Consider the following 57,671-nt stretch of genomic DNA (forward strand, 5'->3'; position numbering starts at 1 on the left):
GCCACCGTCCCTTCAAACCATAACCTCAAGGTCAGAGGCTCAAATCCACCCCCCGTAAACAAACTTCCAAAGTAAGCGTTGCATCCGCCGCCCAAAACATCACCTGAATAAGCCATTTTGATCAGTGTAAGATGCCTCCAAAAGGATACAGGCATCATGAATTCTCAAGCTTTAGGTGAACTCGCAAGTGACCAGAAAATCAAAAACGTCTCCCACGCCTAGGGTTACTCAATTCCCGTTGGGAAAGACGGTCGTCGTCTGTCTACCGGAAATTCAAAGATATAGTGGGACAGCAAATGAAGTCTGACCGTTTAACGATGCTCGTCTTCTTGTCTGGTACCACTGGATTCACCCTCGTAAAGGCGGGGTTGAAACACTGCGCTCCTACTGTGTTGACGTGGACGACGGGGATAGAATCTATCAGGTTCACACTCAGGCTAAAGCGGTCGTTCCTCAAGCGCACAGAGATTTCTTGCGAGGATTGCTGCCTTATTTTCAGCATGAGGTCCTATTGTTTGTCCATGCAGGCATTCGGCCCGGGATTCCACTGCATCAGCAGGACCCTGATGACCTGATCTGGATCCGCGAGGAGTTTCTGAATTCCCGGGACGCTTTACCTTGGATGGTGGTGCACGGCGACACTCATGTCGCATCTCCGGAGCACCACAGTAACCGTGTGAACATTGATACGGGTGCAGGGTACGGCAACCCCCTTACCTGTGGATTTTCAAGGAACAGTTTGCTGGGTTTTGGAGGCGAGCGGTCGAAGGCCGTTGTTACCGAACGTTCCAGAGTGACGTGGGATTTGGCAGCTTAGGGGGCCTTACGCAGATTGCTACTTGCAGGCATCTTGTCGGTTGTCGTCCTAAAGATGCATCTCCCTTTGATATCCGAACAAGGCGGGCAAACCGCCGGTGTGTATCATGACCACCTTTTGACCACGCCGAATACGTCCGGTTTCCACTAAGCCCAGCAGCCCTGCGAAGGTTTTGGCGGTATAAACGGGATCAAGGAAAATACCTTCAGTACGGGCCATTTTTTCCAATGCAGATTGTGTCTTTTCACTCAGCTTGCCATAGCCCGGCGACAGTGCATTGTCCGTGACTTGGATTCGTTGCAGCAACGGCACAGGATCGATGTGAAGCAGCCCTGCCAGTTTTTGCAGAACAACCTCCAGGCGTGCCCGTTGTTTTTCGCTGTCCCGGCGCACACACACACCGAAAACCGAGGCCAAGTTTTCTTGCAATGCGATACCGGTCAACAGTCCGCCATGCGTTGCCCCGCTGCCCGACGGGACAACTGCCGCATCGAAATCCGGCAATTGTTGACACAATTCCTGCCCGGCGGCCACGTATCCCAATGCTCCAAGCGGCGGGTGGTTCAGGCCCAGATGTATGACGTAGGGCTTGCGCCCCTGCGCCTTAAGCTCCTTGGCTCGTACATGCAGGGCGGCATCCGCCCCGGCTTCATCCTCGCCTTCGGGATAACTCATGTGCTCTGCGCCCAGGAGTTTGGCCAACAGCACATTCCCGGATGTGTAATATTCAGGCCCCATACCCGGAACGCGTTCTTCCAATTGCAGCACGGATTGCATCCCCAACCGGGCCGCCGCCGCCGCTGCCGATCGCACAAAGTTCGACTGTACGGCCCCTGTGATTAGAACGGTATCGGCCCTTTGCTGAAGCGCGTCCCCAAAATGGAACTCAAGTTGCCGGGTTTTGTTGCCGCCAAATCCCAGCCCTGTCAGGTCATCGCGTTTGAGCCAGAGATCGATATCCAGTTCCTCCGACAACCTGTCCAGCCGCTCAAGCGGCGTTGGTCCAGACATGAATTGAGCCCGTGGGAAGTCGGCCAGAATATCCTTATGTGTCATCATCTTCCTGTCGAAGCTATGCCATCACATAGGCGCGTTGAAAGAGAACACAGCATGCAATTAGGGATACAACCCTGATTGCTGCTGTGATCAGAGATTGGGGCAGAAAGGGGCCAACGAGACGACCGCAGAGACTGCCAGCCAGTGTAACCGCGACAAAAAGCCAAAGTTGCGGCCCGAAGGGAATGGGCTGAGAATCTGCCAGACTATGCAGCAGGAACGCAATCCCGTAGGCCATCAGCGCAATGGGCTGAACAAGTTTTGCGACATCTTTTGCCTTGCGTCCCTTGGCCATCAGACCAAACACCATCAAAGGGCCGGGTGTTGCAGCCCATACGGTTGCCAGGCCGGACAATCCCGATACACCGGTAAAGCCCGCAGTGCCGATCGCACGGTGAAAGGGAACCAGCGTCGTTAGCAATCCAACCAGCAGGAGGCTGGCAGTCAAAGCCAGAACGAAGGCCTCGCTTAGAAATGGGTACACGGCCAGACCTGCGATCACACCGATAAGGCAGCCGATGATCGCGGTCAGGATCGTCTTGTGTTCGGTTGCCAGGATGTGCCGGTCGGCTGCAACCGCTGAAACGATTGTATTCAACAGCAACAAAACAGGTACGGCTGTCGTGGTTCCTAGAAGGACCATCATTGGCGGACCCGCCACGATACTGAACCCAATACCAATTCCGACCTGCAGAATTGCCCCCAGGCAAATGGCAATCATCAGGATGGACAGCTCGAAGGACACTTCAAACCTCCGTAGTCGTAGTCGCCTGCTGCAGCACGCGAAGTATCCAGAGCGGCGCGTCGGGGTCCACGCTCAATTGGCGAGGACTGATGCTGTCTACTACCAAGGCATTATCCCGGTGTATGGCCTGCGCGTTGAAACAGAGTGCGCCATCTGCGCCAGAGTCGTTAGATCAAAGACAGGAAGCTTTAGCTCGTCCTGTATCTGCACGGCATAGGGCGGCAGGTCGGTGCATTCCAAAACCAGAGAACGAATGTCCGGTGCCTGTCGTTTCAGGGTAAGGGCAGCCTCGATGACTTCGGCTTCGATCAGATTGGTGTCCATGCGGGTTCGAGCATTCTGCAAGATCACCTCGGCGAATTCCTTGGTGTGTTCCAAGCCCTGAACGGCAACGGGAATTCCCGCTGCGCCGACCCCGTCGAAATGCCGGGGCGTCAGGGCCGACGCATCCGCCGTCAGCACTCCAACCGGGGCGCTTGCTCCGGTCATGTGAAAAGCCAGCGGTACCTGGATCAGGCTGGATGCGAAGACTGGTACGGAAACCGCTGCGGCCAGTTCTTTTTGGAACAACGCCAGAAATCCGCAACTGCCGGTGATGGCCCGCACACCCTCGGCCTCCAACCGCTTTGCGCCTTCGAGGAAAGGGGTCAACAACTCGGGTGACGGGTTGTTCAGCAAGGCGGGGACGGTGACGCCGTCGATCATCTCGTAGAGAACCGGGAAGGGCAGGCTGGATGGATTCTTGATATGACCGGGGGGTTTGGGGAAATAGCTCTCAAGGCAGAGAACCCCGATGGATGCCCCGCAGATGTTCTGGCCGCCGTCGTAGATTGGCATGGTTATCTGGTCCTCTTCGTTTGAGTGTGCCGACACATGTGATGAACTTAGAACCGGGCCAGTGAATAGGGGTCCAGATTGACGTTCGGGCTGCGACCGGACACCAGATCAGCCACAAGCTCGCCGGTTTTGGGGGCCATCATCAGGCCGTAGTGAGAATGGCCAAAAGCGCCGTAAAGCCCGGTGTTGCTGTCAAGCTGCCCTATTGCCGGAAGGCTGTCGGGAAAGGACGGGCGCTGTCCCATCCAGAACTGTGCCTGGCTTGTATCAAGGTCCGGGATCATCGTTTTTGCCTGATCGATTAGGATCCCTTGCTTGCGCGGATCGGCGGGGGCGTCGACGCTTGCAAACTCGGCTGTGCCAGCCACTCGGAGGCCATCCAGCATAGAACTGGCAACCACCTTCGCGTCGACATCCATGACCGAGTTGTTCAATTGGGCGGCGGGAGAGGGAAATTCGACATGATATCCGCGTTCGGCCACAAGCGGGACGGTCAGCCCCAGCGGTTTCAGCAGATCGGCAGACCACACACCAGCCGCAAGGATAACGTTTCGGGCATCCAGTGGCCCTTCGGACGTGGCAAGCTGCCAGTCGCCGTCTGGTGTGCGGGTCAGGCCTGTAACTTCGGACCGTACGATTTCGGCGCCTTGTACGCGCGCCTTTTCTGCCAGAGCCGCACCTATCCGTCCCGGAGAGGTTGCGCGCGCCTGCCCTTTGATCAGGATGGCTGCCTTGAAGTCATTTGTCAGCGCAGGCTCGAGGCGCCGCAGTTCCGCACCATCAACGCGTTCCAGATCGCCGCCTTTTTCCTGGCGGATCAGATACCCCAGCGCATCCAGATCGGCGTGCTCAGGTTGGCGAAATGCGTGGATGTAATAGCTGTCGATGATCAGGTCTTCGCGGCCGGTGCCTTGCAGGTGCCGACGGTACAGATCGATGGACGGGCGGCACAAAAACTCCATCGCGTCCGCAACCTCGCGCACGGTTTTTTCGCCTGAATTTCCCAGGAACCGCAGGCCCCAGGGGACCATTTTGGGCCAAAAAGAAAACCGGACGGACAGCGCGCTTTTGGGGTCAAGTAGCATCTGGGGCAGTTTCTTCCAGATGCCCGGAACCGCTTGCGGAATGATCGACCACGGAGAGACCACGCCCGCATTCCCGAATGAGGTTTCCTGACCCGGTTCGCCTCTGTCGACCAACCGAACCGGAATACCGCGTTCCTGCAAAGACAGGGCACAACAAATGCCGACGATCCCGGCGCCGATGATAGTGACTTGCTCGGTCATATCGTCAGGCCGGTGAATGGCTGCGGCTGCGGGCGATCAGTTGGGTGACAATGACGGGTGACGCCACAGCCAGCGCGATCAGGTCCGCCGTCAGGCTTGGTGCGACAAAGATCACCCCGGCGATAGCCATCAAGATACGCGACACGATGTTCAACGGTTTCAGCCAGTAGCCCACCACGGCCGCCGACAGTGCGATGACCCCGGCGATACAGCTGGCGGCTGTGTAAGTGAACTCCCACAGATTGAACCCGGTTGAAGACACAAACAACAGAACCGGCGCATAGACAAAAGCCATTGGCGCAATCACCTTGCCCAACCCAAGGGTAAAAGCGGACAGCCCGGTTCGGAATGGGTTTGAATTGGCAATGGCCGCTGCCGCATATGCGGAGGTGCAAACGGGGGGCGTGATTTCGGACACGACGCCATAGTAGAGCACGAACAGGTGGCTTGCGATTGGCGGCACACCCAGCTGAGCCAGAGCAGGCTGCGCCACAGAAACCAACATGATGTAAAGTGCCGTGGTCGGGATGCCAGCGCCCATCAGGATGCAGACGATGGCGATGAAGACCAGCGAGATGAACAGCTGCAGGTCTTCCATGGCAAACAGCTGGAAGCTGCCGAACGAGATCATATTGTAAAGATCCGACGCCAGATTGCCCGCGCCCTGCGTCACCATGAACCCTATGCGGAAGCCGATACCGGTGGTGTTGATTACACCTACAACGATGCCCACAGCCGCCGCAGCAGCACCCACTGCCAGCGAGTACTTCACGCCCAGCTCGACCGCCTGCAGCATCTCGGGTACCTCGATGCGCTTTTGCGGGTTCAGTGTGGCGATCACTGACAGTCCGCACAGGATCGCTGTCATCGTCAGGTCGAACCCACCGTCCGAGAACTTCCAAAGCACAAAGGCTAGGAATGCTGCCGCGTAGATCAGGGTCGGCGGTTGTTTGAGGCGCGACATACCTGCGATTACTGCCAGTGAAATGCCGCAAAAGGCAGACATGAACGGCGTGTAGCCTGTGAACAAAACGACCAACAGACCGATCAGAGGCACGATGTTGGCCCATCCCTCGGCCCAAACGGCCTTGAGCTGCGGTAATTGCTCTTTCGCCAGACCCTGCAGGTTTAGTTTGCGCGCCATCAGGTGCACCACGGCGAAGACACCGACATAGTGCAAGATTGCAGGGAAAATCGCGGCGATCACGATGGTGGTGTATGGCACCTCGAGGAACTCGGCCATGATAAAGGCCGCGGCTCCCATGATTGGCGGTGTGATCTGGCCACCGGCCGAGGACGCTGCCTCGACCCCGCCTGCAAAGTGGCCGGGGTATCCCAGGCGCTTCATGTTGGGAATTGTCAGCGCGCCGGTCGATACGGTGTTAGCCACCGAAGAACCCGAGATCGTGCCGAAAAAGGCCGAGGATACCACCGACACTTTTGCCGGCCCGCCGGTGTAGCGGCCCGCCAAAATCGTTGCGTTGTCGATGAAGAGTTGTCCCAGCCCCGTGCGCTGCGCGATCACGCCGAACAGCACGAAATGGAACACGATGGTCGAAACAACCCAAAGCGTGACGCCATAGATGCCTTCCTGCGGAAAGTACATCGACGACACGAAAGTTTTGAAATTGACGCCGGGATGCTGCAGCAAGCCAGGGAAATACGGCCCAAGCAGGGCGTATGAGATAAAGACACAGATGATTAGCGGTAGTACCCATCCCAGTGTGCGCCGCGCGATATCCAACACCAGAAGGATGATGATTACGCCCAATACCACGTCATAGGTGTTGGGGTTGCCCATTCGGAATGTCTGTTCTTCGATCCCCAGAAATGGGATGCCTCGCCAGGCAACGCCGACATACAGCGCCGCAATGATCCCCAACGCCATAAACACAAGATCATATAATGGGATGTTGCCAATACGGAACCGGCTGACCTTGAGCGCATAAAGGCTTTTGGCCCCGATAACCGGGATCGTCGCGTAAACCAGAATGAACAGCAGCGCCAGATAGATTCCCATGTGCCAGTGATCAGCAGGCAGGCCGAACCCGGCAGTGAAGAATTCGTAGAACGCAAGGATCAGGGCCACGACACGCAGAACTTTGCCGGTGGTCGGCGTTACCTGCCGGACGGCGGCACCTTCGTCGAACTGTTCTTCGATGGCTGCCAGTTCTTCGGCGGTCAGCTCGTGGTCATCAAGTTTCTGGGTCTCGGACATGATGGCCCCCCGATTTCGCGTAGTGAGAGAGTGCGGTGCCCCAAAACGGGGCACCGGACGAAAGTTTTCCGTTAGGTGCGATTACTGAAGAAGCCCGGCTTCCTTGTAGAACTTCTCGGCCCCCGGATGCAGCGGAACGCCCAGTGCTTCGACACCGTCCAGAGCTGTGTCGGGAGTGATCTGCTTGCCCTTGGCATGGCCGTTATCCAGCAGCTTGCGGGTGTTGTCGTTCCATAGCGCCTTGGTCAGCTGATAAACCAGATCATCCGACAGATCCGAGGAGACAACCAGCATCGCGCTGACCGCAGGGGTTCTGGTTTCGGCGTCGATGCCTTCATAGACGCCACCCGGAATGGCCGAAGGGATATAGGCCGGAATGATCTCGTTGATCTTGGCCAGATCTTCGTCGCTGAACGAATGCAGGTTCATGCCCTTGGTCGAGGACAGCTGCACCATCGCGGCAACCGGCCAGCCTGCGGCATAGAAGTAGGCGTCCAGCTGTCCATCGGCCAGACGCTCGGCGCTTTGGCTGTTGTTCAGTTCGGCCTCATCCATGTTGTCACGATTGACGCCCCATGCGTCCAGCATCTGAAGCACGGCTACCTGCGTACCCGAACCCGCTTGCGCGATGCCGACGCGTTTGCCTTCCAGATCGCTCAGGTCATTGATCGTGGAACCGGCAGGAAGCACCAGGTGCAGGTCTTCGGGGAACAGGTTGGCCACGATGCGCAGTTTGGGGTGGGGTTTACCCTCAAACTTGCCTTCGCCCAGATACATAGACCGGGTGACATCCGCCGCGGCCAGACCGGCCTCAAGCTCTCCGTTCTGAACGGCAGCGTTGTTGAACACAGATGCGGTCGTTGATTGCGCAATGGCGATCAGGCCGGGCACACCGCACTGGCCGCCCTCTTCGCAGGGGCGCGAGCCCGGAGGGGCCGAGATGCCGTTAGCAATAGTCCCGCCGATTGGGAAATAGGTGCCGCCAGCGCCGCCGGTACCAATACGGAAAAAGGTTGGATCCTGCGCCAATGCCGGGGCGGCAAGGGCACCAGCCAAGGCAAGGCCTGCAAAACATTTCACAAATTTCATCATTTTCTCCCTTTTTGGATCGTTGGAATCGGTTCACCCAATTTTCGATCCTGCAAGCGTAGAGGTAATTCGCATAAATACAAATTTGTTATATTTCACAAAACTAAGGTTTGCCTTATACATTAAGGCATGAACCTTACTCAGCTCACCGTTTTTCGAGAGGTGATGGAAACCGGCTCCATCTCTCAGACCGCCAAGAAACTGAACCGAACGCAGCCAGCGATCAGTCTGGCATTGAAAAACCTCGAAAAAACTCTGGGTCTGGCACTGTTCGAACGTACAGGTCGTCGGTTGGTTCCGGTTCCAGAAGCGCATTACCTGCTGGCGGAAACCACTGGAATTCTCGATCGTCTTGCAACGATTTCCAGCACGATGGAAGGGCTGATCAAAGGTCACTCCGGTAGCCTGAATATTGCCACGATGCCCGGCCCGTCGGCCTATTTATTTCCGCGCTTCATCAGTCAGTCAGTCGGTGAAAACCCCGATATCCAAATTACACTGTCAACGCGCAGTTCACCGCAAATCATGGAGCTGGCAGGGACGCAGAATATCGACTTTGGCTTTGCCGATTTCGAATTCTCTGTCGGGAAAGAGCCGCAGTATTCAGCCGAGTTGATACGGGCGGACTGTTTCTGCGCAATGGACCGGGATCACCCGCTTGCATTGCGCGAGAGTATCACGATTTCCGATCTGGACGGAACGCCGATGGGCGGTCTGCATGCGACGCATCCATTTCAGAACAAGGTCAGGCGAGAGTTTCAGGACGCGTCTGCCAAGTACAATCCGACGGTGACCTGCCAATATTTTCTGCCGCTCATACCTTTTGTGAGTTCGGGGCAGTGCTGCACCATCGTGGACCCGTTGACCGTGGCAACCGAACGGGAATTGAACTCGTCAGGAGGAAGGGTCGTATTTGTTCCCTTTGAAAACCCGCTCAGGTACGAATACGCAATTCTTGAGCCGGATCACCGGCCGCCTTCGCAATTGGCCCTTAAGATCAAGGCAGGCTGGAAAGCCGAGGTTTTGGCAATGTTGAAGGATGTCGGTGCGAACCCGCGTACTGCGGTGTTTTCCAAAGAGAGTGGAAGGGTAGATTAGAGCCTGCGAAGGCTATCGCGCGCCCAGAAGGCAATGTGCATATGAAGTGGTTCGCCGGATTGTTATCGAGCAACCCGGCGAACCCTTGTTTTCAGTGATTTAGAACGACCACCGCAGTCCGGCCTGGAAGTACGGCCCTTGGGCATCGTCACCGATTTCCTGTTCGGCGGTTACTTCAAGCTGCATGTTCGACAGCAGGGCCTGCTCATACCCGACCAGAACGCTTGCACCGGTGAAATCGGTCGAGGCAAATGTCAGGGTTTGCGTGGTCCCGAAGGTGGTGATGTCACCCTCAGTATCCCCCAGACCGCGCCGCAGCACACCGCTGAGCTGGCCGAGCACGACGCCGCCATTGGCCAGTGTCTTGTCGATCTCAGCACCTAGGCGCGCTTCTATCACCTCGGTTGTGACGTCGCCGACGGTGGCGTTGGCGATCGAGCCGGTTTCGGTATAGCTATCGTCCTCCTGGCGCGTATAACGCACGTCACCAAAGCCCAGCAGACCGAACTGGTCGCTGACATCGAACGACCGTTCCGCTCCAAGATAGGCCGTCAGCAATGTGCTGTCATAGTCGCCCTTGGCATCTGCACTGCCGATGATTTCGCGAGAGCGATCTGTCGACAACCAGCCATAACCCAGGCCTGCCTCGACCGTGTACGAACCGAACTGGCGGCCTACCGCTGCATCCAGATAGAAACCGGTCGTGTCGAAATCGGTCGAGTCGTTGTCACCGTCCGCTTGGAACACACCCATGCTCAGGGCAAGCGCTAGACTGTTCTCCAACTGCCCCGAGTAACCAGCGCTGCCGTTGAAGATGGTGACATCGGTATCGACATCGGGCGAGGTCTCAAACCGGCGGGCTGCGCCGTCGATCTGGGCGAAGGGGCGGAACGCACCAAAGGTAAGCGCCGACACGTTGCCCGTGGCCGAAGCCCGCGTGACCTGTTCATTGAGGCCAAAGTTCAGCGCGTTGCCGGATGTGCCGACAACACTGCCCAAAAAGGCGGTGACATCACCCGAGGGCAAGATTTCGCTGGCATCCACCGCTGCGTAGATCGGCGCCGAGCCGCCTTCGTCCTGTACAAACCAGGCAGAGCTGCCGTCCGAGACCGTAGTGGTAAATGCCCCCACGCTTGGGGCCGCGTCTTCGAAATTGAACACGATGCTGCCGCCCTGAGCGTCCAGGTTCACATCGTGATCCTGCACTCGGATCAGCCCACTGACACGATCAGTTGTGTTGACGTTCAACGTACCCGATCCGGTGCCTAGGAAGATTGCATAGGCCGGTCCGCCTTCGGCTGTTGCCGAGATATTACCGACCTTGCTGATCACGCCGTCGAAGTTTTCGAAATACAGCCCAGCAGCTTCGGCCGCCGCGCCGCCGGTTGCCACCGCGGTCGCAGTGATAACACCGGTGTTCGAGAACGTCCCCTGCATGTCTTCGATCCAGACACCGGCGGCAAGCGCGTCGGCGCTGCTGGTGCCATTCACGAGCGTGGCAGTGGCGGTCACTGTGCCGGAGGTGGTTACGTCGGACGTCACCTGATCGTACAGCAGGATGGCCTGAGCCTTGGCGTCTTCGGAACCTGTGGCCGACGCCGTGATGCTGCCGCTGTTGCTAAGCCCGCCGGTGACACCCTCGCGGACATAGACGCCGCGCGCCGTCGCGTCGTCGCCAAGGGCAACGCTGGTGGTTTCGATAACACCGGTGTTGGACAGGGTGCCAACCAGACCATCCCTTATAAACAGGCCGCCGCCATAGGCAGATGCGCTGGTGCCGCCATTCGCGGTCACGGTGATCGACCCGCTGTTAGAAACGTCTCCGGTCAGGCCATTGTTAACGTACAGACCATAAGCTTCGGCCTCGTCCGTCTGGTCAACTGCGATAGCGGTGATCGACCCGCTGTTCGAGAAATTGCCGTTCAGGCCGTTGTTTATGTAGACACCACCAACCGTGGCAGATGTCGATCCTTGACCACTGGCGAAAATTGTTCCGCTGTTGGAAATATTCCCATCAACACTGTCGGCATAGATGCCATAGGCATATGCTTCGGATTCATCCGCGATCGCCTCAACCGTGATGGTCCCCGAATTGGTGACATCGCCGTCCAGACCGCTGCTGACATACAGGCCATAGCTTTCTGCAGACTCAGTCGCATCCTGGCCAAAGACCGAGATCGTGCCCGAGTTGTCGAAGTTTCCGGTCAAACCACCGCTGATATAAAAACCGGCAACCGTGGCCGAGGTTTCACCTTCTGCTCGGGCAATAATTGTTCCGCTGTTGTCGATGTTTCCGGTCAGGCCGCTGCTGACATACAGCGCTGCGGCTTCGGCTTCGTCTGTCTGATCGGTGGCAATGACGCTGATCGTACCGGTGTTGGTGAAGTCGCCAGTCATCCCACCCGAGATGTAGAACCCGTAAACGGTGGCTGACGAATAGCCGTCACCGCGGATGTCAACGATACCGCTGTTGGTGATGTTGCCGTTCACACCGTTGCGGACGTATAGGCCGTAGGCTTCGGCTTCGTCGTCCACGACGTCCAGACTGCGTACAATAATCGTGCCCGAGTTGTCGAAGTTGCCGTTGAGCCCGTCCCGGATTTCAAAGGCAGCGGCAGTAGCGGACGAAGCACCCTCGGCCCGGATGCTTACACTGCCGGAATTTGAGATGTTGCCGTTCACGGCCCCGTCGACATACAGGCCGACAGCGGTGGCCTCGTCATCGGTAGAGAGGGATGTGACGGTAATGGCACCGGTATTGGAAAAGTTTCCGGTCAGGTCATCGCGCAGGTAAAGACCTGCTGCAGTGGCCGTTTCTGCCGTCTGTGCGTTCACGGTGATCGAGCCATCATTGACGAGATCGCCGGTCACGGCATCGTCGATGAAGATGCCGCTTACATCACCTCCGCGGGAAAATGGTGGGCGTGGCGGGCGCGGAGGTCCCGGAGGGATTGCTCCGGGCGCAGGGGAGGACACAGATGTCTCGACCGCGCTGACAGAGATGGTCCCGGAATTGACCAATGTGCCGTCAAATGTGCCTTCAAGATTGAGGCCCTGACCAACCACATTGGATGTTGCGTTTACGTTGACGGACACCATGCCCGAATTGGTGACGTTCCCGGTGGTGTCACCATCGAGAAAAATACCAATAGCCGACGCGAAGCTGTCATCAGATGTGGCCTGCGTAATGACTGAGCCGCTGTTGTTGATGTCGCCCGACACATCGGACGAGATATAAACACCATAGGCATAGGCCTCAGACCCGGCAGCGTTGGCCTGCGAGGTGATGGTGCCGCTGTTATTGAAATTGCCGTTCAGTTCGTCTTCGACATAGACGCCGTAAGCTTCGGCTGAATCCGTATCCGCATCAGCGACGGCTGTTACGGTGCCTGCGTTGGTGAAATTGCCCGTCAGATCGCCGTCAATATAAAAACCAAGGGCGCTGGCCTCAGATGAGGAATCCGCACGAACCTCAACAACACCGCTGTTGTTCACATTCCCGGTCACGTCACCACCGACGTAAAGCCCGTAAGACTCGACATCGTCGGAATCGTTGTTTGTGCCGGTGACGGTAATCGAACCAGAGTTGGTGAAGTTCCCGTTTACGTCGCCCGACAGATAGAAGCCTGAGGCACTGACCGAAGTGGAGGCATTGCCATTGACGGTGATCGTGCCGCTGTTGGTGACATTGCCGTTGGTATCGCCTTCGATATAAACAGCGGAAGCATCGACGTTGCCCGAAGTTGCGTCGGCCGAGGCCGTAATCGTACCTGTGTTGACGAAGTTACCGTTCAGGTCGCTTTCCAGATGGAACGCCCATGCGGTGGCCTCGGTTTGTGCGGTTGCGTTTACCGAAACCGTGCCCGAATTTCTCAGGTTGCCGTTTACAGTGCCTACGACGTGCACCCCTTTGGCCTCGGCCGTGCTGCCGTTGGATGCAGTCACCCGAATGGTGTTCGAATTGTTCAGATTGCCATTAAGCGCCCCCCAAACTCTTACGCTGGTTGCTGCCGCCAAGGGTCCGTTTTCGTGACGAACGCTGAGTGTTCCGCTGTTGACGATATTCGTGTTGACGTCAGAGGCAAAAACCAGAGCGGATGCCGGGCTGAGGATCGAACTAGACGTTGTGCCTCCACGCGCAACAACCGAGATTGAGCCAGAATTCTGGATGGATGCCGTGTTTTCGACTGTGCCGAAGAACGCCGCGCCGACTGCGCCAACCAGACCACTGGTCGATGCTGCAGCAGCAACGGTGACGGTGCCGGTATTGGAAAACGCGCCAGCCAGATTGCTTGTCAGTAGAAAGCCGGCGGCAAATGCACTGGTCGACCCATTAACGCCGATATCGACTGTACCGTTGTTGATGATTTGCCCAGTCGCCGCGACTGTATTGCCGAATATAACACCAAACCCGACAGGCGCCGTTGGGGCGGGTCCGGAAATCGTGCCATTATTTGCGAACCTGCTTGAATAGGTGGGATTGACAATGACCGCCGGTCCACTGGTTAAGGTTTGGATGACAGCACCTGTCGGCGTGATCGTGAGATCTTCGTCAGTATTGAGGATGAATGGCGTATTTTGAGGTGAGGATATAACCTCGGCTGCGGCAATGCCCACGGACAGTGCGGCTACTGATACCGATGCAAGGAACAGAGATGGCGCCATGCTTGCCACCTGTCCTTTCCATTTCACAACACGACCCCCGCGCGCCACACGGTCAGGTGTGCGCTCTGCTGCGCCTACTTTCATATTCCGAAAACTCCTGAGATTTTTTTGTTAGTTTTTTATGATTCTGCTATCTGGACACGAAGCTGGGCGCAAATGTGACGTTAATCTAAAATTAACGAAGATTTTGACTTATGGCAGCTAAGACACACTGTGTATCTATTTGATACATTGTCACTTTTTTGAATATGTTAGCATGTGAACTATGGAACCTTGCGCTCTTTTTGGGTGGCGATTTGCGGCCAAATTTGCAAAGCACTCGCGCTGTTAAACAGGCACCCAAGTCAACTTGGTAGGTTTAACAGCCATCGTTGGTTTCTGAGCAGAGTGATCGACACAATGGCCGGCTGGTCCCTTGACTTCTGACAGTTCTTGTCTAAAGTTTCTGTTATGACAGAAATATCAGATATTACCGACTCAACGGCGAAATCCAAGTTCATCCTGTACTGGGGGGACATGGGTGGCCAGTGGGGGGTGAACCGCTCGGTCGCACAGATTCACGCCTTGCTGTATCTCAGCCCTGCACCATTGAATGCCGAGCAGATTTCATCAGAGCTGGGAATTGCCCGATCTAATGTTTCGAATTCTCTGAAAGAGCTGGTCGGATGGCGGTTGATTCAACGTGTGCCGGTGCCGGGGGACCGTCGGGAACATTTTGTAGCTGAAACCGACGTTTGGGAAATGGCCCTGCTGATTGCCAAGGGCCGCAAGGAGCGTGAAATCGACCCGGCGATCCGCGCTATCGATATCTGTGTTGATCAGGCAGCGTCGGAGCCTGAAATGAACCCCGAGGTTCTGAACCGGATGCAAAACATGCAGGAATTTCTGACCACGGCCGACCGCTGGTCCGGTCAGATGCTGAACGTACCGAAATCGAATCTCGCGACGTTGATCTCCATGGGAGACAAAGTGCTGTCACTGCTCAAGATCGGCAGCAAATAAAATTTTTTACAACTTAATTTCTGTTCTTTCAGAAATAACCGTTATAACAGGTTGCATGTAAATGATCCACGCCAAACCCCCTGAACGTTTTGAGCAAGCCATCGATGAACGGTTTCGCAATCTGTTGGGCGCCAGGTCCTGGAAGGCGCTGCCCCATGCAGTCCGGCATCGTTTTGGTCACCGACTGACTGGCGGAGCCAGCGTTGTTTATCAGGGCAAGGTCGTGGCGATGCGTCTGAGCCCGGTCGGATGGCTGCTCGCGCAGTTGGCGAGGCTTGTCGGTGGGCCGTTGCCATTTGACCGTGCCTGCCTCAATCAACCGGCCGTGGTGGCAGTGACCGAGGATTGCAAGGGTCAAGGCCAGTTCTGGGTCAGGCAATATGGGCGGACAACGGGTTTTCCGCAGGTCATCCACAGCTCTAAACGGTTCGCAGGACCCACGGGTATCGAGGAGTATATCGGTTCGGGCATCGGTATGGCCCTGCGGGTGCGTGCCGACCGCAAAGGGATCTACTTCGAAAGCGACCACTACTTTCTGCAAATTGGCCGTCGGAAACTCAGGCTGCCGCAGTGGGTGCAGCCGGGTGAATTGACCATTGCACATCTGGATCTTGGCGGTGACCGGTTTCTGTTTTCGCTCCGGCTGCACAGCCGCCTGTTTGGCGAGTTGGTCCATCAAGACGCGATTTTTCAAGATAAATAGGAGGTCCCATGGACAACCCAATTCTCTGGAGTCTGATTGCTCTGCAAGTCTTCATGGGTGCTTTCGATACTCTGTTTCATCACGAGGGTACCGAACGGCTGGCCTGGCGCCCGTCGCAAAAGACCGAGTTGCGTTTGCATGGAATACGCAACGCCCTGTACGCGGTGATCTTCTTGTGTATTGCCTGGTTCGAGCCACATGGCGATTTCGCGCTGGTGCTGGGCGCGGTCCTGCTGATCGAGGTATTCATCACGCTGTGGGATTTCGTCGAAGAGGACCTGACCCGCAAGCTGCCGGGGACTGAGCGCATCGTTCACACGCTACTGGCTTTGAACTACGGGGCGATCCTTGCTTTGGCAGCACCATACCTTAGGCTATGGTCGTTCCAGCCCTCGGCGATGGTGGCGGTCAGTTATGGTTGGTGGAGCGTGATGGCCACGCTGTCTGCAATCGGTGTTGGTGTGTTCAGTGTCCGCGATCTGTTGGCGGCGGCTCGCAGTGATCGATTGATCCCCGGTGATCCCGCCGAACTGGTCGCGGGGTTGAAGCCTCGTCAGCATGTCCTGATTACCGGAGGAACCGGTTTTATAGGACAGCGGTTGGTTGAGGCGCTGGTTTCCGCCGGGCACTTTGTGACTGTGCTGACGCGTGATCCTCGCAAAGCGGACACGCTGTACAAGCCGGTGCGGGTTATTTCCACGCTTGACCAGATACACAACGCGGATCGCTTCGATGCACTCGTCAATCTCGCGGGCGAACCTGTGGCGGGAGGGCCTTGGACGGCCAAACGACGGCGCAAAATCATCGGGTCTCGCGTGGATATGACCAGGGCGTTGGCAGCCTTGGTGCAGCGATTGGATCACAAGCCGGAATGCCTGATCAATGGCTCGGCCATTGGGTGGTGCGGCCTGCGCGGGGACATCAGTTTGACCGAAGCGGATGGGCCTGAACCTGCCTTTGTTCATGACGTTTGTGAAGCGTGGGAGCAGTCGACAATTGGCCTCGCGCAGCAGGGTGTACGTGTGATCTTGCTACGGATTGGCTTGGTCCTGGGTATTCAGGGAGGAGTGCTTGCCAAGCTACTCACCCCGTTCGAGTTTGGCGGCGGTGGTGTTTTGGGCAGCGGCCAGCAATGGATGTCGTGGATTGAACGCGACGATCTGGTGCGCGTCATAGCCTTTGCGATCGCACAACCCGGTATCAATGGCCCGGTCAATGCAACCGCCCCCAACCCCGTGCGCAATTCCGAGTTCACGCAAGCTTTGGCCCAAGCGTTGAACCGGCCTGCGGTTTTGCGTTTCCCCAAGTGGCTGCTGACTGCTGCGCTGGGCGATATGGGGCGCGAGACAATGCTGGGTGGTCAACGGGTCGTGCCCGAACGCCTGGCGGACCACGGGTTTACGTTCAGGTATCCCGTGCTGGGTCCAATGTTGCGCACCATCACGGGGGCGCTGCCGGGCGATAGTCCCGATGAGGTCCCCTGTGCCATAGATGCGCCCTGAATTCAGGCAATCGGGATTAGCGCCGATCACTGCGATTGCAGGGGGCGGGGTCTGCCTCCTGCAGGACGTGTGAGTTTATGGTTGATCCATCATTCCTCGGAGCGAACAGATTCTTCAGCGCAGTCTCAGATCGAAACTTGCAGGTGGGCAAGATTTACAAAGGACCACTGTCCAGATGACGGCCGGTGGATGAGCCACTTGTCGTTTCTGGATTGGAACGCTTAATAGGCGATCAGTGACCTTAAAACTCGCCTGCTATTTCCGAACACATGCGTTACAAGAAAAGCTAAAGCTTTCAGTGATTAGTAAAATAGTATTCGAAGTAAGTTTACAAAAATTCGAAAAATATGTTGATTTGTTTACATAAGATTGCCGCTTTTTGAATAGGTTATTGCTGATTTTTCAGTACCCCCTCCATACTCAAATTTACGCATAACTGCGTTTTCGTTCGCTGGAAGAGGAGCCAGAGGGACGGATAAAAGGGAAATGGGAGGAATTAATGACTAAGAAATCTGTCACACGCCGCGGCGTGCTGAAGTCTGGTGCCGTCGCAGGCACCGGCCTGGCCTTGCCTACGATCTTTACGGCTTCGTCGGCTGCTGCGTTCACCAATGAACCTACTGGGTCCTCGGTTGTTCTGGGCTTCAACGTGCCTCAAACCGGACCGTACGCCGAAGAAGGAAACGATGAGCTGCTGGCGCAACAGCTAGCGGTCGAGCATCTGAACGGCGAAGGCGATGGCGGATGCCTGAACACCTTCTCGTCCAAGGCGCTGCAGGGGAACGGCATCCTCGGTAAGAAGGTAGAGTTCGTCACCGGCGACACCCAGACCAAATCGGACGCTGCGCGAGCATCGGCAAAGTCGATGATCGAAAAAGACGGCGCGATCATGATCAATGGCGGTTCGTCCTCGGGCGTGGCCGTTGCGGTTCAAGGCCTGTGCCAAGAGGCTGGCGTAATTTTCATGGCGGGTCTGACCCACGCCAACGACACCACAGGCAAAGATAAAAAGGCCAACGGCTTCCGCCATTTCTTCAATGCCTATATGTCGGGTGCAGCCCTTGCGCCGGTGCTTGCAGCTGAGATGGGTAACGAGCGCCGCGCCTATCACCTGACCGCCGACTACAACTGGGGCTGGACCCAGGAAGAGTCGATCGTCGCTTCGACCGAAGCATTGGGATGGGAAACGGTCAACACGGTCAAGACACCACTCGCGTCAACGGACTTCTCGTCGTATATCGCACCGGTTCTGAACTCTGGTGCTGATGTTCTGGTTCTGAACCATTACGGCGGCAACATGGTGAACTCGCTGACCAACGCGATCCAGTTCGGCTTGCTCGACAAAGTGGCCAACGGCAAAGACTTCAAGATTGTCGTGCCGCTCTATTCCGAGCTGATGGCCGCTGGTGCGGGCGAGAACATCAAGGGCGTTCTGGGGTCGATGAACTGGAACTGGCAGCTGCAGGATGAGGGCACCAAGGCCTTCGTGAAATCCTTTGGTGAGAAATACGGCAAGCCGCCGTCGAACTCGGCCCAAACCTGCTATGCGCAGACACTGCTCTATGCAGACGCCGTTGAGCGTGCGGGTACTTTCAACCCCTGCGGTGTTGTCGAGGCCCTGGAGGACTTCGAGTTTGACGGTCTGGGCAACGGTCCGACCTGGTATCGCGGCGCCGATCACCAGTGCTTCAAGGATGTGCTGGTTGTGCGTGGCAACGAAAACCCGACCAACGAGTATGACACGCTGGAAATCGTCGAGATTACGCCGCGTGCACAGGTCGAGTACGATCCGGAGCACCCAATGTTCGCCGGTGGCGAGCTCGGCAAGTGCAATCCGGGCGCTTAAGGCCTTTGGCTGAAGTCTGACCGCCGAAACCGGCGGCCAGACCCCTCGTGGCCGGGCCTGCGGGTCCGGTCCCGACCACTCAATAAAACGCTGACTAAACCTTGAGGTGGGGCCAATGGACGCCTTCCTACTGCAAATTCTCAACGGTCTGGACAAGGGGTCTGCCTATGCGCTGATCGCGCTGGGGCTGACGCTGATCTTCGGCACGCTCGGGGTCGTGAACTTTGCCCACGGGGCCTTGTTCATGATCGGGGCATTCTGCGCCGTGACTTTGCAAAAGCTGCTGAACCTGAGCTTTGAGACGATCGACGAAACCCAGACCGATTTTCTGGGCAATCCGCTGAAGGTCGAAACGCCCTATGTAGAGGCCTGGTTTGGCCCCGAGGTTGGTGCGACGATCATCGACTGGTCTGTTCCGCTAGCCATCCTGTTTGCGATCCCGATCATGCTTCTGGTTGGCTATGTGATGGAGCGTGGGCTGATCAAGCATTTCTACAAAAGGCCCCACGCCGATCAGATCCTTGTCACGTTCGGCCTTGCCATCGTGTTGCAAGAGATCGTCAAATACTTCTTTGGTGCGAACCCGATCCAGACCCCGCCGCCTGACGCGTTGAGCGGGTCGGTCGATCTGGGCACAATGGTCGGATTCGATCCCAACGCGATCATCTATCCGATCTGGCGTCTGGTTTATTTCGGCTTTGCGGTAGGCATTATCGGTGCGGTATTCTCGTTCTTGCAATTCACCACCTTTGGGATGGTCGTTCGGGCCGGGATGGCGGACAGGGAAACCGTGGGTCTGCTGGGCATCAACATCGACCGCCGCTTTACCATCATGTTCGGCATAGCTGCCGCCGTGGCCGGTCTGGCCGGAGTGATGTACGGGCCGCTTAACCCGCCGAATTACCATATGGGCATGGACTTTCTGGTTCTCAGCTTTGTCGTGGTTGTTGTGGGCGGCATGGGCTCTTTGCCCGGTGCTGTGCTCGCTGGGTTCCTGCTGGGCATTCTGGAAAGTTTCGCCTCGACCACCTGGGCGACCACTACGATACCGGGCATCAATCAGATCATCATCTACCTTGTCGCCATCATCGTGCTGCTGACACGGCCGCGCGGGCTGATGGGGCGCAAAGGCGTGATGGAGGAATAATCAATGTTGGGACTGAACAAAAAAGACTCCAGCCTGCTGATCATCGTTGCGATCCTGACCCTGCTGGCACCCTTCATCCTGAACCCGTTCCCCGAGGGCAGCGCCATGGCGCAGTTCAATGCGGGCTACCCGGATCTGATGCAACGCTTCGTGATCTTCGGAATCTTCGCTATCGGATTCAACATCCTGTTCGGCCTGACCGGATACCTGTCCTTTGGCCACGCGGCGTTTCTGGGCGTGGGGTCTTATTCGGCGGTGTGGATGTTCAAGCTGCTCAGCTATAACGTCATCCCGGCCATCGCGCTGAGCGTTGTGGTCGCCGGGCTGTTTTCTTTGCTGATCGGTTTTGTCAGCCTGCGCCGGTCTGGGATTTACTTCTCAATCCTGACGCTGGCCTTTGCACAAATGAGCTTTGCGCTGGCCTATTCGGTGCTGTCGAACCCCAAGTTCAACCTGACCAACGGGGAGACCGGGCTACAGGTTTACGCAGACGATCCACAGATATTGCAGGGCGCAAACGCACCCGACCTACCGCACCTGTTCGGCCTGCCGATGCGGGCGACCTATACGATGGATGTGGGCGCTTGGAGTTTCGACTTTAACGCCGGTTACTATATGTGTGCAGTGATCCTGATGATCGTGTTCTATCTGTCGATCCGCATCTTCCGCTCGCCCTTTGGCGTGATGCTGCGTGCGGTAAAATCGAACCAGCAGCGGATGAACTACACGGGTCTGAATTCCAAACCTTATACTCTGGCGGCCTTTGTGATCTCGGGCATGTATGCTGGCTTGGCCGGTGGCCTGATGGCAGCGATGGACCCTCTGGCCGGGGCCGAAAGGATGCAGTGGACCGCCTCGGGTGAGGTTGTTCTGATGACCATTCTGGGCGGCACCGGCACGTTGATCGGTCCGGTTCTGGGTGCAGGCTTCATCAAGTATTTCGAGAACATCTTCTCGAAAATCAACGACAACGTCCTGCACAGCTGGTTCAGTTTCCTGCCGGACGGGATGGAGGACGCGGTGGTGTTCTTGATCCACCCGTTCATTGGCAAGGGCTGGCACCTGACACTGGGTATCCTGTTCATGCTGGTGGTGATCTACCTGCCGGGCGGTTTGGTTGAAGGCGGGCAGCGACTGCTGAACTGGCTCAAGCGCAAGAAAACAAAATCCGACGACGCGCCGTCGGGCAAAACTGAGCCGGCGGAATAGGGGGCAACCATGGCAATTCTACGAGTCAAAGATGTCAGCAAACGCTTTGGTGGCCTCAAGGCGCTGACGGATGTTAACCTTAATGTCGAAGAAAACTCGGTTCACGCGATTATCGGCCCCAACGGTGCAGGTAAGTCGACGCTTCTGAACTGTTTGGTGGGCAAGCTGATGCCAGACACCGGGTCTGTGCTGTTCGACAACAACTCGGTTCTGGGGCTGGAGCCGTACCAGATCAACCAGATGGGCATCAGCCGCGTGTTTCAGACACCCGAGATTTTCGGTGAGCTGACGGTGATGGAAAACATGCTGATCCCGATCTTTGCAATGCGCGACGGGGCCTTCCGCATGCATGCCTATGAGACTATCGCTAACGAAAAGGTGGTTGTGGAACAGGCCGAAGCGATGCTGGAAGAGATGAACATGGCCGACAAGCGCGAGATGAACGCGGCCTCGTTGTCACGCGGCGACAAGCGACGTTTGGAAATCGGAATGTGTCTCAGCCAGAATCCGCGTCTGTTGCTACTGGATGAACCCACGGCGGGTATGGCGCGGGCCGATACCAACAACACCATCGACCTGCTGAAACAGATCAAGGACGAGCGCGACATCACCATTGCGATCATCGAACACGACATGCACGTCGTCTTCAGCCTGGCGGAACGCATCACCGTTCTAGCGCAGGGTACGCCGCTGGTCGAAGACATTCCGGAAAACATCCGCGGCAACCCAAAGGTCCGCGAGGCCTATCTGGGCGAGGCTGCGTGAGGGTAAGATATGAACGAAAAACCTGACTTTTCAAAAAACGCTAACCGGGCCAGCACCGCTCCTGCCTTTTTGTCGGTGTGGGATATGCATTCCTACTACGGCGAAAGCTATATCGTGCAGGGCGTCAGCTTTAATGTGCACGAAGGTGAAATCCTGGCGCTGCTGGGGCGCAACGGGGCGGGTAAGACCTCGACGCTGCGGTCTATTGCGCGGGTCAGCGATCCCGAAGTAAGGCATGGGGAAATCTGGCTGGACCATCAACCTTTGCACAAAATGACCAGCTATGAGGCCGCAGCAGCCGGGCTGGGGCTGGTGCCTGAAGATCGGCGGATCATTCCTGGTCTGACGGTTGAAGAGAATCTGCAACTCGCCCAAATCGCGCCACCTATCGGTTGGTCCTTAGAGCGGCTGTACGAACTGTTTCCGCGACTGGGTGAGCGGCGCAAGCAGGAAGGCGTCACCCTATCTGGCGGGGAGCAGCAGATGCTGTCGATTGCAAGGGCACTGGCGCGGGATATCAAAGTTCTGCTGCTGGATGAGCCTTATGAAGGTTTGGCTCCGGTCATTGTGGACGAGATCGAAAAAACGCTGATCCACGTCAAGCAACAGGGCATGACCACGATTATCGTCGAGCAGAACGCGGTCCGGGCGCTGGAACTGGCCGATCGAGCCATCATCCTTGATACAGGAAGCATCGTGTTCGATGGCACCGCAAACGAAGTGCTGGAAAATACTCAGTTGCGCGAAGAATATCTGGCGATCTGAGGCGCGCCGGATCTGCTGTATCTGCAGATAATTTGAAGGGGGGCGAAAGGCGGGGTGGATGTCCCCCGCCTTTCGTTTTTTCAGTGCCTGCCAGCCTGGATCGCATCGCCAAAAGCCAATCGCAGGGTGCGGAGATACTGGATGACCAAAAACAGCAAAAAAATTAACAGTGATTTCAAGGGTGTCCGGGCCTCTACGGGAAACCCCCAATTTCGGGTTTACGTGCCTTCCGCTAGCTTTGAGTTATCGAAAGGGTCACTACGGACCATACCACTTTTCCCCTGTGAGGGGCTGGCTACTTACCCCCTCGGCCGGCCCCTCAGTCACCTGCGGATATTCATTTCAAACACCCCCGTTTGAACTTAGCTGGTGCCCTGAAGGGATGTCAGGACGTCGGTCACCAGCATAGGCAATTCCGAGGAATGGTTATAGCTGGCGGTGTGCGAAATATCGGCGATTGGCGATTTTCGGTAACCTTCCGTGAAAAGAAGAAACGGGACGCGCGCACGCTGCGCGGTTTCTGCGTCAACTTCGCTGTCTCCGACAAATATCTGCGGGCCGACTGAGGTGACAGCGGCAAAGCTGGCCTTAAGATGGGCGGGGTCGGGCTTGCGGGTGTTTAGGCTGTCTCCGCCAAGGACGACGTCAAAATGAGGGGCCAGACCCAGCGCCTCAAGCACGTGGCGCGCTGGGGCTTCGGGCTTATTTGTACAGATACCCAGTACACAGCCCATGTCGCGCAATTGATTCAGCGCGTCCGATACACCCGGATAGACCACCGTTTTGTCAGTGGGGGCGGCGTTGTAATGGGCCAATGTTTTCTGGGTCAGATCGCTATGTCGATCCATTGACAGGTCGTAATGGTCGATCACACACGTTACTAGGTTAGGCAGACCCTTGCCAACAAATTGTTTGATCTGATCCTGCGGCAGAGGTGCGATACCGGCATCCTCCAGCATTCTATTCGCGGCTGCGGCAATGTCCGGAAGGCTGTCCACCAGTGTTCCGTCCAGATCAAACATGATTGTTGCGCTCATTGGCTGCCCCTTGTGGTTTATATCCTGCGCAACTCGTACCGTGTGAGGATTTTGGAGGCAATTACTCTGGTTTTGAGAAGTCGGCAGAAGGGGGCTTGACATACCTGACTAAATTAATCAGATTAAAGCGCAAGTTGTCAGCCAACCCACCTGCGGGTCAGCCAGATCATTGAAAACGCGAACAGATTAAGGCTTTCGCCCTAGAACCTCTGGAGTTGTCCTGATGAACATGCAGAATCCGAATCCCGGCCAGTCCTACGCGGTGTCCATGCTCCCAGCCCATAAGGCCGAAGATCTGACCAATGGCGGCAACCTTGCCCATATTGAGCTGGGCGACCAGCTTTACACTCTGCGCATCACCCGCGCGGGTAAACTGATCCTTACGAAATGAACGCACCATCTTCTCGCGGCGGGGCGGCCGTCGGTCGTCTGTCTGACCTGAGCCCGGTGGAAGCAGGTGCTGTGATGTATCTGCGTCTCTGGAGTGAGGGCGCGAACGGTCAGGCGGACGCAGCAAGCGATTTCGAAATCGCACTGGGCGCGGATATCGGTAGCGCTACAATGCTGACGCTTGATCGGTTGTGTTCACTTTGCGCCAATCACGGTCGGCGCCCTCTGATCCGTCACGGATTGGGGTGTTCCTGTCTTGGCGCGGACGAAAACTGCTTTGCCCAGATGATTGCGGCGGCCTCCGAAGGGGCGCGGGAAGATGCGATGATGATGGCTTCGCTAATTGTGCGCCCGGATTTCGCGCCCGCGCTGGCCGTGTTGTCAGAAGAACTTGGGTTGGCGCTACGGCGCATGACAGCGACGATCCCGCTGCCGTCCACCGGACATCAGACCCCCTCGTCCGTGCTGCACTAATCAGCGCGGATTAGACCCCGGCACACTCAGCCGGGGTCACATTTCAACAGCATCCGCATCCTGTGTGCTTGTGATCGCAGGTTTTGGCCGGAGCATAATCACCGACCTCTGTCAGTACGTCTCGTAATGCCCAGAGGATCATGTCGATGTCCTCGGGCTCGATGGTCAGGGGCGGGCGGATTTTGAGGATGTTGTCCCTTGGCCCCTCGCTGCCGATCAGGATTCGATGGTCACGCATGCGGTTTTTGACGTAGCTGCAGATCTCGGTGCCCTCGGACCCATCCGGGTTGATCAGTTCGACGCCCAGAAACAGCCCCATGCCGCGGACATCGCCTACGCTGCCGAAGTCGGCCTCGATCCGGCGCAGCCCGTCCATCAGGCGGTCGCCCATGGCGCGGGCGTTGTCCTGCAGGCCTTCGTCGTCGACGATATCCAGAACCTCTTTGCCGATCCGGCAGGACAGGGTCGAACCGCCAAAGGTCGAGAAGAACTCGATCCCGTTGTCGAAGCTTTCGGCGATTTCTTTGGTTGTGACCAGCACACCCAGCGGATGGCCGTTGCCGATCGGTTTGCCCATCACGACGATATCGGGCAGCGCGCCTTGGTGTTCAAATCCGAAGTAGTACTCACCCAACCGACCAAGGCCGGTTTGCACCTCATCTGCGATGCACACGCCGCCGGCCGCGCGGATTTTTTCATAGACAGCAGGCAGATAGCCCTTGGGTGGAATGATCTGACCACCGACCGAAGGGAAGGTCTCGGCGATAAATCCGGCCAGCCCCTGACCCCTGTCCTGCAGCGCGACAATCGCAGGATCCACGAGATCGGCATACTTCTGGGCGCGATCCGCGTCGTCGCGTTTGAACGAACCGCGATAGTCGTCGGCGACCTCGACCAGTTCCACCCAGTCGGCCTGACCGACCCCGCCCGGCTTGTTGAACTTGTAGGCCGAGATCGCAACGGCGGCGTTGGTGTTGCCGTGATAGCCGTGATCCGGTGTCACGATCCCCTTGGCCCCGGTATGCGCGCGTGCCAGCCGCAACGCCAGCTCATTGGCCTCGGTGCCGGAATTGACGAAGAAGCAAACCTCGAGATGGTCCGGCAGTTTCGACAGAATCTTATCCGCAAACGCCGTCTGTGCCGGATGCAGATAGCGGGTGTTCGAGTTCATCCGTTTCAGCTGATCGGCGGCCACCGCCTGAATGCGGGGGTGTGCATGGCCCACATGCGGGACGTTGTTGTAGGCGTCCAGATAGGGGCGGCCCCATTCGTCGAACAGGTGGTGTTTCCAGCCGCGCAACAGCATGACAGGATCGTCATAGGTCAGGCTGAGATTGCCGCCAAAATGGGCGTGCCGCCCTTGCTGGATCACCTGTTTGTCGGTCGGCCGGTAGAACACCTTGTCATCCGGCAGGTTCAGCAGCGCCGCTGGGTTGGGGCAGACGGAGTGCCACAGCTCCAGCTCATCGGGGTCGGCGACGCCGGGCCAGTCAGCCTGCATGCCGTTCGTGGTCAGCGCCAGCTGGAAATGCACATGCGGGGCCCAGCCGCCGTTTTGCGTCGCATCGCCAAGCCGGGCAAAAGCCGCCCCCTGCGCCACCGGGTCGCCGGGGCTCAGCCGGTCGCAGACCTCGGGGTCCAGATGACCAAAAAGCGTATAGAACGGATCGCCCTCGGGTGTCTCATGATGCAGGATCACCACGCCGCCATAATCCAGATGCGCTGTGCGGTTTTCCACGGTCTCGACCCGGCCGCTCATGGGGGCGTGCAGAACCGTGCCCGCCGGGGCAAACATATCCACCGCCAGATGCACCGTGCGCCGATCCGACGCTTTCCACGGCCCCTTGCGGAACCCCGGCTCGGCATAGATCAGGCGCGGTTCGTTGTAATACCCCAGCCAGAGGTCGTCGCCGAATTCCTCACCCACACGGGCGGCTTCATCCAGTGGCATGTGAAACGGGTTCTGCGGCCAGGTCGAGTTCTCGACCGACAGCGAGCCCATCGGCGTATCGGTCAGGTCCTGCCCAAACATCTGCGCGAACTGGCCGCGATGCTCCGAAAGATACGCGTGAATTCGCTCCGCCCCATCGGTGACCGGCAGCCCGCAGGCCGCGCGCAGGCGGGCGGACATTAGGTCACCATTGAGGGTGGCGTTCTCAAGCAACCGCCACGCGGGGGCCTGGCTGATCGTGACGTAAGGATCATCCGGGTTCTCAGCCGCCGTAAGCGTCGAATTGACGACGGACACCGCCAGCCGCATCCGTAACAGGGGCCAGATCAGATCGATCTCATCCGCCCGCAGCCGGTTGGACGCATGGTAGCCGCGCACCAATGCCGCCAGCGCGCGTTCCGGTTTTGGATGATCCAGTACGATGTAGGCACCGGCAATCGCCAGATCGCAGATGCGCGGCGCCGCGCACATGTCGCCCAAATCAATCAGGCCGGAAACACTCTGGCGTTCCCCCAGCTCACCCTCGACCAGAATGTTATAGTCGTTGGCGTCATTGTGGATCGCCTGCTTCGGCATCCCTGCCAGCTGGCCCGAGATCGCCTTATACGCCTCACAAATACCGGACAGCAGCGCCCGCCGGGCCGGATCGGCGATCGCGGTCAGCCGATCCGCGATCCAGCCTGCCTGCACCAGGTCCCACTTGAACTCTGCACGGTGCAGCCCGTCATGGGCAAAGCGTTCCAGCGCCCGGTCCGTTGCGCCCAGCACCCGGCCCAGCTTCAGGATCAATTCCTCGGATTTGGGCGCGACTCTCGCGTAGCACTGCCCTGGCAGGCATTCGAGCAACCACGCCAGCCGGGTCTCGCCCTGCTGATCCGGGATCTCTGCCAGTAGCGCGCCGTTCAGATCAGGAAACACCTTGGGAAAGGGCAGCCCCGGCGCCTCGGACGCGATATGCTCCAGCGCCTTGACCTGCAGATCAACAAGCCCGACCTCGCAGCCCGCGCGCATGACCTTGAGCACATAATCCTGACCGTTGGTGGCCCGGACCAGAAAGTTCAGGTCATATTCCCCATCCAGCCGCGTCAGCTGACCCTCCAGCCCCCAATGCGCACGCAAAGCACCCGCCCAAAATGCAATCATATCGCCCATGCGATTACCTGTCCTTCTCTCAACGGAACCCCTGCACCCAGCCAAAAAATCCTCAAGGTGAAGCGGCGAGCAGCTCAAGACGGGGGCGGACAGCCCCCTGTGCCATCAGTCCAGCGCGCGCAAACGCTTGATTAACGCGGATGTATCCCACCGCCCACCGCCGAGCTTCTGAACATCCTTGTAGAACTGATCGACCAGTGCGGTCAGAGGCAGAGACGCTCCGTTGTCGTTGGCCTCATCCAAACAGATGCCAAGATCCTTGCGCATCCAGTCCACTGCAAAGCCATAGTCGAAATGGTCGTCCAGCATCGTCTCATGCCGGTTTACCATCTGCCAACTGCCAGCGGCGCCCTGGCTGATCACCTCGACCACGGCACGCCCATCCAGCCCGGCCTTGTCGGCAAAATGTAGCGCTTCGCTCAGGCCCTGTACCACCCCGGCGATGGCGATCTGGTTGCTCATCTTGGTGAGTTGCCCGGCACCGCTCTCACCAATCCGCCGGCAGATCTTCGAATAAACCTCCATCACTGGCTCGGCCGTGTCATAGGCCGCCTGATCGCCGCCGCACATGATCGACAGAACCCCGTTTTCGGCACCTGACTGGCCGCCGGAAATCGGGGCATCGACAAAGGCAATTCCCCGTGCCTTGGCGGTGCGATACAGGTCGTAGGTTACCTTCGCTGAAACGGTTGTGTGATCGACAAAGATCGTGCCTTCGGACATACCCTGAAACGCGCCAGACTCGCCGGTGCAGATGTGGCGTAGGTCGTCGTCATTGCCGACACAGGCAAGGACAATATCGGCACCCCTGACGGCCTCTTCCGGCGTTTTCCCCATTGCGCCGCCATGTTCTGCCACCCAGGCTTCGGCCTTGGGGGTGGTTCGGTTGTAGACGGTGACATCGTGGCCCGCAGCCTGCAGGTGACCGGCCATGGGATAACCCATGACACCCAGACCTAGAAACGCGACTTTTGTCATTTGGTGATCCCCTTTGCTTTCTGGCGCCCATCCCGTTCAGCGGCCTGGAATTTCTGGCAGAGACAAAGCAAAGCTTCGACGAAAGAGCAACCCCGCGTCAGCTTTTACTGCCCAAATCCTGCAGGATCGGGCAGTCGGGCCTATCGTCTCCGGCGCAGGCGTCGATCAGATGGCCCAACGTGTCGCGCATCGCGTTGAGGTCGGCAATTTTGGCCTCGATTTGCGCCATGTGCGCGCGGGCGACCTTTTTAACGTCGGCGCTGGCGCGGGTTTCATCCTCGTAAAGAGCCAACAGAGTGCGGCAATCCTCGATCGTGAATCCCAATGCGCGGGCGCGGCCCAGAAAGTTCAGCTTGTGCACGTCCCTGTCGCGGAACCGGCGATAGCCATTGTCGTCGCGCAAAGGTTTGATCAGGCCGATGTCCTCGTAATACCTGATCGTTTTGGCAGGCAAGCCGGTTTGAGCTGCAACATCTCCGATATTCATGACGTCACCGTATAGGGTTTTGGGAACTGCGCGTTTTCGGGCAAGCTCACCCGAACGCGACGCAGACGCAGCGCGTTCGAGACGACAAAGACGCTCGACAAAGCCATTGCCCCGGCCGCAAGAGCCGGTGAAAGCAGGTGGCCGCTGAACGGATACAGAATGCCAGCCGCAACCGGGATCAGCAGAATGTTGTAACCGAACGCCCAGCCCAGGTTCTGACGGATATTTCGCATGGTTCTAAGGCTGATCTCGACGGCGTTAGCCACTCCGCGCAGATCACCGGACATCAGCACCACATCTGCGGTTTCAATCGCTACGTCGGTACCGGTTCCGATGGCGACACCGATATCCGCCGCCGCGAGTGCCGGGGCGTCATTGATGCCATCACCCACGAAAGCCAGCGTACCGAACCGGTCGCGTAGCGCTGTGATCGCGGCCAGTTTGCCGTCGGGCAGTACGTCAGCCGTGACATGGTCGATACCCAGCCTGTCTGCCAGTGCCTGTGCGGTACGGACGTTGTCTCCGGTCACCATTGCCAGTGTCAGGCCCTTCGCATGCAACCGCTCTAGTGCTTGCCACGTGCCGGGCTTGATCGGATCGGATACGGTCAGCAATGCCGCGGCCTGACCGTCAATGGCTACATACAAGGGTGTTGCTCCCTCGGTTGCACGTCGATCTGCCTCAGCCGTCAGGTCGGACAGGTCGATCCCGTTCTGTGCCATCAGGCGGGGCGAACCGATCAACACGTCGTGCCCTTCAACCACGGCCTTTACGCCCAACCCGGTGAGAGATTCAAACTCAGACAAGACAGGCAGGTCTTTCGGGCCCGCGCGGGTGATAGCGGTGGCGATCGGGTGCTCGGATCGCGCCTCGGCCGTCGCCGCCAGCCGGAGCACCTGGTCGCGCTTAAATCCGTTCACAGCGGTAACGTTTTCCAGCTCAGGACGGCCCATTGTCAGCGTACCGGTCTTATCCAGCGCGATGACTTTGGCCTGTTGCAATTGCTGCAGCGCATCGCCCTTGCGGAACAACACGCCCAGTTCAGCCGCGCGCCCGGTCCCCACCATGATCGAGGTCGGCGTCGCCAGACCCATGGCGCAGGGGCAGGCGATAATCAGGACCGAAACCCCTGTAACCAGCGCCATCGGCAGGGCAGGTGCTGGGCCAAAGATCAGCCAAGCCGCAATTGTCAGCAGCGCAATTGCTATGACCGCCGGCACAAACCAAGCGGTGATACGGTCAACCAGGCCTTGGATCGGCAGTTTGGCACCTTGCGCCTGTTCGACCATGCGGATGACGTGAGCCAGTACCGTGTCGGCGCCAACCCGCGTGGCGCGTATACGCAGCGCACCCGTTCCATTAACCGTTCCACCGACCAGCAGATCAGCGGGGGACTTGCCTACGGGGACGGGTTCGCCCGTAATCATGCTTTCATCAACGTAAGATGTGCCTTCCAGCACCTCTCCGTCCACCGGCACTCGCTCGCCAGGGCGGATTTGCAGAATATCTTCAACCGCGATGTCGGAAATGGAGCGATCAATAAACGAGCCATCCACCTCAACCCGTGCGGTCTTGGGCTGCAACCCGACGAGTTTGCGGATCGCGGCACCGGTTCGGCCTTTTGCCCGAGCCTCCATCACGCGGCCCAGCAGGATCAGAACCACGATGACCGAGGCAGCTTCGAAATACACGTTGGCGCTGCCTTGTGGTAAAATCTGCGGCGCGAATGTGGAGGTGACCGAAAACAGATAAGCCGCCCCTGTACCCAAGGCGACCAACGCGTTCATGTCCGGTGATCCACGCAGCAAAGAGGGGATGCCTTTGGCGTAAAATACGCGTCCCGGGCCGATCAGAAGCACCGTGGTCAGAACGAACTGAATCAGTTGGCTGGTCTGCGTGCCAATCGTGGTGTGGACCCAGTGGTGAAAGGCGGGGATCATATGCCCGCCCATCTCGAGCACGAACACGGGCAACGCCAGTATTGCGGCAAAAACAGTAGCCCGCGTCAGGTTCTTGGTGTCGTCAGGTTTGGTGTCATCAGCGGTTGCGTTCTCTGCCACGCGCGCCGGGTATCCGGCCTCAGTGCAGCGTTGTGTCAGCGCATACGGAGTGGTGGCTTCTTCTAAAAAGGTGATTTGAGCGGTTTCAGTTGCAAGATTGACCTGTGCGTCGATCACGGCCGGATCGGTGGTCAGTGCCTTTTCGATCCTAGACACGCATGAAGCACAGGTCATTCCGTCTATTTTCAGGGTCGTTTGCCGGGTCTCCGCCGGATAACCGGCGTGTTTAAGGGCCTCCGCCAGCGCTTTCATCGGGCCGTCATATGTGATCTGCGCCGTTTCGGTGGCAAAATTGACCGATGCAGCAGACACCCCCGGCACTTCGCGCAAGGTTGCCTCCACGCGTCTTATACAAGAGGCGCATGTCATACCAAGTATTTTAAGTTGGGTTGTCCGCTGCGTCGCCATCCGACTCATCCTGTGCATTCTTTCCCCCCTCAGATGAGGGTTCCAGTCACAGGAAGGTCAAGGGGGTGCCGGAAACTTTCCGCTCGTCGCGGCCCCGTAGTGATTTGTGCCCGCCCCGGTATCTTGTGGCGTTGCCTATTGTCATGCCCTGGTGCCTTCGCAGGATCATGTGAGTGATGTTCTGACCTGAATGCCCAAAAAACGTTGCGTTGCATCGCTGTGAGAGCGTTGGATTGCGTAAATCCCAAAGCTACCCTGACCGGAAAGAAGTATTGGAGGGCGTTGCATGTCGCTTTTTACCTCGACCGCCGGTTGGGTGACCGAAGAACACCAGATGTTTGCCGAAATGGCAGATCGGTTCATGAAGGATGAACTGGTGCCCAATATCGACCGCTGGACTGAAAACGGCGTGGTCGATCGGGACATGTGGCACAAAGCCGGCGCGATGGGATTGATGGCCGGTGCAATCCCCGAAGCTTATGGCGGTGTCGGCGGTGGAATTGGGTTCGACGCGGTAACGATGTACGCGCAGACCTCACACGGGGATTCCGGATGGGGCTTTGGAATCCAGTCCATCGTCATCCATTATATCAACGCCTATGGCAGCGAGGACCAAAAAAGGAAATGGTTACCGCTACTGGCCTCGGGCGAGATGGTCGGAGCGCTCGCCATGACCGAACCCGGAACAGGATCAGATGTGCAGGCCATTCGGACGAGTGCAGACAAGGACGGAAATTCCTACCGGCTGAATGGGTCTAAGATTTTCATTACCAATGGGCAGTCTGCGGACCTGATTTTGGTGGCGTGCAAGACTGACAAAAGCCTGGGATCAAAGGGCGTGTCCTTGATTGCGGTCGAAACTGAAGGTGCGGAAGGTTTCCGCAAAGGTCGTAACCTCAAGAAACTGGGTATGAAGGCAAACGACACGGCCGAGCTGTTCTTTGAAGACGTCAAAGTTCCGATGACCAACCTACTGGGTCCCGAGGAAGGAAGCGGCTTTTATCAGATGATGAAACAATTGCCGTGGGAGCGGCTGACCATCGGGATCATGGCACTCGGCGCAATAGACTTCGCCATCGCCGAAACGGTGAGATACACACAAGAGCGCAAAGCCTTTGGCCAAAGGGTGATGGACTTCCAGAACACGCGGTTCAAACTTGCAGAATGCAAGACCAAGGCCGAAGTGCTGCGTAGTTTTGTCAATGACTGTATCGCGCGTCTCGAAGCGGGGACGTTGGATGCCTCTACCGCATCGATGGTAAAATACTGGGGGTCGGAAGTTCAAAATGAGATCATGCACGAGTGTCTTCAGCTGTTCGGCGGTTACGGTTACATGATGGAATACCCGATTGCCCGTCTTTACGCAGACGCGCGCGTTCAGATGATCTATGGGGGCACCAATGAGATCATGAAGGAACTCATTGCCCGGTCGCTGGATGCCTAGTTTGACGGTGATCCTCCCGCCCGTTGTCCGCAAGACGCAAGGCTGAAAGCCGCGCATTTGTTTCTATCGACCGGATTTAAAGGCGTGTTGGTTGGTCAATTTGTTCCTGCAACCACAACCGGAATGATCTGAGTGGTTCGGGTTCTGCGCGGGATTGGGGCCACACAAGGTAAAAGTCCCCAAGGCTCACGCCCGGTCCGTGCCATGCAGGGACGAGCCGCCCCGCTTCAAGATCCGCCCCAATCAGGTAACTCGGAAGCAACGCCACGCCCAAGCCGTGAATGGTTGCCTGTAACATGGTCGAAAATTGGTCGAATAGCATTCCACGTACGCCAGAAACGTCGTGCCCTTGCACAGCGAACCATCTTTCCCAGGCGTCCGGGCGTGTCTCGAGATGTAGCAGCGGGGCCTGTTTCAGCCAGCCGATATCATCAATGCCTGCAGGTTGCAGATCTGGTGCACAAACCGGCAGCACGTCCTCTTGCATGATCGGCAGATAGTTAACCCCGGCCCAGTCTTTTTGCCCGAAATGAATGGCGGCGTCGAAATGTTCGGTTTCAAAGTCGAACGGTTTCAGGCGTGTACTGAGGTTAACTGTGACTTCGGGGTGGCGGCGCGCAAAGCCCTGCAGACGCGGTGCCAACCAGTGCATCCCAAAAGCAGGAAGAATGGACAGGTTCAATGACCCGCCGGTCGGGTTTGCCTTGAGTTTCAGCGAAGCCTGCGCCAATTGGGTCAACGCTGATCGCGCAACTTGCACGTATTCCTGCGCTGCCGGTGTCAGGTGCAACCGCATCTTGCTGCGTTGTATCAAGTCCACGCCCAGTTGTTCTTCCATCGACTTGAGCTGTCTGCTGATTGCGCTTTGAGTCAGAGACAATTCTTCTGCGGCGGCTGAAGCGCTGCCCAACCGGTCCACGGCTTCGAGCGCCAGCAATGAAGGGATCGACGGCAGAAAACGACGTGGGGCGACCATATGACAAATCCTCATACCTTTTGGACGGAATATCACTGGTATTTCCACCGCACCAGCCCGATACATCTATAGGTTTTTTGTTGGGTTGCGGTCAGGAACCTGCATGGCGGTTCAGGTAAATTAAGCAGGATCGCTTGCTTGTTTCCTTTGCCCCTACCCTGCAAAACCTGCATGAAAGGGGGCGTCCTATCGGTGATGCCATAAACCGATTGTCGTCAGAAAAGATCAGGAACCAGGCCATGGATCGCGCTCAGATCGTTCACGAAAATTTTCTGAATCGGGTCGCAAGGCGCGATTTTCCGGATGGGCCGTCGCCTCGCAAGGGGCTGACAAATGCTGACGCTGTTTCCCTGTTCCGGTCGCAGGTCCTCAGTCGGGCGCTGGATCGCACAAGCCGTGCAATGCAGAAGGCGGGGCAGGGGTTCTATACGATCGGCTCGTCGGGGCATGAAGGTATGGCTGCCGTGGCTCATGCCCTGAGCCCGACCGATATCGCCTTTCTGCACTACCGCGACGCTGCATTTCAGATTGCCCGTGCGGAACAGGTCCCTGGTCAGCAGATTGCGTGGGATATGCTGCTCAGCTTTGCCTGCTCGAAGGAGGATCCGACCTCAGGCGGTCGGCACAAGGTTCTGGGATCGAAAGCTCTGATGATCCCGCCCCAGACCTCGACTATAGCCAGCCATTTACCCAAGGCGGTCGGCGCGGCCTATTCGCTGGGGGCGGCACGGCGGCATGACCCTGAACATCGTGAACTGCCCGAGGACGGCATCGCCATGTGCTCGTTCGGGGATGCCTCGGCCAACCATTCCACTGCACAGGGTGCGATAAACACGGCGGGTTGGACCAGCGTGCAATCGACGCCTCTGCCACTGCTGTTTGTTTGTGAGGATAATGGGATCGGCATTTCGGTGAAAACGCCGAAGGGCTGGATACAGGCGTCTATGGAACACCGGCCGGGGATTAAGTATTTTCAGGCCAACGGGCTGGATATTTATGAGACTTACGCTGTGGCGAAAGAAGCGGCTGAGTATGTCCGTACACGCCGCAAACCCGCCTTCCTGCACCTGAAAACGGTGCGCCTGTACGGGCATGCCGGTGCCGATGTACCGACCACTTATCTATCAAAATCAGAGGTCGAAGCCGACGAGGCCAATGATCCCTTGCTGCACTCGGTGCGTCTGTTGGATCAGGCCAGTGCGTTGTCGCCGGATGAGGCGCTGAGCATCTATCAGGATACCTGCGCCCGCACTGATCGCATTGCAGCTGAGGCGGCGCAGCGCCCGCATCTGGCCAGCGCCGATGAGGTCATGGCCAGCCTGATCCCACCCAAGCGCGCCTGCAAACCGACCAACGGCCCTGATGCCGAAACTCGTAGCGCTGCATTCGGCGGTGACCTGCGTGCCATGCAAGACCCCCAGCCCATGAGCCGCCTGATCAACTGGGCCCTGACTGATCTTATGCTGGAACATGCCGAAATCGTCTGCATGGGTGAGGATGTCGGTCGCAAAGGCGGCGTCTATGGTGTGTCACAGAAACTGCAGCAGCGGTTCGGCCCAGACCGGGTGATCGACACGCTGCTGGATGAACAGTCCATTCTGGGGCTGGCCATCGGGATGGGCCATAACGGGTTCGTTCCGATCCCCGAGATTCAGTTCCTGGCTTACCTGCACAATGCCGAAGATCAGATCAGGGGTGAGGCGGCAACCCTGCCGTTTTTCTCGAACGGGCAATTCACCAACCCAATGGTGCTGCGCATTGCCGGGCTGGGCTATCAGAAAGGGTTCGGCGGGCATTTCCACAACGACAACTCTCTGGCGGTGCTTCGGGATATCCCTGGTGTGATCATCGCCTGCCCCTCGACCGGCGCGGATGCGGCGCAGATGTTGCGGGAATGCGTGCGGCTGGCCCGTGAGGAACAGCGGGTGGTGGTGTTTTTGGAACCTATCGCCCTCTACCCGATGCGGGATTTGCACGAGGCGCAGGATGGGGGGTGGATGACGACCTATCCCTCTCCGGACCAGCGGATAGCGTTGAGTGAGATCGGGGTGCATGGACAGGGCGACGATCTGGCCATCGTCACATACGGCAATGGGCACTACTTGTCGCGGCAAGCGCTGCCCGAGTTGCAGGCAGCAGGCGTCAAGTGCCGCATCATTGACTTGCGCTGGCTGGCACCGTTGCCTGCCGAGGCCCTGCTTGAGGCGACCCGCGATTGCGAACACGTGCTCATTGTAGACGAATGCCGCCGAACCGGCAGTCAATCCGAGGCACTGATGACCTTCTTTGCCGAAGAGCTGCCTGACACCCCGACCGCACGTGTTGCGGCTGAGGATTGTTTTATTGCCACTGGCCCGGCCTATGCCGCGCCGCTGCCGTCGAAGGACGGGATTGTGGCAGCCGCCCTGACCCTGACCGGAGGCAAAGCATGACCCGTACTGCCGTTGTGATCTGCCCGGGCCGGGGAACCTATAACAAACCCGAACTGGGCTATCTGCATCGCCATCACGCAGACCAAATGGATCTGTTTTACAGCTTCGATGCAATCCGTACTGAAGCCGGGCAGGAAGCTGTGACCGCATTGGACGGTACCCAAAGGTTCACGGTCAGCAAGTATTCTCGTGGGGATGTGGCGTCGCCTCTGATTTATGCGGCCTCGCTGGCTGACGTGCAGGCTGTGTCAGAGGATATCGAGATTGTCGCTGTTACCGGCAATTCGATGGGGTGGTACATCGCTCTGGCCGCTGGCGGCGCGCTGTCGCCGCAGGATGGGTTCCGCGTGGTGAATACGATGGGCACGCTGATGCAGGATCAGTTGATCGGCGGGCAGCTTGTCTATCCTTTTTCGGCTGAGAACTGGAAGAATGATGCCACTCGCAAGGCAGGGTTGTTGGCGGATGTCGCCCGCATTAACAGGACCGAAGGGTGCGATCTGGCACTATCCATCGACTTGGGCGGAATGCTGGTTTTGGCCGGGAATGAAGCCGGTTTAAAGGCTTTTGAAACCCAGCATCCGGTTGTGCAGGACAGGTTTCCGATGCGGCTGCCCAACCATGCGGCGTTTCACACCGCATTGCAGGCCCCGGTCGCGACCGAAGGGCGTGCCCGTCTGGGGGCCGAGATGTTCGGGCAACCGCAACGGCCTCTGATCGATGGGCGCGGCAAGATCTGGTGGCCGGGCGCCACGGATACGCAGGCGCTTTGGGAGTATACGCTGGGCCATCAGGTGACCGAGGCCTATTACTTCACCCGCGCCATCCAGACTGCTGCGCGTGAGTTTGCCCCGGACCTGTTCATCGTCACTGGCCCCGGCGCAACCCTGAGCGGCGCAGTCGCGCAATCACTGGTTCTGGCCGATTGGCGCGGTATGTCCGACAAGGCTGTGTTTCAATCCCAGCAAGCGGCGCATCCCTTCCTGATCGCAATGGGCCGCGACGACCAAAGGGCGCTTGCAACCGGCTGACACACCCATGATGATCGCTTCGTTTCCCAGGAGTGCGATTTGAGCGACCACGACCAGTCCCTTTGGCGCAAGACCTGCCGTGAGCATGTCGAAAGCCACCCCCTGAACGGCGACCTCACCGTTGATCTGGCAGTGATCGGGGGCGGCTATACCGGCTGTTCCGCTGCTCTGACGGCCGCGCAAGCGGGGGCGTCGGTCTGCCTGCTGGAGGCGCAGGAGATCGGCCACGGCGGCTCGGGCCGCAATGTCGGACTGGTGAATGCTGGTCTGTGGCTGCCGCCAGACGAAATTTGCGCTCAACTGGGGCGAGAGGTAGGGGAGCGGCTGATTGCTCTTCTGGCTGCGGCCCCTGGTGATGTGTATGAATTGATAGAACAGCATGGCATCGACTGCGATCCGGTGCGGAACGGGACCTTGCACTGTGCGCATTCCGCATCGGGGCTGCGGGGACTGCAAGCCCGCCGCATCCAGTTGACCGAAACCGGTGCACCAGTTGCCCTGCTGGACGCCGATCAAACGGGCCAACGTACGGGGTGTGAGGCGTTCCACGGCGCTCTGTTCGATCCGCGTGCGGGCACGATCCAACCGCTGAATTATGTGCGTGGTCTTGCCCGCGTTGCCGCTGAGGCCGGCGCTCGGATCGTGACCGGGTGCCCGGTTCAGTCCATGAGGCAAAGCGGGGGTATGTGGGTGCTGGAAACTGATCGAGGCAATGTCCGCGCTAGATCGGTGATCCAGGCGACCAATGCCTATCACCAAAGCCTTCGGGCCACCGCCCCTGATTATGTGCCGGTCTATTACTTCCAGTACTGCACCGCGCCACTATCGGACAATCTGCGTGCGAGCATCCTGCCGGGGGGCGAGGGGTGTTGGGACACCGGATTGATCATGACCTCTTTCCGCATGGATGCCGAAGGGCGGCTGGTCATTGGCGCCATGGGGGATCTGGGACAGGCGGGCCGCGTTGCCCACACCGCCTGGATCAGGCGCAAGCTGGCGGAGTTGTTTCCGCAACTGACCGATCATTCTTTGGCCGAAGGGTGGCACGGGCGGATTGCCATGACCTCGGATCACATTCCCAAGATTACCCAGATCGGTCCCAACGCCTTGTCAGCACATGGGTATTCTGGACGGGGTATCGGACCCGGCACGGTATTTGGCCGCATGATGGCCGAGAGTCTGGTGCGGGATGACCCCTCTCTGCTGCCTATGCCTGCAGTCCCGGAGTATCATGAAAACTGGACCGGTCTGCGCCGCGCTTACTTCGAAACCGGCGCTGCCCTGACGCATTTCTTCAAGGCGCGGTTTTGACGACAGATTGCCGGGGTGGTCAGTTTTGCATCGCTTCCACAAGGGACTCAATCCGTGCGCGCAACCAGCGATGGGCCGGATCGTTGGCCGAGCGCTGATGCCAGACCATGTAGATCGAAACCGGCTCGCACTGGAACGGCAGAGGTGCACAGTCCAGCCCTGCCAGCGGACCGTTTTTCATCAGCGCTGTGTCGGTCGAGATCAGATCGCTGCCCTTAACAAAAGCCGGGATCGCGTTGAAATGTGGAAGCGTGACTGTAGGCGGGCGGATCTGGCTTTGATCCACACCCCGCATTACGGCGCGGGAACTGCGCCCGTCCGTAAAGCGCACCTCTACATGTTCGGCGTCGCAGTAGGACGCCCAACTGTCAGGGGGATTGCGTCGAGTAGCGTCGTAGAACACCATCAACGGGCTACTGAACACGCGCCTTTGAAAGATATCTGGCCCATCGGGGGGTAGAGGGGTCAACATCAGCTGGCACCGGTCACTGCGCAACAGGTCCGGGTCGGGAACGCCCGATGGGATAAAGCCCAACTGCAGCCGAACGCCTTCGGCCCGAAGCCCGCGTAGCAAAGGGGGAAAGATCAGCTCTCGCGGCAGGTCATTGGTGGCAATCTGGATGCTGATTTCTTCGGACAAAGGGTCAAACGGGCGATCATCGGTCAACGCCCGCATCCCATCCAGCACTTGTTGGACCGGCTCTTTCAGGGACAAGGCGCGCTCGGTTGGTGTCAGGCCCTGGCCCGAGCGCACGAACAAAGGATCGCCCAGCACCTGCCGCAGCTTGGCCAGCGTGTGGCTGATCGCAGATTGCGTTACGCCTAACCGATCGGCGGCTTTTGAAACCGAGCTTTCCTCGAGGATCGTCAGAAATGTGCGCAGTACTTTGCCGTCCAGGTCAGCGAAATCAGTTTTTCTCATATCATCTATGAATAAACATGAATGGATTTACTGTCCACGGCGCATTACGTGACATGCAGCAACAGGAGGTGTGCGATGGGAATCCGCTTTTTCTCGGATAAGAACCGGCCCGTTCACAAAGGCCCCTATCCGTTGGAGCGGCTTGCCCGGCAAGACCGGTTGCCGGATTTGTCGTTGGTCACCCCGATGCGTTCGCTCGGCTTTCACCGGCCCGAAACGCCTGAAAGCATCGTCAATGCGATGGGCGAGTTTCAGGCGATGATGGATACCATCCGCGACGGGTTCGTGAACCCGGTTGCCTCCGAGATTCCGGTGGACCCCGTTGAGCGGGCCAACCACCTCAAGGCATTTGGCTACTTCAACGATGCCTCGATGATGGGGTGCGGTCCGCTGCCGCCCGAGGCGCTGCTGGCCACGCCACGCCGCAATCCCGACATTGACCGCCTGGCCCATGCTTTGAAAACGCGCCAAACCAAGACGCTGGCGTCTGGGATCGACCTGATCATGGCCGATCTGAAGGACAGCATGGAGGCCAAACCCAGGCCCATGGATGTGCACCGGCACGCAATTGTCTTTCTGTATGAACACAATCGCGACCCCGACCCGAATGAACCCGGTGCCGAGTGGATCACAGATGCTCAGGACCACCGCGCCTGTCTGCTGGCGACCGAGAATGCGGTGGTGATCGCGAATTATATCCGCCTGCTGGGCTTTGACGCGCGGGCGCATTCTGTGATGTCCACAGACGTCGATCTGGGCAGGTTGGCAGTGGCGGCGGGGTTGGTCTCTGTCGAAGGTGGGAATGCCGTGGCCCCTTGGCTGGGCAAGCGGTTCGGTCTGGCCGCAGTGACGACCGAAATGCAGATTGCACATGATCGACCGTTGCAACCTATGGCGCAGCAGCCGTGGTTTCACACGCAAGGCCCAGCATGGTGGCTGGGGGCGGGCTTTGCCAAGAATGCGCTGAACCGCGACGCTTACGCCAAACGACGCTATGTGGACGGTGCGCATCCGTTCGAGAGGCTCAGACGGGTCGAAACTCCGACCACCTATATCGACGAGGAAAACGTCGCTCGGGTCCCGAAGCGCGCGGATATGTTCGCGCGGGCGCAGTTTGGGGACATGGGTAAGGCGCTGCAGGACGCAGCAAAAGGCGGGCATTATGTGCGTAAAGCGGCCCCCAGTTTCGCGCAACGCCGGGCGCTGGGCGCGTTTGTTTTGTTGCAGGATGGGGAAAGCGCGAACGCTTTGCCGCCAACGGGCCCAGACCGAAATGCCGCAAATATCAAGGCAGCAACCTATTTCCTTGGCGTGGACGCGGTGGGCCTCAGCCGATGCCCCGACTGGACTTGGTATTCCCACGATGCCACAGGTGAGGAGATCACACCGCCGCATGATCAGGCCATCAGCATGATCATAGATCAGGGTTATGAAACGATGGAGGGCGCAAGCGGTGATGACTGGATAAGCGTCGCCCAATCGATGCGCGCCTATCTGCGTTTCTCGCTGTTGGGTGGGGTGATCGCGCAGCAAATTCGCAACCTCGGCTACAAGGCCAAAGCACACACGGTGATGGATGGAGAAGTGTTGCAACCGCCGTTGTTGTTGCTGTCTGGGCTCGGCGAAGTCAGTCGGATCGGAGAGGTTATCCTTAACCCCTATCTGGGGCCGCGTCTGAAATCGGGCGTGGTGACTACAGATATGCCGATGGCGCATGACAAGCCAATTGATTTTGGTCTGCAAAGCTTTTGCGAGACGTGTAACAAATGTGCGCGGGAATGCCCCTCGGGGGCGATCACCGCCGGCCCGAAACTGATGTTCAACGGCTACGAGATTTGGAAATCCGACAGCCAGAAATGCGCCACTTACCGTGTGACCACTCCGGGCGGGGCGATGTGCGGGCGGTGTATGAAGACCTGCCCGTGGAACCTCGAAGGCATCTTCAAGGAACGCCCGTTTCGGTGGGCGGCGATGAATATCCCCCAAGCCGCTCCCGCACTTGCGCGGCTCGATGATGCAGTGGGTAACGGCGGGTTGAACGACACCAAGAAATGGTGGTGGGATATCGAATTGCAGCCGGACGGTGCCTATCGTCCGACAACCCACCCTCTGAACCGGCGCGATCTGCAAACCGATCTGGACCTGAAATACGAGGACCAAACGCTGGCTGTTTATCCTGCCTATCTGGCCCCGCACCCGTGGCCCTATCCCTTTGCCATGGACCGCGAAGCCGGGATTGCCGCCTATGAGGCGATGGTGACCGCCGAGGAATACAAAGCCCGCAAGGTGGCTGGCGATATGTCCGTTGTGCATCGCTATCAAATCGCCGGAGATGCGCCGGTGATGCGGGTCGAATTGACCAAGGTCGACCGGATGACAACAGACGTGACCAAGTATGAATTTTCGGCCTTGAACGGGGCGCCTCTGCCAGATTGGACCGCTGGGGCACATCTGGATGTGCTGGTTGCGCCAGAATTCCTGCGGCAGTATTCCATGTCTGGTGACCCATCCGACCGAACCACCTATCAAATCGGCGTTCTTCGCGAAGATGAGGGGCGCGGTGGTTCGGCCTTGCTGCACCGGATCTTCAGCGAGGGACGTAAGGTCTTTATCTCGAAACCCATCAACCATTTCGAACTGGTTGAGACGGCAACGCGGACATTCCTGATGGGCGGCGGCATTGGCATCACTCCGATGATCGCCTTTGCCCATCGCCTGCACGCGCTGGGCAAACCGTTCGAGCTTCACTATTCCGCCAGTACGCGCGCCGAGGCCGGGTATCTGGATGATCTGGCGTCAATGCCGTGGGCGGATCACGTGCACTACCATTTCTCGGATGAAGGCACGCGCGCTGATCTGGGTGTGATCCTGTCAGGTTATCAGGACGGGTGGCATGTCTATACCTGTGGGCCGGATCGCTATATGGATGGTGTCATTCAAGCAGCGGATCGGTGTGGCTTTCCCGATGAAGCGCGGCATCTGGAATATTTTTCTGTGCCCGAACAGCCTGAATATGAAAACCACCCATTCACACTGAAATTGGCGAAATCTGGTCGCGAACTGGCTGTGCCTGAGGACAAGGATGCCGCTCAGGTATTGAACGAGGCAGGCATTCACGTGGATGTTAAATGCTCGGACGGGATTTGCGGGGTCTGCAAATGTGGGGTGATTTCCGGGGATATTGAACATCGCGATTTCGTGTTGTCCAACAAGCAGCGTAAAAACGCGATCATCCTGTGTCAGAGCCGTGCAGCCAAACCGAACAGTGTGATTGAGCTTGATCTTTGATCCGAGGTCAGGAAACGACATTTTGAAATCAACAAATTGGTCGTTCCAGCCATGGACGCCATGCGGTTGCTGCACTAACGTCCCCTGCGAACCCCAGTGAATCCTGATCCACAGGTGCGAGGTATTTTCATGGATTATCACAGCCCCGCCAGCTTTGCCGAGGCTTCGGCTCTGGCCGCAAATGCGACGGGAATCACTCGTTTTCTGGCCGGCGGCACCGATGTTCTGGTGCAGCTGCGCTCAGAGCTGGTGACGCCCGATACACTGATCGACATCAAGAAAATCGACGGAGTGAGCGACATTACTCAAAACGCCAATGGCAGCTGGACGCTGGGCGTCGCGGTCACTGGCGCAGAGATGAGCGAGCATCCCGAACTGGGCCGCGATTGGCCCGGCGTGGTTGAGGGGATGGACCTGATCGGTTCGACCCAGGTACAAGGGCGTGCGACGCTGACCGGCAATCTGTGCAACGGCTCTCCGGCAGCGGATTCCGTTCCAGCGATGGTGGCAGCGGGTGTGACCCTGACAGTCACCGGCCCCGATGGCACCCGCGAGGTTGCGGTCGAGGATATCCCGACCGGACCAGGCAGGACGTCATTGGCCAAAGGCGAGGTGGTTTCTGCAGTGCATATCCCTGCACGCGGTGATGATGGTGGCGACGCCTACTTGCGGTTTATTCCGCGCACCGAGATGGACATCGCCGTTGTCGGCGTCGGGGTGAACTTGCGTTTGACCGGGGACACCATCACCGAGGCCCGTGTGTCGCTGGGGGCGGTTGCACCGACCGTTCTGTTGGTCGAAGACTGTGCAAATGCCATTATCGGCAGCACTCTGGACGATGCCGCGCTGGAGGCGCTGGCCGCTGCGGCCTCTGCCGCCTGCAACCCGATCGACGACAAGCGCGGCACCATCGAATTCCGCACCGAGGTTGCCGGAGTTCTTGCCAAACGCGCCGCGAAAATCGCCTATGCCCGTGCCAAAGGAGAAAACGCATGAGCAAGTTTCACGTATCTACGACTGTGAACGGTGACACCGTCGAGTATCTCTGCGACGCGCGCGAAACCCTGCTGGACTGCCTGCGCGACAAACTGAACCTGACCGGCGCGAAAGAGGGCTGTGGCACCGGCGATTGCGGGGCGTGTTCGGTCTCGGTCGATGGCCGTCTGGTCTGTTCCTGCTTGATGCTGGGGGTCGAGGCCGAGGGCAAGCAGATCGAAACTGTCGAGGGCATTGCCGATGGCGACGTCCTGCATCCGTTGCAGAAGAAGTTCATCGAGCATGCTGCGCTTCAGTGCGGCATCTGCACGCCGGGTATTCTGGTGGCGGCCAAGTCGCTGCTGGAAAAGAACCCCAACCCGACCGAGGAGGAAACCCGGTACTGGCTGGCTGGGAACCTCTGCCGCTGCACCGGTTACGACAAGATAATCCGCGCCGTGATGGAAACGGCGGCAGAACTGCGGGAGGCTTCGTAATGGCACTCGACGATCGTAAATCGCAATTCACCTTCGTTGGAACCCGCCCGGACCGCCCGGATGGACTGGACAAGGTCACAGGACGCGCCAAGTTTGGGGCCGACGCCTATGCGCCGGGTATGCTACACGGCGCGATCTTGCGCTCACCCCATGCTCATGCGCGGATCGTGAAGATCGACACTTCGAAAGCCGAGGCGCACAAAGACGTCAAAGCCGTCGTGACCCGCGCGGATTTTGCAGATGTTCCGTTCAAGCCTGGACTGGAAGGCGAGTTCTGGAATGTTCTGGAAAACGTCATGGCTGGCGAAAAGGCACTGTATGACGGTCACGCCGTTGCAGCCGTGGCGGCTACATCAGCTTTGGCAGCCCGCGATGCGCTCAAGCTGATCGAGGTCGAATACGAGGTGCTGCCCCACGTCACTGATGTAGATAAGGCGATGGCCCCCGACGCGCCGGTGATCCGCGAAGGGGCGGCGGATTATTCGGTGCCCAAGGGGATGCATCCGAACGTCGTTCGTTACCACGAAAGTGGTCACGGCGATGTCGAAGCCGGTTTTGCCGAAGCCGATCTAGTCATCGAAGACAGCTTTGTCACCGAGGCGACCCATCAGGGTTACATCGAGCCGCACGCTTGCCTGGGTATGCTGGGCAATGACGGCAAGGGTGAGCTTTGGTGCACGACCCAGGGCCACTGGATCGCACAGAAAACCTGTGCTGCGCTGTTGGGGATCGAAACTTCGCAACTGCGGGTCACCGCGTCCGAGATCGGCGGCGGTTTTGGTGGCAAGACCACGGTGTTTATCGAACCCGTTGCGCTGGCACTCAGCCGCAAGGCCAACCGTCCAGTCAAAGTGGTGATGACCCGGTCTGAGGTGTTCCGGGCCACGGGTCCGACCTCATCGGCGTCGATGGATATCAAAATCGGTATGAAGAAGGACGGGACCATCTCCGCCGCGCAGGGCGTTTTCCGCTTGCAAGGCGGGGCGTTTCCGGGGGCGCCGGGTGACATGACTGCCATGTGTGCTTTTGCGCCCTACAACCTGACCAACGTCAAACAGATTGGTTATGACGTGATGGCCAACCGGCCCAAGCAGGCGGCTTATCGTGCACCGGGGGCACCCATGGGAGCCTTTGCGGTGGAATCGGTGATTGACGAGCTGTGCAAGAAGCTAGGCCTCGACCCGATCGACGTGCGCCTAAAAAACGCAGCGCATGAGGGCACCAAGGCCAGCTATGGCCCGACCTATGAACGGATCGGTCTGGTCGAAACGCTTGAGGCCGCCAAGGCGCATCCGCATTACTCGGCCCCGTTGAAGTCGGGGCAGGGGCGTGGGGTTTCCTGTGGGTTCTGGTTCAACCATGGTGGCGAGACCAGCGTGTCGCTGGCCCTGTCCGAGGATGGCTCGGCGCAGCTGATGGTCGGTACGCCTGACATTGGCGGCTCGCGGGCATCTATGGCGCTGATGGCGGCTGAAGTATTGGGTATCCCTTACGAGAATATCCGCGTCACCATCGCTGATACCGCGACTCTGGGCTATAACGACGTCAGCCACGGTTCGCGCGTGACCTATGCGTCGGGTCTGGCGACGATCAAGGCGGCGAAACATGCGGTCGAGAAACTGTGCGAACGTGCAGCGGCGAGCTGGGGTATTCCGGCCGAAGCGGTAAAATGGGAAAACGGCTGCGCCGTGCCTTCGGGCCCGAATGCTGGCGAATTCGATCCGCGCCCGCTGGCTGATATCACCGCCCATATGGGTGCGACTGGCGGCCCGATCTCGGGCCATTTTGAAGCTACCCCCGAGGGTGCGGGCGTGTCCTTTGGCACCCATATTGTTGATGCCGAGGTAGACCCGGAGACCGGGAAAACCAGCGTTACTCGCTATACGGTCATTCAGGACGCTGGCAAGGCGATCCACCCGACCTATGTAGAGGGCCAGTACCAGGGTGGTGCCGCACAGGGCATCGGCTGGGCGCTGAACGAGGAATACATCTATGGCGACGATGGGCGCCTGCAGAACTCGATCTTCCTCGACTATCGCATTCCAGTAGCCAGCGATCTGCCGATGATTGACACTGTCATTGTCGAAGTGCCCAACCCGGGTCACCCATTTGGCGTGCGGGGTGTTGGGGAAACCGGCATCGTGCCGCCTCTAGCGGCCATAGCCAACGCCGTCTCGCATGCGGCGGGTGTGCGGATGAAGGAACTACCGATGTCGCCGCCCCGCATTCTGGCGGCGCTCAAGGACAATGGTTGAGGTCCACCTCTGGTCCGGCCTCCGGTCTTTGACCGGGGGCCAGCAGGTGGTGGAGGTCGAGGCCAAAACCACAGGTGAGTTGCTGCGGGAACTGGTGAAGGTGCATCCGCAGCTTCAGGGGCCAGTTGATGCGGGCGTGTCCATCGCCGTCGATGGACGGGTCATTGCCAGCGGATTGACGGAACCAATCCCCGAGGGGGCAGAGGTTTACCTGATGCAGCGCCTGCGGGGCGGTTAATCCGCAGGCGACCACGGTTCACGGCCAACCATCCGGTCGGCTTCGGCGGTAATGTCGTTCATATGTTGCTCAAGACTTTGGCGAAGGGATTCAATTTCCTCCTCGCTGGCCTTTCGGGGCACGGTTTCCGTCCATTCCCGGCACAGGAATACCCCTTCGTTGCGCCAGGGGCGCGGCATCAGCAGCCGGTCCCATGTGCCCGCCTCGCGCCCGTGTTTGGCGGAAAAGGTGATCCCGAACACCCGCTTGCCCGAGGTGCGCGCCCAGACCAGTGGAACGGTGGACAACACTCGCTCAGGTCCGCGCGGTCCGTCAGCGGCGATGCCGATGGAGATGCCTTGCTTCATCTTGCCCAACACTTCGCGTGACAGGGCGACGTGGCGCTTTTTGCTGGCCATGGCAATCGTGTCCATGCCGAATAATTTCTGCACACGCCCCACCATGCTGCCCGCCCGCGCGGACGAGGTGATCGAACAGATACGCCCCTTGTCCAACGGAAAGAAATACGGCGACTGCGCCAGGCGTTGATGCCAGAGAACGACGATAACCGGCTCGCCCTGTTCCGCCAGCTGGTCCAGTTCTTCATACCCGATACGCTGCCATCGGGTGTTGCGGTTGACCATCCGGATATAGCTGGCAATGCGCCGTGCCGCCCAGTTCAGAACGGCTTCGCTGTCGGCAATCTTTGTGCGGATACTCACGGATGGGGTCCTTTGTACTGACCAAACCGTGTCTTATAGAACTCGTCGCGGCACGCAACTTGTTTGTCGTATGCAATAGTCGCGGGGAAACTGAAAAAGCCTCTTGAGTCCGCCGCGCGGCTGGCTTATCTGAGGCGCACCTTAGGGGTATAGCTCAGTTGGTAGAGCGACGGTCTCCAAAACCGTAGGTCGCGGGTTCGAACCCTGCTGCCCCTGCCATTCTCTCAAATTTCTAAATTGTACTGCGGTGCGTATTGGCGCTCTGGCGTGGTACTCTTGGGCGCACCTCGCCGAGTGCCATTTCGGGCCTAGCCGCTGAAATGATGCCGGTAGACCATCTCGTGCAGATCCTGCCTGCAATACCCGAGTTCCAACAGTTCCCGCTCTGACATCCTGTCTACTTCCTGGCGTTTTCGTTTGTACTCGGCATTCTTTTCGCGTTTTGCTTTTCGCTCCTCAGCGGACGCAAAGAGGTTTGAAAAAATACCGTTTCCGGTAATGAAGTCTGCATAGGCCATCATAACATCCTCCTTTGCATGATTGACTGTTTCTGAGGGTTAGATTGGAAGCCGTGCTGAACCGCGCCTGTAGCGAAAATTAATGTTTCTTTAGGCGCTAATCTGGGCGCTCGTGATGCCTCTCGGTCAATCCCGGTTTCCTATGGCTGCGGAATGGCATAAGGTTCGGCGCATCACGAACACGGGTAGAGGTTACATGTCGCGCTTTGATGGATACTTCCTGCGGCAATTGCTGATTCTGTTCGGCTTTTTCACTTTGGTTCTGGTCGGTGTGTTCTGGATCACCCGGTCTGTCAGCCTGTTCGATCGCGTCATCAGCGGCGGTCAATCGGCGATGGTGTTTCTGGAGTTTACTGCGCTGACCCTGCCAACCCTGATCCGAACGGTGATGCCGATGGCGGTGTTTGCGGCCGCCGTCTATGCAACCAACCGTCTTAGCCGTGAAAGCGAACTGACGGTGATGCTGGCCACCGGCTCCAGCCCGTGGCGACTGGCGCGCGCCGTATTTCTTTTTGGTCTGGTGGCAGGGGTCATGATGGCCGTCATCAGCGTCTTTTTACGTCCCGCCTCGGTCGAGCAGCTTGAACAGCGTCAGGCTGAGGTGGCAGGCGACGTTACAGCACAGTTGCTGAATGAGGGAGAGTTCCTGCACCCGACAAAGGGGGTCACCGTCTATATCGGCAGGATTGATCGGGACGGTACCTTGCATGAGGTTTTCGTCTCGGACCGGAGGGACACACAGAACCCTGTCAGCTATTCGTCGAAAACCGCCTATCTGGTCAATAATGATGTTGGAATTCATCTGGTGATGGTGGACGGGATTGCTTTGCGTCTGGATGAACAGGGCAGGAAATTATCTTCGACCGTGTTTGAAGACGCGTCCTATGACATCTCTGAATTGACCAGCGGTGGCGACATGGCCGCGCGCAGCCTGGAAGCGATCCCTACAATTGAACTTCTGAAGGATCGCGACAGTATCATCTCTGCCGAAAAGTTCACCGAGGGTGAGCTGGTCGATGAATTGCACCAACGGTTTTCCTGGATTGCCATCTGTGTCGCGGTGGCCATGGCCGGGTATGCCACGTTGATGCTGGGCAGTTTTTCCCGCTTTGGTTTGTGGCCGCAGATCTTGGGAGCTTTCACCATCCTGATCGTGCTTGAGGGTGTACGGGGGTTTGTCTCGCCTGTCGTAATCGCAGATTCCAGGCTGTGGATTTTACTCTACCTGCCGGCGGGTATCGGCATCTTGATCTCATGCCTGTTTTTGGTTGTTGCCGGGCGGCCTTTGGTACGCAAGCAAGCGCGGGGAACTCATGGTGCGGTGACTCAGGCCTAACCTTCGGCGCGTAGATTTATGAGGCACTTCAGAACGTCATCGAAGGCATCACTATCTCGGCGCGTTACCAGAAATAACGGCAGCAACAGGTCAGTTGCTTCGAGTACGGGGGTCATCAAGCCCTCGGTCAGGTGGTCCCTGATGACGTATTCCGGAAAATACCCGGTCCCACCTCGCCGCAGGACGTAGCGCAGAGCCATCATGCAATTGCCCAGAAAAACTGTCTGCCCCGAGGCTTTGCGCGCGGCGGATCGGACGTGATCCTGATAGATATCTCCCAGTTCCAGATTTACGAATACAGGATTATCCGTGGCGGGAGTTTCCACAAGAATTAGACGCTCGGGATCCAATTCAAGCGACTGCACGCGTGGGTCTGCGGGCCGTTCATGGGTCAAGGCTGCGTCCAGTACATGGGTCGCGACCGCGTCGATCATGTTCAGATCGTGGTCATAGTTGAGCGTCAGCAAAAGCTGCCCGAGGCGTTGTTCGAACAGAACGGCCAGATCAACCAGCAACGGGTCCCAAATGCTCAGCTGCGCGCCTAGCCGCAGGGCGACCCGGTTCTGCGCCTGATCGGGCAGGTCGCGCGAGGCGAAAGACCACAGTGACAGCATCTGTTCGGCGTAGGGTCGAAATTGCCGCCCGAATTCGGTCAGGCGGGTGCCGCCGGCGCCACGGGTAAACAGCGGCCTGCCGGTTTCCTCCTCGATCTGCCGAATGCGGGCGCTGACGGCGGTTTGGGTCACATTCAGCTTGCGCGCGGCGGCGTGAAAGCCACCGGTTTCGGCCACGCAGAGAAATGTCTCGAATGCCTTGAGTTGCATGTTGAAAGTATTTTTTCATCGTAGTGATAAAATCAATTCATTTTTTAGGCCAGCGTGCTTGCACTAGCCTGATCCCAACAGAAAAGCCAAAGGACCGCGCCATGCTGGACAAAAGCCACAAACCAACCTGGACCAGTTTCGAAGAGGCCACTAAGGCTGATTGGAACGCTGTGATGGAGTATGAAGAGGCATATAATGCCGCGCTACCGGATCGGATTCTGGATGCAATCCGGTCGCTGGACGAAGATTGGACACCCTATCCGGTTAACCGCTATCAGCACAGCCTGCAGGCCGCTACGCGCGCCTATGAGGATGGCGCGGACGAAGAATTGGTAGTTGCCGCGCTGATCCATGACACTGGCGATATCCTGTCACCGTATAATCATGGCGAGTTGTCAGCAGCGATGATGAAGCCTTACGTCAGCGAAAAAACCTATTGGATTCTCAAGCATCACTGCGTGTTCCAAGGATACTATTACAACCATCACCTGGGCGGCGACCGTTACGCCCGTGACAAGTACCGAGACAGCCCTTATTGGGAGGATTGTCGCTATTTCTGCCATGAATACGATCAAAAGGCGTTTGATCCCGAATATCCGACTCAACCGCTGGAATTCTTCGAACCCATGCTGCGTCGTGTCCTGAACAAAAGCGAAGGTCACATGGAACTGAACGAAACTGCCGAAGGTTAATTCAGCCGATAGAAGACCGGGGCGTTGCCGAATTTAGACGGCCGTGCGAATTGGGATCAGATGATTGTCCCACTGGCAGTCTGGCTGTGCCGAGATTTTGGCCTGTTCGTTTTTCGCTTGCCCGACGATCCCGGTGCCGGTGGTGAATACAAACCCGTCGGGTCCGGGGCCAAGGCCGCAGACATCCTCCAGCGGGACGGTGATGACACGTGTTGCATCGCTGACGTCGAATTGCAGCAGTGCGTTACCGCGTGGGCAGGTAATCGCCACCATCCGGCCATCGGCAGCAAAGGCGATACTGCCCGCATACCCCTGAAGCGTGCTTTGTTGGTCGTCAGGGGCTGAGAGCAGGCGGGGCGGCTCACCCCTTCGATGCAGGCCCAGCAAAGGCGGGTGTTGCGTTTTGTCCCCCTGCCACTGCATCGCGAACCCCACCAGCCCGTCGTGGCGCACGGTGAGATGGCGGATCGAGTTTTTGTGCAGTTTGCTGGGCAATTCCATCTGTTCCAGAACTGCGCCCGTCATGTCCAAATAGCTGAGGCGCGGCTGCATCGTCGGCAGGTTCAGCTTTGATCGGGCGGTTTCAGGGTGGGTTTCAATCCCGCCATTGGCAACGACCAGTGTTACGCCGTCTGGCATCAGGCGCATGTCATGCGGACCAACCCCGCCCGAATGGAACTCGTCCAGACGGGTGTAGTCCGTGGCGTCCCAGACGCCGATCACGCCCTCTCCGGCCTCAAAATCATTTTCGGTGGTGAAAAGCCGGGTGCCATCGGATGAAAAGACGCCATGACCGTAGAAATGGCGGCCTTTAGGAGCGTTCATTTGGGTGACTACGGCACCCGTTGCGCAGTCGATGACCACAGCAAAGGTGCCCGGTCGACGGGCAAAGGCAACGGCCTGAGCGCGACCAGGATGAGCGGCCGCCGCGTGACCTCGTGCTGGCAGGGGTAGCGCGAACAGTATCTCTCCGCCCGCTTTCAACCCGACTAGCCGATAGGTGCCGTCCGGAAAAAGCGCGGCCGCCAGATAGTCGGGCGCGCCGACCGACGCCCAGCCCGGCACTGGCGCAAGGCTGGTGGCCAGCAGGCCGGCAAGAAAATGGCGTCGGCTGGCCATGGCTCAATCTCCATCCAGAGAGTTGAAACCCGCGCCAATGCCTAGTGTTGGCCCAAGCTCAGCAGAAGTTATGGCGCGAATGTTGTTGATTGACTGTTGCAAAGCCTCAACCCGGAACCTTCCCTGAGGCGTTGCCACATTCACAAAAGCCGGATCATCCAGCGATTGCGCCTGCTGGATCGCCTTGCTGAATGCGCCATTCAGATCGGCCGAAATCGCGGGGTGATCTGCTGACAATCGCAGGGCCAGATCGCGCAGCGCAACAAGGGACAGTTCGACATGGCGCAAGGACCGCTCTGATCGCCGCGCCTCGGCGCGGTTAGGGCGAGGGCGGTCGAAGGTTCCCATAGGGCGGCCCAGACGGGCTTCGGCGGTGAACTCCAGACCGGTGATCAAGGCCTTGTAAAGTTCCTGCATTGCTTCGTCCTCTGACCGGTAGGGGCTACCGTCCCCCGTCTGCGTCAGGGCTGATGCATAGTTTGCCCAGTCTTCGTTCAATGCGCGGGCATTGCCGTCGATATCCGCCGCGATCGCCTGTATCAGAGCGCAGCGATAGGCCGCGCTGCCAAGATCCGAAAACTTCGGGTCGTACAACATCTGCTCAAGCGCAAAAAAACCACGACCGGCAACGGATGTTTCAGCATATGCCTCGGGGGATTGAACCGCCGCGTCCTCGGTGGCGATCAGGGCTTTCAGCGCCTTGGGCGTGAATCCTTTTGTGTCCGGCCAAAAAGCCAGTGCAAAGGCACGGTCTTCTACTTCTGAGGGGCCAAAACGCAGATGGCTGACGGCAATCCAGTCGTCAAAAGCGGCATGATAGGCTGCATGCAGTTGAGATGACCCGGCCACACAATCCGTCTGGGCCGTCCGTGACAGTGCCGCCGTCCCATCTGATAGCGCAGCATACCCCGGTAGGATATGAGCCTCGATGGCGTCTGACAGGATCGGTGCGCGATCCTGAGCCTGCGCACACAAGGGCAGCGTCATAGCAAAGGCAAAAGCAAATGCGCGCATGGGTCAGAGACTCTCCAGAAAACGTATAAGGGCATCCCGGTCGGGTTTGGGCATCGACACAACTGTGTCCCGAGCGCCTTGCGCTTCACCGCCATGCCACAATATGGCTTCGAGCAAGGACTGCGCGCGACCGTCGTGCAGAAACTGCGTGTGGCCTGAAACCTGCTGGGTTTTCCCGATGCCCCACAGCGGGGGCGTGCGCCATTCGCGGCCAGTGGCACGGGCTTCGGGACGGTGGTCGGCGAGACCGTCACCCATGTCGTGCAGCAACAGGTCGGAATAGGGCCAGATCAGTTGAAAGCTGTGTTCGGGCCGGTCCGCCATGCGATGCGTGACAAAAGACGGGGTGTGGCAGGACGCGCAACCGATTTCGTGAAACACCTGCTTGCCGCGCAGCACCTGCGGATCATCCACATCCTTGCGCGCAGGAACACCCAGGTTGCGGCTGTAGAAGGCAACCAGATCCATACCGGTCTGGTCGATCTCAAACTCGCGAGCGTCGCTGTCTCCGTGTGGCGCATTCACGCACTCCACCTGAGCGGGGGTGCAATCGCCGTGACCTGCCGGATAAAGCGGGCTGGAAATTCCGATATCGCCCGCGAACGCTGCCGAGGATTGCTCCATAATCGTGGGAATTCCCGCCTTGAGACCGAACCGGCCCATCATCGGCGCACCATATTCAATTGACCATACGATGTTCGGGCGCCCGGAAATGCCATCCCCGTCCGCGTCATCCGGATCAGCATTGGCCAGCAGGTCTTCGACCGGGATCGCCTCAAGCAGCCCCAGGCCGATCATCTGCGGCGCCACGCGCGGGCTAAACATGGCGTCGGGGTGCAATGGGCCATAGCCCAGATCGGCTGCCGCATAGGTCGGGTGGCGCAGGGTTACTACCTCTCCGCCCGACAGTGTTACGGGGACGTCTTCATATGTGATGTCCAGTCGGTATTCTGCGGGGTGGCCGGGCAGGGCCAGGTCCTGCATCTGACCGCCGTAATTGGGGTCAGGCTGGGTCGCGATGTATTCTTCAATCTCGTCATACTCGATACCGCCCGGGATCGACACGCGCAGGAACATCGAAATTGCGTTGTCGTCAGGTCCGTTGGGGGTGTGCCCCCGCCCGTCCTTGATATGGCAGCGCTGGCATGAACGGGCATTGTACAACGGCCCCAACCCGTCTGATGCCAAGGTCGATGCCGGAGAAGACACCCAGATTTTCTTGAACAACCCATTGCCAACCTTGAAGTCCAGCTCCTGATCAAAGCTCAGATTTCCTGATGGCTGCGAAAAGGCATCGGCGTCTGAACGGGCGCGAACGGTTGCCGCCCCTGCGGGCAACTCCTCGAACCGCTGCGGTGCACTGAAATCCACGGGAACGGCAGTTACCCGGGCAATGCGGGTAATTTCATCAGTGGTCCTTGGGGTGAAATTCAGGTGGAGATCCTGCAGCTCGGCTGCGGGGGACTGGGTGGCTGCAAAGGCAGCCACCGACAGTGCGGCAAGGCTACTCGCCTTCGTCCATTTTGGATGCGTTGAGTTGCGCATAATTGGCTTCGCCAATCCTTTCGTACAGATCAAGCTGGGTTTCGAGAAAGTCGATATGCCCTTCCTCGTCGCGGATCAGCTCTTCAAACAGAGACATCGACGCATAGTCGCCTGCCTCACGGCAATATTCCCGTGCCTCGACATACAGGGCGCGGGCGTCATTCTCGGCCGCGAGATCGCATTCCAGTGTTTCCTTTGGATTCTGGCCGATCCTCAGGGGGTCCAGCTTTTGCAGGTTGGGATGCCCTTCTAGAAAAATGATGCGTTCTATCAGCTTGTCCGCGTGGCCCATCTCTTCGATGCTTTCCTCGCGGCTCTTCTTGGCCATATGACCCAGGCCCCAATCTTCCTGCAGACGGTAATGCAGCCAATACTGGCTGACGGCCGTCAATTCATGCCGCAGAGATTTGTTGAGGTATTCTATGACTTTGGGGTCGCCCTTCATCTGCATTCTCCTGTGATACTCCGGTGCGTAGCGCACGAAGTTGCATGGGGACTTCCAGCTTATCGCTGGAACGCATCGAGTCTAGAAAAAGCGGCATACACCCGCCGCAATCCGCTGATTTGCCAAGGGCATGATATATTTTGCCGGGTGTAATCACGGCATGTGGGTCTGCCGTGCGCATCCAGTCGATGGCCGCGTGTATATCGTGATCGGTTATGTGCGTGCAGTGGCAGACAATCATGGCGAATCTGGCGGTGGTATATTTCTTACTTAATTAGTCGGTTATTCGCTTCGGGTCCAGTCACAAATCGCATCACAACGTGTCCGGAAGCGTGAAAATCTCCACGCTTCCGGATAAAGCCGTGTTTAGTGGAACACTGCGTCAGGATTGTCGAGGCTGTCCGACCCTTCAAAGTCAATCTGATTCAGTTCCAGCACTGTCACGATGCGTTCGATCGTCTTGGTCTGATCGACCAGACCATTGACCCCGCCCATGATCAGAATCTCGCCCCCTTCATTGCCGCGCTCCAGCATCTGATCATAGGCAAACCCTGCCTCGGCAGTCGACTTCAAGCGACTTAAGGCTTGCATTGTGTTCGCCAGCTTGACCTTCATCTCGGCATCCAGCGATGGATCGCTGGCAATGACCAGATCGGAAAGTGACGCGCCGTTGACCGGAGTGCCGTCGATACGGGTATAGCTACCCAGATACACGTTCTGGACACCGAGACCATCGTAGTAGTGGCTGTTGTGGGTGTTGTCCGAGAAGCAATCATGCTCTTCCTCGGGGTCGTTCAACATCAAACCAAGACGCATCCGCTCGCCCGCCTGTTCACCATAAGACAGCGAACCCATGCCGGTCAGAATGGCGCTGACGCCCGCGGTTTCATCAGCGGACAAAATGGCACGCGCATCGCCGCCTTCGGCCCATTGCGCGGCCATCCATTCCAGATCACTGACCAGCAGATCGGTTGCGGCACTCAGATACTGGGCGCGGCGATCGCAGTTGCCGCCGGAACAGTCGTCACCTTGAACATAGTCGGTGTACGGACGGTTGCCTGCGCCTGCACCGTGGCCGTTCAGGTCCTGCCCCCACAGCAGGAATTCGATGGCGTGGTAGCCGGTGGCGACATTTGCCTCGATCCCGTCAGCCTCGTGCAGAATCTCGCTTAGCAGTTCAGGGGTGATTTCGCTGGCGTCGACGGTTTCCCCCGACAACTCAAAGCTGGGGTTGGCGATAACGTTCAGCGCAGCAAATTCATTTTCGTCTGTCGGACCGCCATATGCGGCATCAACATAATCGATCAGGCCTTCATCCAGCGGCCAGGCGTTGACCTTGCCTTCCCAGTCATCAACGATCGCGTTGCCGAAACGGTAAACCTCGGTCTGCTGATACGGCACCCGCGCCGCGACCCAGGCAGCACGGGCTGCGTTCAGCGTGGTGTCGGATGGTTCGGCAATCAGGGCGTTTACGGCTTCTTGCAGCGTTTTCGCCGCGATCAGGCTGTCACCGAACTTCGCTTCTGCAATGTTCGCATAGGTGTTCAGGACATCGGCTTTCGATGGTGCATTGGCGGCGACAGCAGCAGATGCGAGCCCGAGGGTCAGGGCACTGGTGGCGGCAATTAATCTGGTCATGGGGTGACACTCTCTTGTCAAAAAAATCAGTGGCGTCTTTCGAGCGACGCGCCGGGTGATTAACTGATAGAAACAGTAAGATATGTCAACCTGAGTCTTTTTATCGGAAATGATTTTGGCATTCACACTCCCCAATAATGGTGGGGCCACATGCTTTGTGTCGCGATTGCACAGGTTATTAATCCTATTAGAATAAAGCCCGTGATTCCTTTTTAGGCGGTACTTGATAATGAGACGCGCAGCACTTGCTTTGACTTTGGTCCCTGCAGTTGTGCTTGCGCAGACACCCTCCGGTCAGGCGCAAGGGACGGGCCATCTGGGAATATCTTTTTCCGGCTCAGAACTTGCATTTAGTCTTGTGGTTCCGGCCGCCGATGTCGTTGGTTTTGAAAGACCGGCCGACACAGACGAAGACCGGGCTTTGATCGCTGGGGTGATTTCCGAATTGACGAAGCCGTTAGAACTCTTTGTGCTGCCAGAAGAGGCAATGTGTGTCACTGTCGCTGCCAACGTAACACTTTCCGCTGACGCTTCAGATCAGAATTCCAGTAGCACGCAGGGCACGGATCAGCCAACGGGCAACGAGTTTGTGGCTGACTACCAGATTCAATGTCAGGATATCGAGGTGATCGAGAGTATACGCTTTGCGTATTTTGACCATTTCCCGCAGGCTGAGAAACTCATCGTCCAGGTTGATCGCTCAGGTGAGGTTCAAATACGCGACGTTGCCCGAAATACGTCTGATTTGCCGCTTTAGACGCACAGTGCACGCGCGCGAAAACC

45 protein-coding genes, 1 tRNA gene and 1 pseudogene are annotated in these 57,671 nt (G+C 58.1%); 24 read left to right on the forward strand and 23 right to left on the reverse strand.

The window, feature by feature from the left end:
• Positions 1-865: 865 nt before the first annotated feature.
• From ACR0IY_RS17570 to ACR0IY_RS17595, 6 genes are all read right to left on the reverse strand, one after another.
• Positions 866-1,876: a D-cysteine desulfhydrase family protein gene (locus tag ACR0IY_RS17570; RefSeq protein ID WP_480675578.1), complete on the reverse strand. Its 1,011-nt coding sequence runs from the start codon at positions 1,874-1,876 to the stop codon at positions 866-868.
• 13 nt (positions 1,877-1,889) lie between these two features.
• On the reverse strand, positions 1,890-2,618 hold the full coding sequence (locus tag ACR0IY_RS17575; RefSeq protein ID WP_480675580.1) for a hypothetical protein: 729 nt from the start codon (positions 2,616-2,618) through the stop codon (positions 1,890-1,892).
• Between the two features lie 99 nt (positions 2,619-2,717).
• Complete coding sequence (locus ACR0IY_RS17580; protein ID WP_480675582.1) at positions 2,718-3,455, reverse strand: aspartate/glutamate racemase family protein; 738 nt, start codon at positions 3,453-3,455, stop codon at positions 2,718-2,720.
• A 47-nt stretch (positions 3,456-3,502) separates the two neighbouring features.
• Positions 3,503-4,741, reverse strand: a complete 1,239-nt coding sequence (locus ACR0IY_RS17585) for an NAD(P)/FAD-dependent oxidoreductase (RefSeq protein ID WP_480675584.1) — start codon at positions 4,739-4,741, stop codon at positions 3,503-3,505.
• A gap of 4 nt (positions 4,742-4,745) precedes the next feature.
• Entirely contained in the window at positions 4,746-6,959 is a 2,214-nt protein-coding gene (locus ACR0IY_RS17590; protein WP_480675586.1) for a TRAP transporter permease, read from the reverse strand.
• Positions 6,960-7,040: 81 nt separating this feature from the next.
• Positions 7,041-8,048 (reverse strand): TAXI family TRAP transporter solute-binding subunit, encoded by a 1,008-nt coding sequence (locus ACR0IY_RS17595; protein ID WP_480675588.1) that lies wholly within the window; start codon positions 8,046-8,048, stop codon positions 7,041-7,043.
• A gap of 129 nt (positions 8,049-8,177) precedes the next feature.
• On the opposite strand from ACR0IY_RS17595, the gene ACR0IY_RS17600 reads away from it, so the two are divergent.
• Positions 8,178-9,146, forward strand: coding sequence for a LysR family transcriptional regulator (locus tag ACR0IY_RS17600; protein WP_480675590.1), 969 nt, complete (start codon positions 8,178-8,180; stop codon positions 9,144-9,146).
• Between the two features lie 99 nt (positions 9,147-9,245).
• On the opposite strand, the gene ACR0IY_RS17605 is transcribed toward ACR0IY_RS17600, so the two are convergent.
• Positions 9,246-13,811, reverse strand: a complete 4,566-nt coding sequence (locus ACR0IY_RS17605; protein WP_480675592.1) for a beta strand repeat-containing protein — start codon at positions 13,809-13,811, stop codon at positions 9,246-9,248.
• A 450-nt stretch (positions 13,812-14,261) separates the two neighbouring features.
• Here ACR0IY_RS17605 and ACR0IY_RS17610 point away from each other — a divergent pair, with 450 nt between their 5' ends.
• The 8 genes from ACR0IY_RS17610 (at position 14,262) to ACR0IY_RS17645 (ending at position 22,750) form a co-directional block, all read left to right on the forward strand.
• Positions 14,262-14,813, forward strand: coding sequence for a GbsR/MarR family transcriptional regulator (locus tag ACR0IY_RS17610; protein ID WP_480675594.1), 552 nt, complete (start codon positions 14,262-14,264; stop codon positions 14,811-14,813).
• A 61-nt stretch (positions 14,814-14,874) separates the two neighbouring features.
• Positions 14,875-15,516: a DUF4166 domain-containing protein gene (locus tag ACR0IY_RS17615; RefSeq protein ID WP_480675596.1), complete on the forward strand. Its 642-nt coding sequence runs from the start codon at positions 14,875-14,877 to the stop codon at positions 15,514-15,516.
• Positions 15,517-15,524: 8 nt separating this feature from the next.
• Complete coding sequence (locus tag ACR0IY_RS17620; protein WP_480675598.1) at positions 15,525-17,018, forward strand: TIGR01777 family oxidoreductase; 1,494 nt, start codon at positions 15,525-15,527, stop codon at positions 17,016-17,018.
• Positions 17,019-17,517: 499 nt separating this feature from the next.
• Positions 17,518-18,864 carry a substrate-binding protein gene (locus tag ACR0IY_RS17625; protein ID WP_480675601.1) on the forward strand — a complete coding sequence of 449 codons (1,347 nt, stop codon included), beginning with the start codon at positions 17,518-17,520 and terminating at the stop codon, positions 18,862-18,864.
• A gap of 115 nt (positions 18,865-18,979) precedes the next feature.
• A complete protein-coding gene (locus ACR0IY_RS17630) occupies positions 18,980-20,011 on the forward strand; it encodes a branched-chain amino acid ABC transporter permease (RefSeq protein ID WP_480675603.1) in 1,032 nt (343 codons plus the stop codon).
• Between the two features lie 3 nt (positions 20,012-20,014).
• On the forward strand, positions 20,015-21,220 hold the full coding sequence (locus ACR0IY_RS17635; RefSeq protein WP_480675605.1) for a branched-chain amino acid ABC transporter permease: 1,206 nt from the start codon (positions 20,015-20,017) through the stop codon (positions 21,218-21,220).
• 9 nt (positions 21,221-21,229) lie between these two features.
• The gene (locus ACR0IY_RS17640) at positions 21,230-21,985 is read left to right on the forward strand and encodes an ABC transporter ATP-binding protein (protein WP_480675607.1); all 756 of its coding nucleotides are present in this window, start codon (positions 21,230-21,232) and stop codon (positions 21,983-21,985) included.
• Positions 21,986-21,994: 9 nt separating this feature from the next.
• On the forward strand, positions 21,995-22,750 hold the full coding sequence (locus tag ACR0IY_RS17645; RefSeq protein WP_480675609.1) for an ABC transporter ATP-binding protein: 756 nt from the start codon (positions 21,995-21,997) through the stop codon (positions 22,748-22,750).
• A 362-nt stretch (positions 22,751-23,112) separates the two neighbouring features.
• Here ACR0IY_RS17645 and gph read toward each other — a convergent pair whose 3' ends face one another.
• The gene (gph, locus tag ACR0IY_RS17650; protein WP_480675611.1) at positions 23,113-23,787 is read right to left on the reverse strand and encodes a phosphoglycolate phosphatase; all 675 of its coding nucleotides are present in this window, start codon (positions 23,785-23,787) and stop codon (positions 23,113-23,115) included.
• A gap of 223 nt (positions 23,788-24,010) precedes the next feature.
• Between gph and hemP the strand changes: the two genes are divergently transcribed.
• Both hemP and ACR0IY_RS17660 read left to right on the forward strand, forming a co-directional pair.
• Positions 24,011-24,178, forward strand: coding sequence for a hemin uptake protein HemP (gene hemP, locus ACR0IY_RS17655; protein ID WP_480675613.1), 168 nt, complete (start codon positions 24,011-24,013; stop codon positions 24,176-24,178).
• The gene (locus tag ACR0IY_RS17660; RefSeq protein ID WP_480675615.1) at positions 24,175-24,651 is read left to right on the forward strand and encodes a hypothetical protein; all 477 of its coding nucleotides are present in this window, start codon (positions 24,175-24,177) and stop codon (positions 24,649-24,651) included. The genes hemP and ACR0IY_RS17660 overlap by 4 nt, the downstream gene beginning before the upstream one ends.
• Positions 24,652-24,694: 43 nt before the next feature.
• On the opposite strand, the gene ACR0IY_RS17665 is transcribed toward ACR0IY_RS17660, so the two are convergent.
• The 4 genes and pseudogenes from ACR0IY_RS17665 to ACR0IY_RS17680 form a co-directional block, all read right to left on the reverse strand.
• Positions 24,695-27,754, reverse strand: a complete 3,060-nt coding sequence (locus ACR0IY_RS17665) for an aminotransferase class III-fold pyridoxal phosphate-dependent enzyme (protein WP_480675617.1) — start codon at positions 27,752-27,754, stop codon at positions 24,695-24,697.
• Positions 27,755-27,859: 105 nt separating this feature from the next.
• Positions 27,860-28,735: pseudogene (locus ACR0IY_RS17670) on the reverse strand (NAD(P)-dependent oxidoreductase); the annotation flags it as partial.
• A gap of 94 nt (positions 28,736-28,829) precedes the next feature.
• Positions 28,830-29,219 (reverse strand): Cu(I)-responsive transcriptional regulator, encoded by a 390-nt coding sequence (gene cueR, locus ACR0IY_RS17675; protein WP_480675619.1) that lies wholly within the window; start codon positions 29,217-29,219, stop codon positions 28,830-28,832.
• Complete coding sequence (locus tag ACR0IY_RS17680; protein WP_480675621.1) at positions 29,216-31,687, reverse strand: heavy metal translocating P-type ATPase; 2,472 nt, start codon at positions 31,685-31,687, stop codon at positions 29,216-29,218. The genes cueR and ACR0IY_RS17680 overlap by 4 nt, the downstream gene beginning before the upstream one ends.
• A 286-nt stretch (positions 31,688-31,973) precedes the next feature.
• Between ACR0IY_RS17680 and ACR0IY_RS17685 the strand changes: the two genes are divergently transcribed.
• Positions 31,974-33,131, forward strand: coding sequence for an acyl-CoA dehydrogenase family protein (locus tag ACR0IY_RS17685; protein WP_480675623.1), 1,158 nt, complete (start codon positions 31,974-31,976; stop codon positions 33,129-33,131).
• 76 nt (positions 33,132-33,207) lie between these two features.
• Here the strand turns inward: ACR0IY_RS17685 and ACR0IY_RS17690 are convergent, their stop codons facing one another.
• On the reverse strand, positions 33,208-34,107 hold the full coding sequence (locus ACR0IY_RS17690; RefSeq protein WP_480675625.1) for a LysR substrate-binding domain-containing protein: 900 nt from the start codon (positions 34,105-34,107) through the stop codon (positions 33,208-33,210).
• A 239-nt stretch (positions 34,108-34,346) separates the two neighbouring features.
• Between ACR0IY_RS17690 and ACR0IY_RS17695 the strand changes: the two genes are divergently transcribed.
• From ACR0IY_RS17695 to ACR0IY_RS17705, 3 genes are read left to right on the forward strand one after another with little or no spacing between them, the layout of a single operon-like run.
• Positions 34,347-36,539, forward strand: coding sequence for a dehydrogenase E1 component subunit alpha/beta (locus ACR0IY_RS17695; RefSeq protein WP_480675627.1), 2,193 nt, complete (start codon positions 34,347-34,349; stop codon positions 36,537-36,539).
• Complete coding sequence (locus tag ACR0IY_RS17700; protein ID WP_480675628.1) at positions 36,536-37,570, forward strand: ACP S-malonyltransferase; 1,035 nt, start codon at positions 36,536-36,538, stop codon at positions 37,568-37,570. The genes ACR0IY_RS17695 and ACR0IY_RS17700 overlap by 4 nt, the downstream gene beginning before the upstream one ends.
• Positions 37,571-37,609: 39 nt before the next feature.
• Positions 37,610-38,881 (forward strand): NAD(P)/FAD-dependent oxidoreductase, encoded by a 1,272-nt coding sequence (locus ACR0IY_RS17705; protein ID WP_480675630.1) that lies wholly within the window; start codon positions 37,610-37,612, stop codon positions 38,879-38,881.
• A gap of 19 nt (positions 38,882-38,900) precedes the next feature.
• On the opposite strand, the gene ACR0IY_RS17710 is transcribed toward ACR0IY_RS17705, so the two are convergent.
• Positions 38,901-39,803, reverse strand: coding sequence for a LysR family transcriptional regulator (locus ACR0IY_RS17710; RefSeq protein WP_480675632.1), 903 nt, complete (start codon positions 39,801-39,803; stop codon positions 38,901-38,903).
• A gap of 75 nt (positions 39,804-39,878) precedes the next feature.
• Here ACR0IY_RS17710 and ACR0IY_RS17715 point away from each other — a divergent pair, with 75 nt between their 5' ends.
• The 5 genes from ACR0IY_RS17715 (at position 39,879) to ACR0IY_RS17735 (ending at position 47,056) form a co-directional block, all read left to right on the forward strand.
• Positions 39,879-43,091: a reductive dehalogenase gene (locus ACR0IY_RS17715; protein ID WP_480675633.1), complete on the forward strand. Its 3,213-nt coding sequence runs from the start codon at positions 39,879-39,881 to the stop codon at positions 43,089-43,091.
• Positions 43,092-43,220: 129 nt separating this feature from the next.
• Complete coding sequence (locus ACR0IY_RS17720; RefSeq protein ID WP_480675635.1) at positions 43,221-44,087, forward strand: FAD binding domain-containing protein; 867 nt, start codon at positions 43,221-43,223, stop codon at positions 44,085-44,087.
• Positions 44,084-44,563, forward strand: a complete 480-nt coding sequence (locus ACR0IY_RS17725; protein WP_480675637.1) for a (2Fe-2S)-binding protein — start codon at positions 44,084-44,086, stop codon at positions 44,561-44,563. The genes ACR0IY_RS17720 and ACR0IY_RS17725 overlap by 4 nt, the downstream gene beginning before the upstream one ends.
• On the forward strand, positions 44,563-46,818 hold the full coding sequence (locus ACR0IY_RS17730) for a xanthine dehydrogenase family protein molybdopterin-binding subunit (RefSeq protein WP_480675639.1): 2,256 nt from the start codon (positions 44,563-44,565) through the stop codon (positions 46,816-46,818). Before ACR0IY_RS17725 ends, ACR0IY_RS17730 begins: the two co-directional genes overlap by 1 nt.
• On the forward strand, positions 46,811-47,056 hold the full coding sequence (locus ACR0IY_RS17735; protein ID WP_480675641.1) for a MoaD/ThiS family protein: 246 nt from the start codon (positions 46,811-46,813) through the stop codon (positions 47,054-47,056). The genes ACR0IY_RS17730 and ACR0IY_RS17735 overlap by 8 nt, the downstream gene beginning before the upstream one ends.
• Here the strand turns inward: ACR0IY_RS17735 and ACR0IY_RS17740 are convergent.
• Complete coding sequence (locus tag ACR0IY_RS17740; RefSeq protein ID WP_480675643.1) at positions 47,053-47,757, reverse strand: lysophospholipid acyltransferase family protein; 705 nt, start codon at positions 47,755-47,757, stop codon at positions 47,053-47,055. The genes ACR0IY_RS17735 and ACR0IY_RS17740 overlap by 4 nt on opposite strands.
• 143 nt (positions 47,758-47,900) lie before the next feature.
• On the opposite strand from ACR0IY_RS17740, the gene ACR0IY_RS17745 reads away from it, so the two are divergent.
• A tRNA-Trp gene (locus ACR0IY_RS17745) sits at positions 47,901-47,976 on the forward strand.
• A gap of 89 nt (positions 47,977-48,065) precedes the next feature.
• Here the strand turns inward: ACR0IY_RS17745 and ACR0IY_RS17750 are convergent.
• Positions 48,066-48,278, reverse strand: coding sequence for a hypothetical protein (locus ACR0IY_RS17750; RefSeq protein WP_480675645.1), 213 nt, complete (start codon positions 48,276-48,278; stop codon positions 48,066-48,068).
• Positions 48,279-48,471: 193 nt separating this feature from the next.
• Between ACR0IY_RS17750 and lptF the strand changes: the two genes are divergently transcribed.
• On the forward strand, positions 48,472-49,611 hold the full coding sequence (gene lptF, locus ACR0IY_RS17755; RefSeq protein WP_480675647.1) for an LPS export ABC transporter permease LptF: 1,140 nt from the start codon (positions 48,472-48,474) through the stop codon (positions 49,609-49,611).
• Here lptF and ACR0IY_RS17760 read toward each other — a convergent pair.
• A complete protein-coding gene (locus ACR0IY_RS17760; protein ID WP_480675649.1) occupies positions 49,608-50,435 on the reverse strand; it encodes a LysR family transcriptional regulator in 828 nt (275 codons plus the stop codon). The genes lptF and ACR0IY_RS17760 overlap by 4 nt on opposite strands.
• A 101-nt stretch (positions 50,436-50,536) precedes the next feature.
• On the opposite strand from ACR0IY_RS17760, the gene ACR0IY_RS17765 reads away from it, so the two are divergent.
• Positions 50,537-51,127 carry an HD domain-containing protein gene (locus tag ACR0IY_RS17765; RefSeq protein WP_480675651.1) on the forward strand — a complete coding sequence of 197 codons (591 nt, stop codon included), beginning with the start codon at positions 50,537-50,539 and terminating at the stop codon, positions 51,125-51,127.
• 33 nt (positions 51,128-51,160) lie between these two features.
• Here the strand turns inward: ACR0IY_RS17765 and ACR0IY_RS17770 are convergent, their stop codons facing one another.
• The 6 genes from ACR0IY_RS17770 to ACR0IY_RS17795 form a co-directional block, all read right to left on the reverse strand.
• On the reverse strand, positions 51,161-52,246 hold the full coding sequence (locus tag ACR0IY_RS17770) for a DUF1513 domain-containing protein (RefSeq protein ID WP_480675653.1): 1,086 nt from the start codon (positions 52,244-52,246) through the stop codon (positions 51,161-51,163).
• Positions 52,247-52,249: 3 nt separating this feature from the next.
• Positions 52,250-53,260 carry an imelysin family protein gene (locus ACR0IY_RS17775; protein ID WP_480675655.1) on the reverse strand — a complete coding sequence of 337 codons (1,011 nt, stop codon included), beginning with the start codon at positions 53,258-53,260 and terminating at the stop codon, positions 52,250-52,252.
• A 3-nt stretch (positions 53,261-53,263) separates the two neighbouring features.
• On the reverse strand, positions 53,264-54,805 hold the full coding sequence (locus tag ACR0IY_RS17780) for a di-heme oxidoreductase family protein (protein ID WP_480675657.1): 1,542 nt from the start codon (positions 54,803-54,805) through the stop codon (positions 53,264-53,266).
• On the reverse strand, positions 54,765-55,250 hold the full coding sequence (gene bfr / locus ACR0IY_RS17785) for a bacterioferritin (protein WP_480675659.1): 486 nt from the start codon (positions 55,248-55,250) through the stop codon (positions 54,765-54,767). Before bfr ends, ACR0IY_RS17780 begins: the two co-directional genes overlap by 41 nt.
• Positions 55,198-55,491: a (2Fe-2S)-binding protein gene (locus tag ACR0IY_RS17790; protein ID WP_480675661.1), complete on the reverse strand. Its 294-nt coding sequence runs from the start codon at positions 55,489-55,491 to the stop codon at positions 55,198-55,200. Before ACR0IY_RS17790 ends, bfr begins: the two co-directional genes overlap by 53 nt.
• Positions 55,492-55,616: 125 nt before the next feature.
• Positions 55,617-56,888 carry an imelysin family protein gene (locus tag ACR0IY_RS17795; protein WP_480675663.1) on the reverse strand — a complete coding sequence of 424 codons (1,272 nt, stop codon included), beginning with the start codon at positions 56,886-56,888 and terminating at the stop codon, positions 55,617-55,619.
• Between the two features lie 229 nt (positions 56,889-57,117).
• Between ACR0IY_RS17795 and ACR0IY_RS17800 the strand changes: the two genes are divergently transcribed.
• Positions 57,118-57,645 carry a ZrgA family zinc uptake protein gene (locus tag ACR0IY_RS17800; protein WP_480675665.1) on the forward strand — a complete coding sequence of 176 codons (528 nt, stop codon included), beginning with the start codon at positions 57,118-57,120 and terminating at the stop codon, positions 57,643-57,645.
• Positions 57,646-57,671 lie beyond the last annotated feature (26 nt).

This window comes from Ruegeria sp. BC1, from assembly GCF_056539305.1.

Excerpts from the sequence above, each read along its gene's own strand:
- ACR0IY_RS17795 (WP_480675663.1), bottom strand. The coding sequence starts at position 56,888 with ATGACCAGATTAATTGCCGCCACCAGTGCCCTGACCCTCGGGCTCGCA.
- ACR0IY_RS17570 (WP_480675578.1), bottom strand. The coding sequence starts at position 1,876 with ATGATGACACATAAGGATATTCTGGCCGACTTCCCACGGGCTCAATTC.
- cueR (WP_480675619.1), bottom strand. The coding sequence starts at position 29,219 with ATGAATATCGGAGATGTTGCAGCTCAAACCGGCTTGCCTGCCAAAACG.
- ACR0IY_RS17790 (WP_480675661.1), bottom strand. The coding sequence starts at position 55,491 with ATGATTGTCTGCCACTGCACGCACATAACCGATCACGATATACACGCG.
- ACR0IY_RS17630 (WP_480675603.1), top strand. The coding sequence starts at position 18,980 with ATGGACGCCTTCCTACTGCAAATTCTCAACGGTCTGGACAAGGGGTCT.
- ACR0IY_RS17595 (WP_480675588.1), bottom strand. The coding sequence starts at position 8,048 with ATGAAATTTGTGAAATGTTTTGCAGGCCTTGCCTTGGCTGGTGCCCTT.
- ACR0IY_RS17615 (WP_480675596.1), top strand. The coding sequence starts at position 14,875 with ATGATCCACGCCAAACCCCCTGAACGTTTTGAGCAAGCCATCGATGAA.
- ACR0IY_RS17710 (WP_480675632.1), bottom strand. The coding sequence starts at position 39,803 with ATGAGAAAAACTGATTTCGCTGACCTGGACGGCAAAGTACTGCGCACA.
- ACR0IY_RS17580 (WP_480675582.1), bottom strand. The coding sequence starts at position 3,455 with ATGCCAATCTACGACGGCGGCCAGAACATCTGCGGGGCATCCATCGGG.
- ACR0IY_RS17640 (WP_480675607.1), top strand. The coding sequence starts at position 21,230 with ATGGCAATTCTACGAGTCAAAGATGTCAGCAAACGCTTTGGTGGCCTC.
- ACR0IY_RS17665 (WP_480675617.1), bottom strand. The coding sequence starts at position 27,754 with ATGGGCGATATGATTGCATTTTGGGCGGGTGCTTTGCGTGCGCATTGG.
- ACR0IY_RS17680 (WP_480675621.1), bottom strand. The coding sequence starts at position 31,687 with ATGGCGACGCAGCGGACAACCCAACTTAAAATACTTGGTATGACATGC.
- ACR0IY_RS17800 (WP_480675665.1), top strand. The coding sequence starts at position 57,118 with ATGAGACGCGCAGCACTTGCTTTGACTTTGGTCCCTGCAGTTGTGCTT.
- ACR0IY_RS17760 (WP_480675649.1), bottom strand. The coding sequence starts at position 50,435 with ATGCAACTCAAGGCATTCGAGACATTTCTCTGCGTGGCCGAAACCGGT.
- ACR0IY_RS17695 (WP_480675627.1), top strand. The coding sequence starts at position 34,347 with ATGGATCGCGCTCAGATCGTTCACGAAAATTTTCTGAATCGGGTCGCA.
- ACR0IY_RS17605 (WP_480675592.1), bottom strand. The coding sequence starts at position 13,811 with ATGGCGCCATCTCTGTTCCTTGCATCGGTATCAGTAGCCGCACTGTCC.
- gph (WP_480675611.1), bottom strand. The coding sequence starts at position 23,787 with ATGAGCGCAACAATCATGTTTGATCTGGACGGAACACTGGTGGACAGC.
- ACR0IY_RS17600 (WP_480675590.1), top strand. The coding sequence starts at position 8,178 with ATGAACCTTACTCAGCTCACCGTTTTTCGAGAGGTGATGGAAACCGGC.
- ACR0IY_RS17625 (WP_480675601.1), top strand. The coding sequence starts at position 17,518 with ATGACTAAGAAATCTGTCACACGCCGCGGCGTGCTGAAGTCTGGTGCC.
- ACR0IY_RS17765 (WP_480675651.1), top strand. The coding sequence starts at position 50,537 with ATGCTGGACAAAAGCCACAAACCAACCTGGACCAGTTTCGAAGAGGCC.
- ACR0IY_RS17775 (WP_480675655.1), bottom strand. The coding sequence starts at position 53,260 with ATGCGCGCATTTGCTTTTGCCTTTGCTATGACGCTGCCCTTGTGTGCG.
- ACR0IY_RS17770 (WP_480675653.1), bottom strand. The coding sequence starts at position 52,246 with ATGGCCAGCCGACGCCATTTTCTTGCCGGCCTGCTGGCCACCAGCCTT.
- ACR0IY_RS17620 (WP_480675598.1), top strand. The coding sequence starts at position 15,525 with ATGGACAACCCAATTCTCTGGAGTCTGATTGCTCTGCAAGTCTTCATG.
- ACR0IY_RS17635 (WP_480675605.1), top strand. The coding sequence starts at position 20,015 with ATGTTGGGACTGAACAAAAAAGACTCCAGCCTGCTGATCATCGTTGCG.
- ACR0IY_RS17725 (WP_480675637.1), top strand. The coding sequence starts at position 44,084 with ATGAGCAAGTTTCACGTATCTACGACTGTGAACGGTGACACCGTCGAG.
- bfr (WP_480675659.1), bottom strand. The coding sequence starts at position 55,250 with ATGAAGGGCGACCCCAAAGTCATAGAATACCTCAACAAATCTCTGCGG.
- ACR0IY_RS17585 (WP_480675584.1), bottom strand. The coding sequence starts at position 4,741 with ATGACCGAGCAAGTCACTATCATCGGCGCCGGGATCGTCGGCATTTGT.
- ACR0IY_RS17780 (WP_480675657.1), bottom strand. The coding sequence starts at position 54,805 with ATGCGCAACTCAACGCATCCAAAATGGACGAAGGCGAGTAGCCTTGCC.
- ACR0IY_RS17700 (WP_480675628.1), top strand. The coding sequence starts at position 36,536 with ATGACCCGTACTGCCGTTGTGATCTGCCCGGGCCGGGGAACCTATAAC.
- ACR0IY_RS17610 (WP_480675594.1), top strand. The coding sequence starts at position 14,262 with ATGACAGAAATATCAGATATTACCGACTCAACGGCGAAATCCAAGTTC.
- ACR0IY_RS17660 (WP_480675615.1), top strand. The coding sequence starts at position 24,175 with ATGAACGCACCATCTTCTCGCGGCGGGGCGGCCGTCGGTCGTCTGTCT.
- ACR0IY_RS17715 (WP_480675633.1), top strand. The coding sequence starts at position 39,879 with ATGGGAATCCGCTTTTTCTCGGATAAGAACCGGCCCGTTCACAAAGGC.
- ACR0IY_RS17720 (WP_480675635.1), top strand. The coding sequence starts at position 43,221 with ATGGATTATCACAGCCCCGCCAGCTTTGCCGAGGCTTCGGCTCTGGCC.
- ACR0IY_RS17750 (WP_480675645.1), bottom strand. The coding sequence starts at position 48,278 with ATGATGGCCTATGCAGACTTCATTACCGGAAACGGTATTTTTTCAAAC.
- ACR0IY_RS17645 (WP_480675609.1), top strand. The coding sequence starts at position 21,995 with ATGAACGAAAAACCTGACTTTTCAAAAAACGCTAACCGGGCCAGCACC.
- hemP (WP_480675613.1), top strand. The coding sequence starts at position 24,011 with ATGAACATGCAGAATCCGAATCCCGGCCAGTCCTACGCGGTGTCCATG.
- ACR0IY_RS17685 (WP_480675623.1), top strand. The coding sequence starts at position 31,974 with ATGTCGCTTTTTACCTCGACCGCCGGTTGGGTGACCGAAGAACACCAG.
- ACR0IY_RS17735 (WP_480675641.1), top strand. The coding sequence starts at position 46,811 with ATGGTTGAGGTCCACCTCTGGTCCGGCCTCCGGTCTTTGACCGGGGGC.
- ACR0IY_RS17690 (WP_480675625.1), bottom strand. The coding sequence starts at position 34,107 with ATGGTCGCCCCACGTCGTTTTCTGCCGTCGATCCCTTCATTGCTGGCG.
- lptF (WP_480675647.1), top strand. The coding sequence starts at position 48,472 with ATGTCGCGCTTTGATGGATACTTCCTGCGGCAATTGCTGATTCTGTTC.
- ACR0IY_RS17730 (WP_480675639.1), top strand. The coding sequence starts at position 44,563 with ATGGCACTCGACGATCGTAAATCGCAATTCACCTTCGTTGGAACCCGC.
- ACR0IY_RS17590 (WP_480675586.1), bottom strand. The coding sequence starts at position 6,959 with ATGTCCGAGACCCAGAAACTTGATGACCACGAGCTGACCGCCGAAGAA.